This is a genomic window from Allobosea sp. LjRoot237, from assembly GCF_964253285.1.
In the GTDB taxonomy this organism is placed as follows: domain Bacteria; phylum Pseudomonadota; class Alphaproteobacteria; order Rhizobiales; family Beijerinckiaceae; genus Allobosea.
This window is the reverse complement of the sequence record NZ_CAXUQP020000001.1, coordinates 1229439-1282950: the sequence shown is the minus strand read 5'-3', so window position 1 is coordinate 1282950 and position 53512 is coordinate 1229439. Positions and strand designations below refer to the sequence as shown.

The window sequence follows — 53512 nt, the reverse complement described above, 5'->3', positions numbered from 1 at the left end:
CCCCGAATGGCTCGAGATCAAGCGCATCAGCGTCATCGAGCACGGCGACCTCGTCGGCGCGATCGAGGACCGGATGCTGGTGCCGACCGACTATTCCCCACCGTTGTGACAGGCTTTGGCGCGGAACTTCTTCCGTCATTCCGGAGCGGGCCGAAGGCCTGAGCCTGGAACCCAGAACCGATGCGTTTTCTCAAGAATGCGAAACCGCCTTGGCTCTTCCGGAGATGGCATCGGTTCTGGGTTCCGGGCTCGCCGCTCCGCGGCGCCCCGGAATGACGCGAGTGCCCCGTGCAAAGCTCGCTGTGATTGACAGGCGGGCGAGCCCGCGCTCTAAGCGCGTCATGACTGATCCCTGCCTAATCGCCCGCAACTATTACGCGCCGTCCTCATAGAAGGCGGTCGCACTCCCATGCTCAACCGCCGCGCTGGCGGTTGAAATCAGGCAGTCACCCGGCATCGCGGCCCCTCCCGAGGACCACGCGATGCTTATCCCGAACAAGACCAATCCTTCCGTCGGCCTGATGGGCTTTGGCGCTTTCGGCCGCCTGATCGCCCGCCATCTCAAACCGCATTGCCGCCTGCTCGCTTTCGATCCGGCGCTGCCCGCCGATACCGCGGCGGGCGGGATCATCGCCGCCGCGCCGGCCGAGATCGCCGCCTGCGACATCGTCATTCTCGCCGTGCCGGTTGCCGCCCTCTCCGAGGCGATCGCGACCTTAAGGCCGCATCTGCGCGCCGGGGCGATCGTCATCGATGTCGGCTCGGTCAAGATCGGCCCGGCTGCGACCATGCTGGCCGAGCTGCCTGATGACGTCGAGATCGTCGGTACCCATCCCCTCTTCGGTCCGCAGAGCGGGCGGGACGGCATTGCCGGGTTCAAGATCGCGATCTGCCCGATCCGTGGTGCCAGCGCCTGGCGTATCGCCGCCTTCCTGCGCCACGTACTCGGTCTCACCGTGATCATGACGACGCCGGAAGCTCACGACCGCGAGGCGGCGCTGGTCCAGGGCCTGACCCATCTCATCGCCAAGATCCTGGTCCGGATGGAGCCCCTGCCGCGCCGAATGACCACGGCGAGCTTCGACCTCCTGATGCGCGCGACCGAGATGGTGCGCCATGACAGCCCCGGCGTCTTCCTCGCCATCGAGCAGGCCAACCCGCATGCGCGGCCGGTGCGCGACCGCTTCTTCGCCCTGGCCGAAGAGATGCGGGCGCATCTCGATAGGGATCGTCCAACTCTCAATCACACCAGCTCCAACCTGACGCGGGAGCCGCAACCGGCCCTCTCCCCCCTTGTGGGGGAGAGCTGGAGAGGGGGGTAAGTCAGCCGTGCGGGGAAACATTGGCTTTGCAGTCGAGACATCCGCGAGGGGACAGCACCCTGCATACCCCCCTCCCAACCCTCCCCCACAAGGGGGGAGGGCTGCGCCCTATCCGACAGCGCCGTGTCGGATCGAAACGAGCAGCCGCTAAGCCGCCCTCGCCTCCTGCCGCAGGAAGCCCGCCAGCTTGGCCGCCGGCAGTCCGGCCTCGGTCGCGATTCGCATCGCCAGTGCCACCGCCGCCGGCCGCGGCTGGCCCATCGGCCGGTCGAGCCAGTAGGAGACCGGGTTCAAAGCAACACGCGCATCGGCCATGGCGATCCGCCCGGCATCGACCTGCGCCTGCGCCAAAGGCGGACGCGCCAGCGCGACACCGAGCCCGCTGGCGGCGGCATCGAGCACGAGATTATAATCCTCGAAGCGCCGGTCCTGCTGGCGCGGCCGGAAGTCGAGCCCCTGCGCATTGAACCAGGCGCGCCAGCCGGCGGCGTCCGAATCATGGATCAGCGGCTGGTCGAGGAAGCGTTCCGGCTTGCCGTCGCCGATCGCCCTGGCCAGTTCCGGCGAGGCGATCGGGTAGCACCATTCCTCGAAGAGCTGCACCGAGACCCGGCCCGGCGTGCCGCCGCGGCCGCAACGAATGGCGAGGTCGATACCCTCCTCTTCGAGGTCGACCTTGCGATGGTCGACCTGCAGCATGATCCGCACGGCGGGATCGCCGCTTTCGAGGCGCTGCCAGCGCGGCATCAGCCAGAGCGAGCAGACCGAAGGCGTCGCGCTGAAGCGCACCACCGCCGTCCCGCGCGGCTCGCTCCAGCGGTCGGATGAGTCGGCGAAGACCAGGAAGGCCTCCTGCGTGCGCTGGAACAGGCGCTGCCCCTCCGGCGTCAGAGCGACGCCGCGCGCCTGCCGCTCGAAGACGCGCAGGCCCAGCCAGTGCTCGAGCTTGGCGACCTGCCGCGAGATCGCGCCATGGGTGAGGTTGAGCGCCTCGGCCGCGGCCGAGAAGCTACCGGAACGGGCAGCCGCCTCGAAGGCACGCAGCGTATCGAGTGGCGGAAGCGGCGAGCTGTGATCCATGCTCACAGCTCGCCATCGAATTACTCGTTTGTCAATCAGCTCACCGAGGCGCTTATCGGGGGCGAACCGTCATTCGCCTGAAAGAGGCTCGTCATGACCACCGCCGCTCCCGCCGCTGCCACCCGGCCCGGCTCCACCCTCGACGCCATGCTGCTCTTCACCATTCCCTTCACCGTGATCGCCTGGGCTTCCTCCTTCCCGGCGATCCGGGCCGGCCTCGCCGGATTCGGTGCGCTCGAACTGGCGGCGCTGCGCTTTGCCATCGCCGGCGTGTTCGCCGCGCTCTTCCTGGTCGTGATGCGCCCGAAACTGCCCGAGCGCGCCGACATCTGGCGCTTCCTCACCGGCGGCATCGTCTTCATCGCGCTCTATGCGATCTTCCTCAATCTCGGCCAGCGCGTCGTGCCGGCCGGCGCGGCGAGCTTCATCATCAACACCAACCCGATCATGACGGCGGCCCTCGCCATGCTGGTCCTGAACGAGCGCTTCAGCCTGCTCGCCTGGGCCGGCACGGCGCTGGCCTTCGCTGGCATCGGCGTGATCGCTGTTGGCAACGGGCTCGACCTCAATATCGGCGTCAGCGTCTTGCTGATCCTCGGCGCCGCCCTGTGCAACTCGGTCACGACCGTGGTGCAGAAGCCGCTCTTCGCCCGTCACAAGCCGCTCACCGTCGCGGCCTGGAACATGGCGCTCGGCGGGCTTGCGCTCACGCCCTTCCTGCCCGGCGCGCTGGAGCAGTTGCCGGCCGCCCCGGCGCAGGCGATCTGGTCGGTGATCTGGCTTGCTCTGGTCTCGAGCGTCGTCGCCTACGGCACCTGGGCGATCACCCTGTCGCGGCTGCCGGCCGCCCGCGCCGCCAACTTCCAGTACTGCGTGCCGCCGGCAGCGATGCTTATCAGCTTCCTCTGGCTCGGCGAGATCCCGACGACCCTCGGCCTCATCGGCGGCGCCATGGCCCTGGCCGGCGTGGTGATCGTCAATTGGAAGCGCTGAACAGCGTCGCAGTGCCCCGCTTGAACAGCAGGGCGCGGGATCCCCTCTCCTGGAAGGAGAGGGGCAGGGGTGAGGTGTTCGGACTGAAAACGTTGGCTTGAACTCAAACGGCGGTCAGCGCTCGCGGAACTGGTCGAACGGCCTACACCTCACCCTGCCCTCTCCTTCCAGGAGAGGGTTCCCCGCGTTCTTCCTCGTTCTGTCGCAAGCCAGTCTCGATCCCCAAAATCAGCTTTCTCAGCAACCCTGCCAGCAACTCCCGTTCGCCTGCGTCGAGCGGCTGCAGGAAGGTGAGCTCGCTCGTCATGTCCGTGCGAAAGGCCTGCTCGGCCAGCGCCGAGCCCTTTTCCGTCAGGGCGACCTGCACGCTGCGCCCGTCCTGCGGCGACTTCTCGCGGCGGATCAGCCCGGCCTTCTCCAGCCGGTCGAGCCGGTGGGTCAGCCCGCCCGAGGAGATCATCAGCAGGGAATACATCTCGGTCGGCGTCAGCCGATAGGGCGGCCCCGACCGGCGCAAGGTCGCAATCACATCGAACTCGCCGCGATCTAGCCCGAATCCGGCGAAGGTCGCCTCGATGCTGGGCCGGACCATGTTGCCGAGCCGGAAGGCCCGGCCGAGGATCGTCATCGGCTCGGTGTTCAGGCCGGGCAGCTCCCACGCCCATTGCCGGCGCAGCCGGTCGACATGGTCCTCCAGGGTGCCTTCCTGGTTCCCCGATTCGTTCGTCATTTCCGTGCCTTGGCTACCGCAGCCCCGATAGCGAGACATACACGTCACACGCTCTTTGGCCAAGATATCTCGGCGCGAAGATATTTATCTTGACGGGAAGATATCTCTGGATTAGATATCTTCTCGTCGAGATAAATCATCCCCAGCCAGGGAGGCAGCGATGTTCAACATTCTTCGTGCACAGGACCAGCAGCGCAGCGCCAACCGCACGCTACGCTTCGAGGGCGAGGCGCTCGGCGGGCCGGTCTCGTTCTTCATGGTCGATGCCGAACCGGGCCAGGGCTCGATGCTGCACGTCCACCCCTATTCCGAGACCTGGATCGTCCAGAAGGGCGAGGCCGAGTTCACCGTCGGTGGCGAAACCACCCGCGGTTATCCCGGCGACATCGTCGTCGCCGCCCGCGATATCCCGCATCGCTTCGAGAATGTCGGCGAAGGCCGGCTCGAACTCATCTGCGTCCATCCGAACGAACGGATCCTGCAGCAGAACCTCTGACGTTGACCCATCCCAGCAAGAAGGAGAACCACCATGCCCAAGATGCTTTTCGTCAATCTGCCCGTCACCGACATTGCTGCGGCGACCCGCGTCTACGAGGCGATCGGCTGCAAGCAGAATCCGGACTTCAGCGACCACCAAGCGTCGAGCATGGTCTGGTCCGAGGCGATCACCTTCCATCTGCTGACCCGCGACTATTTCGCGACCTTCATCAGCAAACCCGTCGCCGACGCCCATGCCGGCGCGCAGGTCCTGCTGGCGCTCACATTGGAGAGCCGCGCCGAGGTCGACGCCATGGTCGAGGCAGCGGCGGCAGCTGGCGGCAAGGCCGATCCGCGGCCGGCGACCGATATGGGCTGGCTCTACAACCGCGCCTTCGAGGACGCCGACGGCCACACCTTCGAGGCAGTCTTCGCCGATATGTCGGCGATGCCGGCGGGGTGAGCTTGGCGCCCGAGCCGCGACCTGCCCCCTCTCCCCCTGCGGGAGAGGGTTGGGGTGAGGGGTCGCGCCACGCTTCACCGTCATGGTCGGGCTTGTCCCGACCATCCACGCCTTCGCTTCAACGTAAGACGGCCGCGGAAACCGCGACGCAGAACCCCTCTCCCGGATGGGAGAGGGGTAGGGGTGAGGGACCGCCGCAGATTATTTGAATGCAACGGCGCCGTTGTGCCTTCTACGGATTGGGCAGGCCCTCATCCCTGCCCTTCTCCCACACGGGAGAAGGGTTCCCCGCGCCCTCGCTTCACACATCGCGGCTTCCGGCGGGGATAGACTCCCAATCAATCCCCGCCCCCAAAACCTGCTTTATGCTTCTCCCCGTCCCGCCCGAACCGAGGGGGCTTCGCGAGGCATCATGAGGCCGGGCGGGAGAGCGGTGTTTGTGGCGACAGGGCCTTGCAAGCCCGAATGAGTGCGCTCCGCAAAAGTGCGAACCACTTTTGCGACCAGAGTCCGCTCATTCCACCACGGAGGGGTTTCGTCGTTCGGGGCAGGCACCCCGGTCCAGCCGGACGCAACACACGGCGAGAACTCAAAAGAAAACCGCGCGCGGGGTTCGGGCAGTGGCCAGTGGCGCTGCCTCGACAATTCGACATCGACATTCGGCACGCAGCCGTCGACTGCGACGCCGCCTTGGCCCCGCGCCTCCCTCGGATGGCGTCCTGCCTCAAACCCTCGCGGCGCCAAGCCGGCGGGGTTTTGAGTGCGACCGACCAACCGTTGACCAGCGTGAACTTGGCTTGAGCAACCACTCGATGCGAAGGCGCTGCTAATCCGGTTTGGCAGCCACGACGCAGAACTGGTTTCCCTCTGGATCGCGCAACACGGTGTATTGCTCGGTCTCGCGCAGGAAAGTCGCGCCGAGGGCGGTCAGTCGCGCCACTTCCGCCGAACGATGGGCGGCCTGGATGTCGAAATGGATGCGATTACGCTCGGGACGAGGCCCGGTCCGCAGGTGAAAGCACAGCGTCAATGAGGGCCCGTCGAGCATCACCGACGGGTCGGTCTCGGGCGTCAGGCCGAGCGCCGCCAGCCGCGCGATTTCGGCATCGTCATAGGGCCGCAGCTCGAAATCATCGAGCGCCGCGGCCCAGAAGCGTGCGACCCGCGACGGCGCATCGCAATCGATCACGATCTCTTTCAGCTTCGCCATCACGGCCACCTGGATTTCGATCTGCGAGCAGCGTGGGATCCGTCTCAGGTTTCCGCGAACAGTCGCCGCTGCAGCTCGTCCCACAGCTCGGGCGATTGCGCCGCCAGGATGCCGAAGCCCGGCTCGGCCGGCCTGTAGGGACGTCCGTCGAACCTGGCCGCCCGGCCGCCGGCCTCTTCGAGGAAGAGCGTACCCGGCGCATGGTCCCAGGGCAAACCGCGCCAGAACACCACGAAGTGCTGCTCGCCGCGCACGATCGCAGGGTATTCCTCGCCGGCACAGTGCATCCCCGGCAGGATGGCGGCGAGATCGCGCCCATTGGCCTGCACCCGCGCCGTGGTCTCGGCAGGCAGAAAGCGGGTCAGCACGCCGCCGCGCAGCCCGGTCCATTGCGGTGGCTGCCCGACCCTGACGCGCTCGCCATCGACCCAGGCGCCCGAGCCGCGCTCGGCGACATGGAGCGCCCCCGTCGCCGGGCTCAGCATCCAGGAGGCGATCGCCTCGCCCTCGCGCAGCAGCGCCACCATCATCGAGAAGCACGGGCTGCCCTTGATGAAATTGGCGGTGCCGTCGACGGGATCGACCACGAAGACCGTGCCCTCGCCCAGCCCCTGCATCAGTTCAGGCCGGGCCGAGACCGCCTCCTCGCCGATCACCCGCGATCCGGGCAGCAGCGCCGATAGCCCGGCGGTGAGCAGCCGCTCGGCTTCCTCATCGGCGATGGTGACCTCTTCGCCGGGCGATTTCAGCCGGACCTCGGCTTCCGCCAGCCGCCGGAAGCGCGGCATCACCGCCTCGGCCGCAACCTCGCGCAGCAGGTCCGAGACCTGCTCGATCGGCACCCTTCCCGCCATCGCTAGAAGCCCCGCTGTTCCAGCTCGGCTTCCACCTCAGTGATATAGTCCCGCACCACCGGTACGGCGCTCTTGTGCGGGCCGAGCAGCAGCTGGAAGACCATGTCGCCGCCGATGTCGAAGGAGATCGAGCAGGCGGAAAGATAGAACTCCCACATCCGCGCGAAGCGCTCGCCCAGCATCGCGACCACCTCCGGCCGGTGCGCCATGAAGCGCTCGCGCCAGGCTTCCAGCGTCCAGTGGTAGTGCCGGCGCCAGAACTCGCAGTCGGAATGCCAGAGCCCGGTCTGCTCGACCGCGGCGAAGACCTCCGACAGCGCCGGGGCATAGCCGCCGGGGAAGATGTACTTGTCGAAGAACGGTCCGGTGAAGCCGGGCGGGCCGACGCGGCCGATGCAGTGGACCAGCGCGATCCCGTCCGGCGTGAGCAGGTCGCGGATCTTCTCGAAATATTCGAGGTAATGCGCGACGCCGACATGCTCCATCATGCCGACCGAGACGATGCGGTCGAAGGTGCCGGTCAGCTCGCGATAATCCTTGTTGATGAAGTTCACGGCATCGCCGACGCCGGCGGCTTCCGCCCGCTTTTGCGCCGCCGCCATCTGGTCGGGCGAGACGTTGAGCCCGGTGACCTTGGCTCCACAGGCCTTGGCGAGATAGATCGAAAGCTCGCCCCAGCCCGAGCCGATGTCGAGCACGCGCATGCCCGGCTCGATCTTCAGCTTCGCCGCTAGATGCCGGAGCTTGGCCTTCTGCGCGGCTTCGAGCCCGACCTCGGGGCTGTGCCAGTAGGCGCAGGAATAGGTCATCGTCTCGTCGAGCCAGAGCCGATAGAAATCGGTCGGGATGTCGTAGTGGTGCTTCACCTTCTTGCCGGCGATACCAAGCGGGTTGTGCATCCGCCAGCGTCGGATCTTGAAGCGCACCTTGCGGATCGCCGCCTGCAGCGGATGCTTGCGCAGTTCGCTGCGCTGGATCCAGAACAGCGTCAAAAGGTCGTGGATGGTCGAGCCGTCCTCAAACTCGATACGCTGATCCATATAGCCTTCGGCCAGCGCCAGCTCGGGATTGAGGAAGAGCTCGCGCTCGATCCGGTTATCCTTGAAGCGCACCGTCACTTCGCCGGCGACGACGGGCTTGCCGGCGAAGACGAACTCGGTCCGGCCCGGCCCGAAGACATGCCGCTTTCCATCCGGCGCGATCACGGTCAGGCGCCCCTTGCGGATCGAGCGCTTCAGGAGTTTCGGCAACAGCAGCATGGTCGGGCAGGCTCCGGTCGGTCGCGCGCAAGCTATTGGCTCGTCTGAGGCAGCACAAACCTCGCGTGCAATCAACCTGACTCCACAGTCGCTGCGGTCATGCTAGGGCTAAGGCGAAGGCGCGTCGGCGCCATTCTCGAAACGGGAAACCCGATGTCCTGGCGCGATTTCTGGAACGGCGAGCATGCGATCTACGTCTCGGATCGCCACAAGGCCCTGCATTATCGCCGTATCGCGCAGGACATCGCCGCCGCCGTCCCATCGAAGGACGCTGTCGTGCTCGATGTCGGCTGTGGCGAGGCGCTCTCGGCTGATCTCGTCGCCGCGGCCAGCGGCCGGCTGATCCTGTGCGAGGCGGCCCCGACCGTCCGCGACAAATTGAAGGCCCGTTTCGGTGCGCTCGCCAATCTCTCGGTCGTCTCGCCGGAAGAGGTCGAGGCGCTGCCGGATGATTCGCTCGACCTCGTCGTCGCCAACTCACTGATCCAGTATCTGAGCGAGGACGAGTTGAAGCGGGCGCTGGCGACCTGGCTCGCCAAGCTGAAGCCAGGCGGCGAGCTCATCCTCGCCGACGTGATCCCGCCCGATCTCTCGCCCCTGACCGACGCGACCGAGCTGCTCGGCTTCGCCTGGCGCGGCGGCTTCCTCGTCGCGGCGCTCGGCGGGCTGGTCCGCACCGCCTTCTCGGACTACCGCAAGCTGCGCGCCCAATACGGCCTCTCGACCTACAGCGCCGTCGGCATCACGGCTCTGGTCGAGGCCGCCGGCTTCAAGGGCGTCACACGCCGCCAGAATTTCGGTCACAACCCGCATCGCATGGCCTTCTCGGCCAGGAAGCAGCTCACCAGAGCCGGATCCGATCAGGTTGGTCCAACCTGATCGGTGAATCCGTCTCTCACTCTTAGATGGAGACCGTTTTACCGATCAGCTTGCAGCGCAAGCTGATCGGAACGGGCTCCAGAGGTTTGACGCCATGACCTCGCTCGCGCTTGCCCTCACCTTCGTCGCATTGATCCTGGCCGGCGCGATGGCCGGCTTCTTCTACGCCTATTCGATGTCGGTGATGTGGGCGCTCGATGCGGTCGATCCGAAGGCGGCGATCGCCTCGATGCAGAGCATCAACGTCGTCGTGCGCAACGCGATATTCTTCCCGGCCTTCTTCGGCACGCCGGTGGTGGCGCTCATCGCCGCCGGGCTGTGGTGGAAGCAGGATGCCGGCCAGGTCGCGCTGCTGCTGGCGCTCGCCGCTTTGGTCTATCTGGTCGGTGCCTTCCTCATCACCATCCTCGCCAATGTGCCGATGAACGAGGCGCTCGCCATCGCCACGATCCCCACCGATGCCGAGGCGGCGCGGACGCTCTGGCAGACCTATTCCGGCCCCTGGACGCTGTGGAACCATGTCCGCACGCTGGCGAGCTTCGTCACCCTGCTGCTCATCGGCTGGGCGCTCTACGCCGCCGGCCAGGCCTGATCACGCGAGGACGAATCCAATGCATATCGGCTTGATCGGAGGCATCGGCGTTGCGGCGACGGTGGTCTACTACCAGCGCCTGACGGCAGCCGCAGCGGCGAGTGGCATACCGAAGCTCGAGCTCACGATCGTTCACGGCGAGATCCAGGAACTGATCCGCAACAATCTGGCCGACCGCAGGACCGAGCAGGCACAGGCGTTTCTGCCTCTCGTCACGCGCCTGAAGGACGCGGGCTGCGATTGCGCCGCCCTGTCCTCGCTCGGCGCGCATTTCTGCCTGGATGAGCTGATGGCGTTGTCACCCTTGCCGATCGTCTCGGCTGTCGCTCCGCTCGACGCCTATTTCGTCGAGCAGGGTATCAAGCGGGTCGGGCTTCTCGGCACGCGGGTGGTGATGCGCACGCGCCTTTACGGCCAGCTCGCTCGCACCGACGCCTTGGCGCTGGACGAAGAGATCGAGATCCTCGGTCAGGCCTATCAGGACGTCGCGGTCGCCGGCACCTGCTCAGCCGCCCAGCGGGAGCTGTTTCTCGATGCGGGACGACGCATGGTCGCCGCCGGGGTCGACGCCATCGTTCTCGCCGGAACCGATCTCAATCTGGCTTTCGATGGGCAGGACCCGGGATACAGGGTGATCGATGCCCTGGACGTCCATGTCGCACTGCTCGCCGACCTGGCTGCGGGGCGCAAGACCTTGAGCGGCGTCCCGTCCTAGAAGCGGAGCAGCCTCTCACTCCGCCCGATCGGCGAAGGAGAAGAACTTGTGCCCGGCGAAGGTGAAGATCATCACGATCAGCGTGGTGACGACCTGCATCGGCAGATAGGGCAAGCCGGCGACCTTGACGAAGAGGTGCATCAGCACGCCGGTCAGCAGGAAGCCACCGAAGGCGATCAGGCCGAAGCGCCAGCTCGCCTCGCCATGGGTCCGCGTCGCCTCGAAGGTGAGCCAGCGGTTCAGCGTGTAGGAGACCACGGCACCGAGCGCAAAGCCGGCGAGCGAGGCCGGGACGGGGTCGACCCCGCCGAGCTCGACCAGGCCGATCAGCAGCGCGTAATGCGCGACAGCCGTCACCCCGCCGGAGAAGGCATAGGCGATGACCTGGCGGCTGTGGCGAGGAAGACGTTGCAGCATCCGGGATGCCTATAGCCCGGATGCTGAACGGAAGCCTACGAGAACCTCAGCTTCGCCAACTGATTACCCAAATAACCACGTCATTCCGGCCGCAGCGAAGCGGAGCGCCGGAATCCATCGTAAGGCTCGACGCTCTATGATGGATTCCGGAGCTGCGCGGCTTCGCCGCTTGTCCGGAATGACGGCATGGGATCAGCCCGCATCGCTGCCGGCGAGATTGGCGGGCATGCCCTCGACCGGCAGGTCGAGCGCCTGCTTCAGCGTCTCGAGATTGTATTCGCGGATGCGGCCATTCGTGGGGTCGCTGACATAGGCGCTGCCGCCAACGACCGCGAGCGAGGGCGTCGGCGTCCTGGCACCGTACTGACAATCGAAGGCCGGCACGGCGTCGAAGCTGGCGAGCTCCTTCCAGGCGGCGACGTCGTAGACCTTGAGCTTGCCGTCCGGCGTCAGATTGGCGAGCCGCTTGCCATTGCCGGAGAGTTCGAACTGGCAGGCCGACTGGCCGCCGGGCACCGGCAGGACATCGGCTGCTGACAGCGACTTGGCGGTCGGGTCGACCCTGATCAGGCCGTCATAGGGCGAGGTCTTGCCGTAATTGGCGACCATGAACTTGGCGCCGACCCTGGCCTTGATCGCGCTGATCCGGCGCTCGTCCGGATAGGCGAGCTTGTGCGCGCTGAACTTGGCGCCGGCCTGCGACAGCACCAGCATGCCGCCGCCCTCGCCCTCGGCGCAGCCGAAGACATGGCGGCCATCGGCCGCGGCATGGCCGTGATAGAGCTTGCAGGACGCGTCGGGCTTGGCCGGATCGTTGAAGGAGGCGAGCCTGGCCCAGCCGCCTTTCGTCCGGTCGAGGATCTCGAAGCCATCCGGCCGCGACGAGGCGCTGCGGTCATCGCCTTTGACATAGGCCGGATTCGGCACCGACATCAGCCAGCGCCCCTCGCCCATCGGCACGACGATACCGTGCTGCGGCCCCGGGCTCGGCCATTCCGTCAGCTGCGGCTTGTCCTTGGCGAGATCATTGATCGCGACCAGCACCGCCTTCGCCGTGCTCTGGCCGTCCCAGGGCCGGATGCCGTCATAGAACAAAGCGAGCTGGCCATGGCCCGAGATGACATGGGCCGGCTTCTGGCCGGTCAGCGTGAGGTCGACGAGCTTCACCGCCCCCTTCTCGATGTCGTTGTGGTCGCCATGCGATTCGATCGTCAGGCCGGTGTCGAGGAAGCGGATCGTCCCCGCATCGTCGCCAGTCTTGATCACCACGAAGCGGCCGCCCTGCGCCGTGGCGAAGCCGGGATTGGCCTTGGGCAAGTCGAAATTGTGGGTGACCTCGCCGGTGTCGAGATCGAGCACGCGCACGACCGGCTTCTCGTGATCGGCGAAGACCAGACGGCCGCGCAGCACGGCATGGTCATGGGCGAGGGCCGGCAGGCTCGAAAGCACGGCCGAAATGGCGAGCGTGGACAACAGGGAAAGCGGACGCATGGCAATCTCCAGGACGGACAGTAAGGGAGCGGTGGAACGGGTCGGCTGGGATCTCAGGCAGCATCGGCCCGGCGCCAGGCCGGGAACGGGTCGGGCAGGTCGCGATAGCGCTCGGGCTTGAAGGCGATGGTCGGCGTCTCGCCGAGGAGGCAGGCGTCGAGCCCGGCGCGAATGGCGCGCTCGTCCATCCCTGCGCCGATGAAGACCAGCTCCTGCCGGCGGTCGCCCCAGACCGAGTGCCAGTGCCGGTTCAGGATGGCGCGCCATTCCGGATGGTCGGGCCAGCGCGGACGCGGCACCGCCGCCCACCAGAAGCCCATCGCCTCGGTCCGGCAGATCGCGCCGGCGAGCGACATTTCGCCGACCCATTCGGGCCGGGTCGCCAGCCAGAAATGCCCCTTGGCCCGGATCAACCCGGACCAGCTTCGGGCGAGGAAGGCGTTGAACTTCTCGGGATGGAACGGCCGGCGCGCCCGGTAGACGAAGGAGGCGATGCCGTATTCCTCGGTCTCCGGCACATGGTCTTTGAAACCGTAGAGCTCCTTGTGCCAGAGCGGATGCGCTTGCGCCTTCTCATGGTCGAACAGGCCGGTGTCGAGGATCGCATCCAGCGGCGCGCGGCCGAAATCAGCCTCGATCAGCCGCGCATCCGGATTGAGCGCGCGGATCACCAGCCTCGCCCGCGCCGTCGCCTCCGGCCCGGCATCGCTGACCTTGTTGAGCACGACAACATCGGCAAACTCGATCTGCTCGACCAGGAGATCGACCAGCGTGCGCTCGTCGCCCTCCCCGGCGGTCTCACCGCGCTCGCGCAGGAAGTCGCGCGAGCCGTAATCCCTGAGCAGGTTCATCGCGTCGACCACCGTCACCATGGTGTCGAGCCGGGCGAGATCGGAGAGCGAGAAACCGTCCTCGTCGCGGAATTCGAAGGTGGCGGCGATCGGCAGCGGCTCGGCGATGCCGGTGCCCTCGATCAAGAGGTAGTCGAAGCGGCCATCTCGCGCGAGCCGGCTGACCTCGGCGAGGAGGTCGTCGCGCAGGGTGCAGCAGATGCAGCCATTGCTCATCTCGACCAGCTTCTCGTCGGTGCGCGACAGGTCGCCGCCGCCGGAGCGGACGAGGTCGGCGTCGATGTTGACCTCGCTCATGTCGTTGACGATGACCGCGACCTTGCGGCCCTCGCGGTTGTTGAGGACGTGGTTCAGCAGCGTCGTCTTGCCGGCGCCGAGAAAGCCGGAAAGCACGGTGACGGGAAGGCGGGCGTCCATCTCGGATTCCTATATTGTTATGTTGTAACATTTCATAGCGAGACCGATCCCGGGACGCAAGACTGTCGTTGGAGCTTCCGCATTCCATCGCGCTGTCGTCCCGGACGCAGCGGAGCGGAGCTCCGGGATCCATTCCGGAGCCTTCCCGATTGAGGTTCCGGAATGGGTCCCGGGTCTCCCTCCGGTCGCCCGGGACGACACGCGCTTTTTGGGAAGCAAGAGCTCCTTGAAATCATGACGCTCACTATCGGCCAGACTCTCGGCACGAGGGCTTCAGAAGTCTCCGAACGGCGCTAAGCTGCCCTCTAGATGCCGATGGAGGGCCGCATGATCGAGATCGACCTGCTGGTCCGTGCCGAATTCCTCTATCCGGTCAGCCCCGGCATGCCGGTGATCCCGGATGGGGAGGTCGCGATCGCGGACGGGCGCATCCTCCATGCCGGCCCGCGCCAGCCGGAGGGACATTGGGCGCCGGCCCGTACGCTTGATGGCGCCGGACGGGCGGTGCTGCCCGGCTTCGTCAATTGCCATTCGCACGCGGCGTCGCTGGTCTTCCGCAGCCAGACCGACGACCACGCGGCCAAGGCGGCACTGCTCGAAGTCGCCTTCCGGATGGAAAAGGACATCACGGAGGATGAGTGGGCACTGCTGGCCGAGGCCGGCTGCGCCGATATGCTCCAGGCTGGCATCACCAGCATCAACGACATCTGGTACGCGCCGCACCGGCTCGCCGAGACGGTCGAGGCCTGCGGCCTGCGCGCCCAGATCGCCCACAAGGTCTTCGATGTCCGCCTGCACGAGCTCTGGCGCGGCGACTACACGCATCATCCTGATATCGGCGAGGAGCGGTTGCGCGACGGCGTCGCCTTCGCCGAGCGCTGGCATGGCGCCGTCAATGGCCGCATCACCGCGCGCATCGGCACGCACGCCACCGACACCTGCTCGGCCGACCTACTTCGGACTGCCCGCGCCGAGGCGGCCCGGCTCGGCATCGGCATGCACATCCACGCCGCGCAGAGCGCGGCCGAAGTCGAGCAGATCAAGGCGGCCCATGGCTGCGGCCCGGTCGAATTCCTCAGGGATGTCGGCATGCTCGGCCCGGACGTCGTGCTCGCCCATCTCGTCTTCGCCGGGACGGGCGATCTCGACGCCGTCCAGGAGAGCGGCGCAGCCTACGCCCATTGCCCGACGATCTATCCGCGCCGTGGCCGCTATCCGCCGCTCGAGGACATCATGGCGCGCGGCATCAGGGCCGGCTTCGCCACCGACTGGATGCTGAACGACCCGTTCGAGGGCATGCGCAACGCCCTCAACGCCATGCGCCTGCGCCTCGCCAGCCCGACCGCCCTCTCCTGCGCGCAGGCGCTGGAATTGCACACGATCGGCGCCGCCCGCGTCATGGGCCTTGAGGACGAAATCGGCTCGCTCGAACCGGGCAAGAAGGCCGACCTGATCATGGTCGACATCGACCGCCCGCACCTCCAACCCTATTACGGCGACTACGCCGCGCTGGTCTATTATGCCCGGGCGAGCGACGTGGTGACGAGCATCGTCGACGGAGCGATCGTGGTCGAGGATGGCCGCCCGACGCACCTTGACCGCGACAGGACGATGGCGCGGATCAGGGAGCATGTCCCCGGCTGGCGCGGAAGGCTCGCGGCGCTCGGCAGCCGGGCGGTGTTCGGGCCGGGGTGTCCGTGCTGCGGTTAGCTGACCGCGATGTCCCCGGCAGACGAGATTGGCGCGGGGAACCCCTCTCCCGGATGGGAGAGGGGCAGGGGTGAGGTGTTCGGGAGAGGCATCGTAAGCCTGAACCTGACCGCGCGGTGAGCGCGACACCTCACTGGTCAAGCCGCCAACACCTCACCCTGCCCTCTCCTTTCAGGAGAGGGTTCCCCGCGTATGACGGGTCTTTCATCACCCGCTGGAGAAGGTTCGGCGCATCGTACGAGCCGGGAGCCGCACCGTTGTCCCGACCCTGACGACGAAAGACTCAGACGGCGAGCTTGGCGCGCGGCACGGACGGGTCCCGCCGCGCCGTCTCGATCACGCTGTCGAGCAGGCCGGGGAAACGCCGGTTGAACTCCTCGCGGCGGATGCTGAGGAAGCGCACCGTCCCCTCCGCCCGCGACCGCGTGATCCCGGCCTCGCGCAATTTGGCGAAGTGGTAGGAGAGCAGCGAGGGCGAGGCGAGCTCGGTGAAGGCGCCGCAGCGCGCCTTGTCGATCTCCTCGCAATCGGCGAGCGAGACCAGGATGCCGAGCCGGATCGGATCGCCCAGCGCCGCGAACACGTCCGCCGGCAGGACGTCCTCGATCTCCGGATGGAAGAGCTGCTTCATCACCTCCGACTTAATTGCATCGGTCGCTCCTGACAAGTTTCAATGATCCTTGAATTTAAGATTGACTCGTGGTCGGCCGACGCCCATGATTCAATGATCATTGAAATAGTCGGCAAATCCGCACGGAGCGCTCTGCCATGGACATCCGTCTTCTCCTGCTGGCCGGCGGCGCCTTCGCCATCGGCACCGGCAGCCTCGTCATCACCGGCATCCTGCCGAACCTCGCCGCCGCCTTCGGCGTCAGCGTCGACACAGCCGGCCTGCTGATCTCGATCTTCGCCATCGCCTACGCCATCGGCTCGCCGGTGCTCTCGACGCTGTTCGGCAATCTCGACCGCAAGCTCGTGCTCGTCGGCTCGCTCACGATCTTCACGCTCGCCAATCTTGTCGCCGCCTTCACCAACGATTTCACCTGGCTGATGCTGGCGCGCATCGTCATGGCGCTCGCTTCGGGCGTATTCATGCCGGCGGCGAACGCCGTCGCCGTCGCTTTGGTGCCACCGGAGCGCCGGGCCCGCGCGATCGCGCTGGTCACCGGCGGCATGACCGTCTCGCTGATTCTCGGCGTGCCGCTCGGCACCGCCATCGCCACGCTCGGCTGGCACTTCGCCTTCCTGGTCGTGGCGCTGTTCGGCGCGCTGGCTCTGGCCGGCCTGCTGTTCAAGATGCCGGCCGGCCTGCCGCGCGGCGCCAATACGCTCGCCGAACGGCTGCAGGTCGCACGCCGCGGCGACGTGCTGCTCGCGCTCGGCACGACCGCGCTTTGGACCACCGGCGCCTTCACGCTCTACACCTATGTCGCGCCTTTCCTCTCGGCCCATGCCGGCATCTCCGGCCACTGGCTCAGCGCGACGCTTGTCATCACAGGCATCGGCTCGGCGCTCGGCAACCAGTGGGGCGGCCAGGCCAGCGACCGCTTCGGCCCCGTGCCGACGCTGACCTTCGTGCTGACCCTGCTCGCCGCCTCGCTGGCCGCCGCTTCGCTCGTCGCGGTGACGCTGCCGCCGGCCGTGGCGATCTTCGTCCTGCCGGTGATCCTGATGGTCTGGAGCGGCGCCGGCTGGGCCGGCCATCCCTCGCAGATGTCGCGCCTCGCCGCGATGGCGCCGGATGCCGTCGTGGTCGCGCTCTCGCTCAATGCCTCGGCGCTCTATATCGGCATCGCAGCGGGTGCCGCGCTCGGCCAGCAGGTGCTGCGCCATGGCGCCTCCTGGGAGCTCGGCTTCGTCGGAGCGGCCTGCGAGCTCGGAGCGCTCGCCTTGCTGCTGATCGCGACGCGGCGGCGCAAGGCGGCGGCCCGCGAAGCCGCCCGCGTCAGCAAGGTCGCAGTCGCGCCCTCCGTGCGCTGATGAGCATTGGCTAACCGACCGCTCAGCCCGCTCGCCGTCACGGCGGGCGGGTTTGCCGTTCCGGTCTCAGAATCTGTCTGGAAACTCAGCCCTCATCCTGAAGAGCCGCTCCGCAGGAGCGCGTCTCGAAGGATGTTCCAGTTGGTTCCGGAGCCTCCTGAAGCATCCTTCGAGACGCCATTCCAAGGGAATGGCTCCTCAGGATGAGGGCTGAAAAGTTGTCGAACGGTCTCTCCGCAGGCTCAGGCCCTGACCTCGAACACCATGTTGAACGGCGTTTCGGTCGCGCGGCGGAAGCGGGTGAAGCCGGCGTCCAACGCGACCTTGCGCAGCCGCATCTCTCCGGCCTGAGCCCCGAGGCCGAGCCCGACCTCCTGCGACAGCGAGGCCGGCGTGCAGATCATCGTCGACGCCCCGTAGAAGATCCGGCCGACCGGGTTGATGTTCTGTTGCAGCTTGTCGTGGGCGAACGGCTCGACGATCATCCAGGTGCCGTCCTCGGCCAGCGTCTCCCTGACATGGTGGCCGGCCCCGACCGGATCGCCCATGTCGTGCAGGCAATCGAACATCGCGACCAGATCGTATTTCTTTGCCGGGAAATCCTTGGCGCTGGCGCGCTCGAAGACGATGCGGTCGCCGACGCCAGCCTTCTCCGCCGCCTCTCTGCCCTTCTCGATCGAAGGGCCGTGATAGTCGAAGGCGTAGAAGCGCGACTTCGGATAGGCCTGCGCCATCAGGATGGTCGAGGCGCCGTGGCCGCAGCCGACATCGGCGACCACTGCCCCCGCTTCGAGCTTGGCCTTGACGCCGTCGAGCGCCGGAATCCAGCTGCTCACCAGATTGGTGTTGTAGCCCGGACGGAAGAAGCGCTCGGTGCCGCGGAACAGGCAGTTGCTGTGCTCATGCCAGCCGAGCCCGGCGCCGGTCCTGAAGGCCTCTTCGACCTTGGGCTCATCGACCCACATCGACTGCACGATCTCGAAGGCGCCGGCGAAGAAGGCCGGGCTGCCCTCCTCGGCGAAGGCCATCGCCTGCTCCGGCGACAGGCTGAAGCTGTCGGTCCCTTCGTCGTATTCGATGTACTCGGCCGCGGCCTGGGCCGAGAGCCACTCGCGGACATAGCGCTCCTTCAAGCCGGTTCTGCTGGCGAGTTCCGTCGCCGTGACGGGCTCGCCATCGGCCATGGCCCGGTAGAGGCCGAGTTGATCACCCAGGACGATCAGGGAGCCGGTGACGCAGGCTCCGACGTCTCCGACGAGACGTCCCACGAGCGCATCGAGCTTTTGCGGATCGGATTGACGCATGGCCAAGCTCCTCTGGTTGGCGAGGGCGTGGCCGGAATCTGACGCGAACCGGCTCGACGCCATCGCAGCGGCCGATGCTATACCCCGCTCGGCAACGCTCAACTGCGCAAAGGGAGAAACGCGCTGCCTGTGCGCGCATGACAGGAAGAAGCGCTTTCCGCTTCCCCCCGCCGCCCCCCCCGTCTATAGCGAGCGCCTAGCATTCATCTTTGGGCGCTCGCTGGCCTCCGCTCCTTTAAGGTCGGACGGACCGTGCGCGCCCGCACGAAACCGGTCGAGACCATGCCCAAGCGCACAGACATCAAGACGATCCTGATCATCGGCGCCGGCCCCATCATCATCGGCCAGGCCTGCGAGTTCGACTATTCCGGCACCCAGGCCTGCAAGACGCTGAAGGCCGAGGGCTACCGCATCGTCCTGGTCAACTCGAATCCGGCAACGATCATGACCGATCCGGATCTGGCCGACGCGACCTATGTCGAGCCGATCACGCCCGAGATCGTCGCCAAGATCATCGAGAAGGAGCGGGGCGTCCTGCCCGGCGGCTTTGCCCTGCTGCCGACCATGGGCGGCCAGACCGCGCTCAACTGCGCGCTCTCGCTGCAGAAGATGGGCGTGCTGGAAAAGTTCGACGTCGAGATGATCGGCGCCACCGCCGACGCGATCGACAAGGCCGAGGACCGCGAGCGCTTCCGCGAGGCGATGACCAAGATCGGCCTCTCGACCCCGCGCTCGCACCACGTCAAGACACTCGGCGCCGCGCTCGATGCGCTGGAGGATATCGGCCTGCCGGCGATCATCCGCCCGTCCTTCACCATGGGCGGCACCGGCGGCGGCATCGCCTACAACAAGGGCGAGTTCATCGACATCGTCGAGCGCGGCATGGACGCCTCGCCGACCAGCGAGGTGCTGATCGAGGAGAGCGTGCTCGGCTGGAAGGAGTACGAGATGGAGGTCGTCCGCGATAAGGCGGACAACTGCATCATCGTCTGCTCGATCGAGAACATCGACCCGATGGGCGTCCACACCGGCGATTCGATCACCGTCGCCCCGGCGCTGACGCTGACCGACAAGGAATACCAGATCATGCGTGACGCCTCGCTGGCGGTGCTGCGCGAGATCGGCGTCGAGACCGGCGGCTCCAACGTCCAGTTCGCGGTCGATCCCGAGAGCGGCCGGATGATCGTCATCGAGATGAACCCGCGTGTCTCGCGCTCGTCCGCGCTGGCATCGAAGGCGACCGGCTTCCCGATCGCCAAGGTCGCGGCCCGCCTCGCCGTCGGCTACACGCTCGACGAGATCGAGAACGACATCACCGGCGGCGCCACGCCGGCCTCGTTCGAGCCGACGATCGACTACGTCGTCACCAAGATCCCGCGCTTCGCCTTCGAGAAGTTCCCGGGCTCCGAGCCGACGCTGACCACCGCGATGAAGTCGGTCGGCGAAGCCATGGCGATCGGCCGCACCTTCCAGGAATCGCTGCAGAAGGCGCTGCGCTCGCTCGAGACCGGCCTCGATGGGCTCGACGAGATCGAGATCGAGGGCGTCGGCCACGGCGACGACAGGAACGCGATCAAGGCGGCGCTCTCGACCCCGACGCCGGACCGCATCCTCCAGGTCGCCCAGGCGATGCGCGCCGGCTTCACCGACGAGCAGATCCACGAGAGCTGCAAGATCGATCCCTGGTTCCTCGAGCAGATGCGCGGCATCGTCGAGACCGAGGAGAAGATCCGCGCCCACGGCCTGCCGCAGACGCCGGTCGCCTTCCGCCAGCTCAAGGCGATGGGCTTCTCCGATAAGCGCCTCGCCGCCGTCGCCGGCAAGAGCGAGGACGAGGTTCGCACGCTGCGCCGCTCGCTGAAGGTGCGCCCGGTGTTCAAGCGCATCGACACCTGCGCCGCCGAGTTCGCCTCGCCGACGGCCTATATGTACTCGACCTACGCCATGCCCTTCGCCGGTAAGCCGGCCGACGAGGCACAGCCCTCCTCCGCCAAGAAGGTCGTCATCCTCGGCGGGGGCCCCAACCGGATCGGCCAGGGCATCGAGTTCGATTATTGCTGCTGCCATGCCTGCTACGCGCTGCGCGACGCCGGCTATGAGACCATCATGGTCAATTGCAATCCCGAGACGGTCTCGACCGACTACGACACCTCGGACCGGCTCTATTTCGAGCCGCTGACAGCCGAAGACGTGCTCGAGATCCTCGAGACCGAAAAGCAGAACGGCACGCTGCACGGCGTCATCGTACAGTTCGGCGGCCAGACGCCGCTGAAGCTGGCGCATGCGCTGGAACAGGCCGGCATCCCGATCCTCGGCACGACGCCCGACGCGATCGACCTCGCCGAGGATCGCGACCGCTTCAAGCGCCTGCTCGACAAGCTGCAGCTCAAGCAGCCGAAGAACGGCATCGCCTATTCGGTCGAGCAGTCGCGCATGATCGCGGCCGAACTCGGCCTGCCCTTCGTGGTGCGCCCGTCCTACGTGCTCGGCGGCCGCGCCATGGCGATCATTCGCGACGAGGTGATGTTCGAGGACTACCTGCTCGGCACGCTGCCCTCGCTGATCCCCTCCGAGGTCAAGGCCAAGTACCCGAACGACAAGACCGGCCAGATCAATACCGTCCTCGGCAAGAATCCGCTGCTGTTCGACCGCTATCTCTCGGATGCGATCGAGGTCGACGTCGACTGCCTCTGCGATGGCAAGGACGCCTTCATCGCCGGCATCATGGAGCATATCGAGGAAGCCGGCATCCATTCCGGCGATTCGGCCTGCTCGTTGCCGCCGCGCTCGCTCAGCCCTGAGACCATCGCCGAACTGGAGCGCCAGACCCGCGCCATGGCATTGGCGCTCGACGTCGGCGGGCTGATGAACGTGCAGTACGCCATCAAGGACGGCGACATCTACGTGCTCGAGGTCAATCCGCGAGCCTCGCGCACCGTGCCCTTCGTCGCCAAGGTCATCGGCAAGCCGATCGCCAAGATCGCGGCCCGGCTGATGGCCGGCGAAAAGCTCGCGAGCTTCAACCTGAAGCAGGAAAAACTGGACCATGTCGGCGTGAAGGAAGCCGTCTTCCCCTTCGCCCGCTTCCCCGGTGTCGACGTTCTGCTCGGCCCGGAGATGCGCTCGACCGGCGAGGTCATCGGCCTCGACCGCTCCTTCGATGTCGCCTTCGCCAAGAGCCAGCTCGGGGCCGGCTCGAAGGTGCCGGTCAAGGGTACGGTCTTCGTCTCGGTCCGCGACGAGGACAAGCCGCGCATCCTGCCTGCGATGGCGATGCTGGCCGAACTCGGCTTCCAGATCGTCGCGACCGGCGGCACCCTGCGCCTGCTGCAGGAGCACGGCATCCGCGCCAGCAAGATCAACAAGGTGCTCGAAGGCCGGCCGCACGTCGTCGATGCGATCAAGAACGGCGAGATCCAGCTCGTCTTCAACACCACGGACGGCCCGCAGGCGCTGGCGGACTCCCGCTCGCTGCGCCGCGCAGCCCTCTTGCACAAGGTTCCCTATTATACCACCTTGGCCGGAGCGATCGCCGCGGCGGAGGGCATCAAGGCCTATTGCAGCGGTGATCTCGAAGTGAGGTCGCTGCAATCCTATTTCGCCCGCGCCGCCTGACCGGTCGCGCGGCGGAATAGTTTTCTGACGATCGGAGCGACGCGGGCGCGTCGGCCATGGCCGGCGCGCGTGTTCGTTTTTTAACTGGGACGGGACGATGGACAAGGTTCCTATGACGGCGGGCGGCTTCGTCGCCCTCGAGGTCGAGTTGAAGCAGCGCCAGCAGGTCGACCGCCAGCGCATCATCCAGGCGATCGCCGAGGCGCGCGCGCTGGGCGACCTCTCGGAGAATGCCGAATATCATGCCGCCAAGGAGGCCCAGTCGCTGAACGAAGGCCGCATCATGGAGCTCGAATCGCTGATCGGCCGTGCCGACATCATCGATGTCAGCAAGCTCGGCGGCGACACGATCAAGTTCGGCGCCACCGTCAAGCTGATCGACGACGACACCGAGGAAGAGAAGCTCTACCAGATCGTCGGCGAGCCGGAATCCGACGTGAAGTCCGGCAAGGTCTCGATCGGCTCGCCGATCGCGCGCGCCCTGATCGGCAAGAAGGTCGGCGACTCCGTCCAGGTCAACACGCCGGGCGGCGGCAAGTCCTACGAGGTCGTCAGCGTCGCCTTTCGCTGACGGCGCGGCTTGGCCAGCCCGGCGGCAGCCCCTACATTGAGGGTCTGACTGCCGCCGGAGACCGCCCATGACCACGCGCCGCGCATTTCTCACCGGGTCCGCCATGCTTGCCGCCGGCGGGCTCGCTTCGTTTCCGGTTATAGCGCAGGGCATCGCCATCGGCGGAATCCGCGTCGATGCACGCAGGCTCGGCCCGCAAGGCTGGGGCGAGAACGCCCCCCGGATCGCCCGCGCACTGGAGCTAGAGCTCGCACGTCAGCTCGCGCCTTTGCGCCAGCGCGGCGGCCCGACCCTTTACGTCACGGTGCAGGGCCTCTGGCTCGCCGGCTCGGCCGGCACCGGCGGCGCCGGCGATGCTGGCGACAACGACAATATGGACAGTCTCGCCGAGGTGATCGACCGCGGCCGCGTCCTCTTCAGCCGCGATGTCCGCTCGCATCTGCTCTCCTCCTCCGGCGGCGCCTGGTACCGGCCGGATGTCGACCAGCGTCGCGTCGTCGCGCTGCTCGAGAACAATGCCCAGTGGATCAAGCGCTATCTCGGCGCCTGAGAGAATGCTGTCGCGCCGGAGCGCCCTGGCGAGCCTCGCTGCTGCCTTGCTGGCAGGCTGCCAGACGACGGCCGGGACCGCTTCTCCTGTCGCGATCGGCGCAATCCGCATCGACACCTCGCCCTTGGCGGCCAAGGGCCAAAGCACCACCGCCGCGCTGATCAAGCCGATGCTGGAGCGCGAACTCGCCAGCCTTCGCACAGAGGGCGACAGGCGCGGCGCGACCCTGCAGGTCATCGTCACCGGTCTCTATCTGGCGAGCTATGCCGGCAGCCAGGCCGTCACGCTCGGCAACGACACGCTGGAAAGCGAAGCGCGCCTGATCGGCGCCGATGGCCGCGAGATCGCCCGCTACCCAATCCTCGCCATCATGGCGCCAAGCTATGGCGGGGCCTGGTATCGGCCGGACGTCAATCAGCGCCGGATCGAGGCGCTTGTCGCCAGCAACGCCCAATGGATCAGGCGCGCGGTCGGCAGCTGAGACCCGGCAGGCTTTGACCTGCGAGTGGGGAATTCGGCCCGTGCGGGTTTACGCGATCAGCCTCCTTCCCTATCGTCATGATAGTCTTCTTCCTGCGGGGAAATGGCGATGTGGCGCGGGCTTCTGATCGCTCTGTGGCTGACTGGAGGCGCAGCTTCTGCGCAAGCAGACAGCCAAGCCTGGAACGGCCGATGGTCCGGGACCATTTCCACCGGAGTCGCAGTCAGCATCACCATATCTCGCGGCAAGGTCAGCGAATACCGCTTCGGTAGGCGCGCCGCCAATATCGCTTACGGCAGCGTCTCCGATGATCGCGTCTCGTTCTCGCCAGGCTCGGCCGCCGTCATCACGATGACCCCCGCCGGCCCAACCCAGGCAAATTATTCATTTGCCCATCCGCAGATGGGGCCAGCGACCGGATTGCTGTCGAAAAGCGAGGCTCACAGCGCCTCCGCACCAGTGCGCATCGCAGCACGCGCGCCCAAGACATGGCATGGCACCTGGGGACGGGAAAGCGGCTGGATGCTCACCGTCTCGCAAAGCAGAATGGCCTATCGCTATCGCGGAGAGAGCCTGGCGATCTCGAACATCAGCGCCGACGAAGCCCAACTCGCCTTTGACATCGCCCCGGCAGGTCGGATGGTCCTGACCATGCGCCCCGACCAGAAGGCAGATTATGCGTTCACTGCGGGAGGTTCGACGACGCGTGGCACGGCCTGGCGCCGATAGCTTCCCGTCAGAGCGGCGCGATCGGCGCGTCCTTGACCCGGTCGAGCGCCAGCGCCGTGCGGACATTGCGCACATTGGGCAGCGCCGTCAGGTCGGCGACGAAATCCTGGAATGCCTTCAGGTCGGCCGCGACGCATTTCAGGATGAAGTCGATATCGCCTGAAAGCGTCCAGCACTCGCGCACCAGCGACCATTCGCGGATCCGCTCCTGGAAGGCGGCGAGATCGGCCTCGGCCTGGCTGGCGAGGTGGACGAAGGCGAAGCACACGACCTCGATGCCGAGCTTGCGTTCGTCGAGCAGCGCCCGGTAACCGGTGATGACGCCGGCTTCCTCCAGCGCGCGCACGCGCCTGAGGCAGGGCGGCGGCGAGATGCCAACCCGGCTCGAGAGCTCGACATTGGTCATGCGCCCGTCGCTCTGCAGCTCCGTCAGGATACGGAGATCGATCTCGTCGAGTTTGGCGCGCACAAATCCTCCTGAAAAACAGCCGCGCTGGTGTAGACGCGCCATCGACGCGTTACAAGGCATCGACCACGTCAATCCCGGATCAGCCCACCGTGCCGACAGAATCCACGCCTTCCCTCTGGGTGCTGACCGACGGCAAGGCCGGCGACGAGGTCCAGTGCCTCGGCGTCGCCGAGCGCTTGGGCGTCATCCCGGAAATCCGCCGGATCAATCCGGGCCGGCCCTGGAGCTGGCTGATGCCGCGCGGGCCGATCGATCCGCGCGAGGCCTCCGACCGGCCGGGCAGCCCGATCCGCCCGCCCTTCCCCGATATCGCCATCGCCTCTGGTCGGCGCGCCGTCGTCTATTTGCGCGCCGTCAAGAAGGCCTCGAACGGGGCGACCTTCACCGTCTTCCTGAAAGACCCCCGTATCGGCACCGGCGCCGCCGACTTGATCTGGGTCTCCGAGCACGACCGCCTGCGTGGCGAGAATGTGCTGGTGACGATCACCTCGCCGCACCGCCTCGCGCCTGAGGCTCTCGCTGCCGCCCGCGCCGCGCCGCCACCGGAGCTTGCCGCCCTGCCCTCACCTCGTGCGGCCGTGCTCGTCGGCGGCGACAGCCGCCACCACCGCTTCCGACCGGACGACATAGAGCGCTTCGCGCGCGAGCTCGATGCGCTCGCTGCGTCAGGCGTCGCCCTGATGGGCTCGCGCTCGCGCCGAACCCCGCCAGCGCTCGATGCCGCCATCGCCGAGGTCTTCCAACGCCATGGCGGCTGGTGGTGGGATGGCTTCGGTGCCAACCCCTATGTGCCGCTGCTCGCCAACGCCGACGCCATCGTCGCAACCGCCGATTCGACCAATATGATCGGCGAGGCCGCCGCAACGGGTGCACCGATCCTGGTGTTCGAGCCGCATGGCGGCCACGGCAAGCTGGCGAAATTCCTGGAGGCGCTGAAACGCCACGGCGCTGTGCATCACTTCCAGGGCAAGCTTGAAGGCTCCCGCTACGAGCCGCTAGATTCGACCGGAACGATCGCTGCGGCCGTGCTCGAGGGCTGGCGGCGTCACAAGGCTGCAACGGGGCTGGACTGAAGCCGCTCCGATACCGATATATCTCCGGCTCGTGCCGGCTCAGGAACCAGATAAATGGCCCATACCCACGCCAAGGTGATGATCGTCGGCTCCGGCCCGGCCGGCTATACCGCCGCAATCTATGCCGCCCGCGCCATGCTCGAGCCGGTCATGATCTCCGGTCTGCAGGCCGGCGGGCAGCTGATGATCACCACCGATGTCGAGAACTATCCCGGCTTCGCCGACGTGATCCAGGGCCCCTGGCTGATGGAGCAGATGCAGGCCCAGGCCGTCCACATGGGCACGAAGATGGTCTCCGACCACATCGCCCGCGTCGATCTCTCGCAGCGCCCTTTCCGGCTCTGGGGCGATGGCGGCGAGACCTATTCCTGTGACTCGCTGATCGTCGCGACCGGCGCGCAGGCGAAATGGCTCGGCCTGCCTTCGGAACAGGCATTCCAGGGCTTCGGCGTCTCCGCCTGCGCCACCTGCGACGGCTTCTTCTTTCGGGGCAAGCAGGTCGTCGTGGTCGGCGGCGGCAACACCGCGGTCGAAGAGGCGCTCTATCTCGCCAATCTCGCCAGCAAGGTCACCTTGGTGCACCGGCGCGATTCGCTGCGGGCTGAGAAGGTGATGCAGGATCGTCTCTTCAAGCACCCGAAGATCGAGGTGATCTGGAACGCCGAGGTCGCCGAGATCCTCGGCGGCACGCAGCCGCCTTCCGTGACGCATATCCGCCTGCGCGATGCCAAGACCGGCACGCTCCGCGACGTTGCGACCGACGGCGTCTTCGTCGCCATTGGCCACAAGCCGGCGACGGAGCTGTTCGCCGGCCAGCTCGCCATGCGCGATTCGGGCTATCTTGAGGTCACGCCCGGCACGACCGAGACCAATGTGCCCGGTGTTTTCGCCGCCGGCGACGTCACTGACGAGCACTATCGCCAGGCCGTGACAGCGGCCGGCCTCGGCTGCATGGCTGCGCTCGACGCCGAACGCTGGCTGATGGCGCAGGAACTCGGGGTCCGCGAGGCGGCTGAATAGCGCGCGCACCGTTCCATCACTGGAATTGATCAGTTCCAGCACGATATTAACGGCTAAAATCAACCGTCCCGGCAAAGGAGTCGTTGACCGGACAACTCTATCCCCCCATCATGCGCTGAACGCATAACACGGGGGGAACGCGGTGGATTGGGACCGCATCCGAATCTTCTACACGGTTGCTGAATCGGGAAGCTTCACCAAGGCCGGAGACGGGCTCGGGCTTAGCCAGTCCGCCGTCAGTCGCCAGATCGGCGCATTGGAGCGCGAATTGCGCGCGCCGCTGTTCCATCGGCACACGCGCGGCCTCATTCTCACCGAGCAGGGCGAATTGCTCTGGCGCGCCGCGCGCGAGATGACGCAGCGCCTCGAACGGACTCGGGCGCAGCTGTCCGAAACGCGCGAGCATCCCTCCGGCGAGCTCAAGGTCACCGCCACCCGCGGGCTCGGCGGCCACTGGCTGACGCCGCGCCTCGCCGAGTTCCTCGATCTCTACCCCGACATCAAGGTCGAGCTGATCCTCACCGACGAGGAACTCGACCTGTCGATGCGCGAGGCCGACATCGCGATTCGTCTGCGTCAGCCGCAGCAGCCCGACCTGATCCAGCGCCGGCTCTTCACCGTGCACTTCCATGTCTACGGCTCGCCTGCCTACATCAAGCGCTTCGGCGAGCCGAAGAGCTACGAGGAGCTCGACAACCACCGGCTGCTCTCCTTCGGCGCCTCCTCGCCATCTTATCTGACGGCGGTGCACTGGCTCGGCACACTCGGCCGCGACCAGCGCAATCCGCGGGCGATCCACCTCACCGTCAACAACATCACGGCGATGAAGCGCGCGGTCGATTCGGGCGCGGGCATCGCCATCCTGCCCGATTATCTGATCGAGGCCGGCTCGCCGCTCGTGCAGTTGATGCGCGAGACCGAGATGCCGCAGCTCGAGAGCTATCTGGTCTATCCGGAGGAGATGAAATCGGTTGCGCGCGTACAGGTCTTCCGCGATTTCCTGATCCAGAAGGCGCAACGCTGGACATACTGAATGACAGGCAGGTGCTGCTGGAAAATCCGGCAGCACCGTGCCTCACGCCGACTGCGCATGCGTGCCACGCGCGGTCTCCTGGCAATTGTGACGAATTCTAGTAATAAGTCATGTTGCCAGCGCATAACCGACCCGACCAATGCTGCATTGCGAAAAGGCAGGGTCTGCCCGATATTTGGCTCACGGTTGTTCGGAACGGGCTCCGCATCTCCTCCCGGCGTTGAGTTCGTTCCAGCCGTTCCCCTCTGAGATGTTTGGCGCTTTTGCGCTGGATGTTTCAAACTTTCAGGCCGGCTCCTTCGGGACGCCGGCCTTTTTTCTTTATCTGCCGCAGTCTGTGGTCGGATCGAAAAGCCACAGGCCTCGCTCGACATGCGACGCCCCGCCTATCCGCCTTGACCGTGGCCGCCCCCCCAGCCATCGTGCTTGCAACGGATCCCCCCTCGCGAGGCCCCCATGCGCCGCGTTTCGCTTCTCTCCACCCTCGTCGCCGGGCTGTGCCTGGCCGGTCTCTCTGCCCAGGCGGCAGGAGGGCGCTACGTCAATCCGGCCGACCGGGCGGAAGAACGAATCATTCCGATGTACGGCAATCTGCCAGCCTGCGAGGATCCAGCCGTGCTCGGCGAGATCACCAGCTGGTTCAACTCGCGCGAGGCCAAGTTCTGGGGGCCGTTGCAGGCGATCAGCTTCGACCGCGTCCGGCCCGTCGCCTGGCGCCCCTGGGGCAGCGACTTCATTCCGCGCCGTTTCTGCACCGCTCGCGTGCTGACCAATGACGGCGTTTTGCGCCGGGTCGACTATTCGGTTCGCGAGAATCTCGGGCTGTTCGGCTGGACCTGGAACGTCAACTGGTGCGTCTCCGGCCTCGACCGCCATCGCTCCTATGCGCCCGACTGCCAGATGGCGCGCCCCTGATCCACCTGCCATGTTTCTGAAACGAGTCGCCCTCGGCCTTCTGGCCATTTGCACGATGGCCGACTCAGCCTTCGCGCAAGGCCGCTATGAGCGCGGCGGCAGCTCCGGCGACTTCGACTTCTACGTGCTCGCCCTCTCCTGGTCGCCCGGCTTCTGCGAACTCGACGGCGGCCGCGGGCGCAACCGCGAGCAATGCGCGCCCGGCGCCAACCTCGGCTTCGTCGTGCACGGTCTCTGGCCACAATATGAGCGTGGCTTCCCCAGCGATTGCGGCCCGTCGGGCCGTTCACCCTCGCGAATCGCCATGGAACAGGCCGAAGGCGTGTTCCCGACCGAGAGCCTCGCCCGCTATCAATGGCGCAAGCACGGCAGCTGCTCGGGCTCGAGCCCGGCCGATTACTTTGCCGATGCCCGCCGCGCCCGCGACAAGGTCGTGATCCCGCCCTCCTTGCAGAAAGGTGACAGCGAGCAGAGCTGGACCGCGCTCGATCTCGAACGCGCCTTCGTCGCTGCCAATGCGGGACTGCGGACCGACATGATGTCGGTCTCCTGTCGGCGCGGCGTGCTGGAGGAAGTCCGCATCTGCTTCAGCAAGGACCTACGTAATTTCAGGCCCTGCGAGGAGGTCGACCGCTCCGGTTGCCGCGCGCGGGATTTTCGCGTCAACGCGATTCGCTGATCCAGGATGAACTACCGCCACGGTTTCCATGCCGGCAATTTCGCCGATGTGCTCAAGCACGTCGTGCTGATACGCATCCTCACGCATCTCAACGCCAAGGACAAACCCTGGCGCGTGATCGACACCCATGCCGGCGCAGGCCGCTACGATCTCGGCTCCGAGGAGGCGCTGAAGACGCATGAATGGCGCGACGGCGTCGCCAGGCTCGAGCAGGCGCCGCTCGCCGCGAAGGTCGAGGATCTGTTGAGGCCTTGGCGCGAAGCCCTCGCCGCCGCCCGTGCCCGCCATGGCGCCGAGACCTATCCCGGCTCGCCCTGGCTCTGCCGACATGCCATGCGGCCCGCCGACCGCCTGATCGCAGCTGAGTTGCACGAGAACACCTATCGCAAGCTCGCCCAGGCGCTCGCCCGCGACGAGCGCTGCAAGGCACTGGAGATCGACGGCTGGACGGCCTTGCGCGCCAATGTTCCGCCGAAGGAGCGCCGCGGCCTCGTCCTGATCGACCCGCCCTTTGAGGAGAAGGACGAGTTTGCGACATTGGCGGCCGAGTTCATCGCCGCGTATCGGAAATGGCCGACCGGGATTTACGCGCTCTGGTACCCGATCAAGGATATGCGCGCCGTCGAAAGCCTGCTCGACGCCATCGACGACGCCGGCATCGGCCGCCTGCTCCGGCTTGAAATCGACGTCGACCGGCCGGACGCCGCCGGCGGCCTGAGCGCGACTGGAATGCTCGTCGTCAATCCGCCCTGGCTGTTGGCGCAGGAAGCCGAGATTCTGCTGCCCGCTTTGTGCGAACGGCTCGCGCAAGGGCCGCACCCGCGCTATCGCTGCGAGGCGATCCGCTCCGACGGCTGATCGTTCCCGTCCGCCAAGCCGAAGGCCATGACCGATGCTGATCCTGCGTTCTTCCCCCACCTCCCCCTTCGGCCGCAAGATCAAGATCGCGATTGCGGAATTGGGGTTGGATGATCGAATCGAGGTCGTGCCGGCCGACACCAACGATCCCTCAGAATCGCTCCGGCGCCAGAATCCGCTCGGCAAGGTGCCGACTCTGGTCTTCGAGGACGGCGCGACTCTGTTTGATTCGCGCGTTATCGCCGAATACCTCGATCATCTTGCCGGCGGTGGCAGGCTCTTCCCGGTCGGCGAGGCTCGCTTTGCGCAACTGCGCCTGCTGGCTCTCGCCGACGGCATCTGCGACGCGGCATTGCTACAGGTCTATGAGCTCCGCCTGCGCACGGCCGAGATGCGAAGCGCCGCCTGGATCGAGAACCAGACAGGCAAAGTGACGCGCGCCCTGGCCTCGCTCGAAGCAGCGCCGCCTGTCTATGATCGGCCGCGCATCGGCGAGATCGCGCTCGCCTGCGCCCTTGGCTATCTCGATCTGCGCTTCGAGGGGGCCTGGCGTGCCGGCCATCCCGCCTTGGTCGCCTGGCTCGACACGTTCACCGCCAAGGTTCCAGCTTTCGAAGCGACACGCTTCAAAGGCTAGGCTTTTTCAATCGACCCCGGCCACCGGAGCCGCCACTGCGACAAGCGCAACGTTGACGCAATCCGGGGACGGCAGAGTTCCATCTCCTTGGATTAGATCGCTGCGTCCGCAAGGGCGGATACCCGGAACTGCACACCCGAAATGACGGCTCGACGCGACAGACAACAAAAAACCCGGTGGCCGAAGCCACCGGGTTCGCTCTGTCTCCGGGAGGAGAAATCAGAACTTGTAGCTGAGGCGGGCGCGGACGACCGAGAAGTCGGTGCCAACCTTGGAGCCAGGAACGCCAGCAATGCTCTTCTCGCCGAGGTCGACGTACTGATACTCAACGCCAGCGATGATGTTGTTGGTGAAGGCGTACTCGACGCCGCCGCCGATGGCATAGCCGCCGGTGTGGGTGCGGTCGGACGAGAAGGCCAGAGCCGGAACCGAGGTGCTGACGTTGCCGTAAGCCCAACCACCGGTGGCGTACACCAGGAAGCGGTCGAAAGCGAAGCCAGCGCGAGCGCGGACGGTGCCGTACCACTCGGTCTTGATGTCGACCAGGCCGAGGTTGCTGCCGCTGCTCAGATCAGCGCCCTGGAAGTCGGCTTCGGCGCCGATCACGAACTGGCCGATCTGGTAGTTGTAGCCGACCTGGCCACCACCGATGAAGCCGTCGAGATCGCCGACATTGCCGAAGCCGTTGGCGTTCACGTTGCCGAAGCCATAACCGGCGTTGGCACCAACGTAGAAGCCGGTCCAGGTGAACACCGGAGCATAGACCGGAGCAACGACCGGGCCCTTGCGGCTCGGCAGGTCGGCAGCGGAGGCAGCGCCGGCGGCGAGGAGGCCGAGGGCCGCAACGCCCGAAAGCAGATACTTCTTCATGACAAACTCCTTAGTCATCGTATTTCCCGGCGCTGGCCGGCAGGTGATTTCAGTGACCCCTTTATAGGGTTTGTAGCGGGCCGTGTCTGTTGCGGCGAGAACACATCTGCTTGCCAGACCGAGGCGAAATTGCGGCACGACCCTGAACAAGAAAGGCATATTGATGAATTCCGGTTAGGCATTGTTAAGGCAGTATGAATCGCCAACCGATTACTAACGCAACGTCACCGACTACGCACGGCCATCTCATAACCGCCGCAAACGGGTTTGGGTTCCATCCCCGGCGCAAACCCGCCATGCGCCCCATGCTTGCGGCCCGCCTTTGCGCGTGCTTTAGCCGACTGGGCCCCTGCCTTCCGACCGAGACCCGCCTAAAGTGCCACCGCTTTCGATCTTCATCATAGCGCGCGACGAGGCCGATCGCATCGGGCGCACCATAACCGCGGTTCGCGATCTCAGTGATGACATCGTCGTGATCGATTCCGGCTCGACCGACGGCACCCAGGCCATCGCCTCAGATCTGGGCGCGCGCGTGATCGCGCACGCCTGGCCCGGCTATGGCCCGCAGAAGCGCTTCGCCGAAGAGCAGTGCCGCCATCCCTGGCTCCTCAACCTCGACGCAGACGAGGTGATCCCACCGGACCTCGCGGCCGAGATCGCGACTCTCTTCGCCGAGGGCGAGCCGGCCTGCGATGCCTACCGCATCCGCATCGCCGAGATATTCCCCGGTGAAGGCGCGCCGCATCGTTTCGCCTATACGCTCTCGCCAGTCCGCCTCTACCGGTCTGATAAGGGGCGCTACTCGCCCTCCCCGGTGCATGACCGCGTCGACGTCGCGCCGGATGCGCGCGTCGGCAAGCTCAAGGGCACGCTCCATCACTACTCGGTGCGTTCGCTCGGCGAGCAGATGGACAAGCTCAATACCTATAGCGACGCGCAGGCCGACGACCTCGATGCGCGCGGCGAAACACTTTCCGCCTTCCGGCTCGTGGCGGAATTTCCCGCCAACTTCATCAAGGCCTATATCGGACGGCGTCACGCTCTGCGCGGGGTCTACGGCTTCATGACCGCGATGAACTACGCCTTCTATCGCTATCTGCGCGTCGCCAAGCACTGGGAGCGCCGGCTTCGGCGTCGCGGTCCGCGCGCAAACGGAAACGGAAACGAGCATGGTGGCTGAGGTCGCCCTCGTCACCGGCGGCGCAAAGCGGATCGGCCGCGCCATCGCCCTGCGCCTTGCCGGCGCCGGCTATGCGGTCGCCATCCATTGCAACGCCTCGCGCGCCGAAGCCGAGGCTCTCGCCGCGGATCTCACTGCTGCAGGTGGGCGGGCCTGCGTCGTCGTCGCCGATCTCGCTGATCCGGCCGCCGTCGAGCGGATCGTGCCGGAAGCTGAAGCGCTACTCGGGCCTGTCAGTCTGCTCGTCAATAGCGCCTCGAGTTTCCTGGTCGACGACCTGATGGCACTGGACGTGCCCACCTGGAACCGCCAGTTCTCGGTCAATCTGCGGGCACCCTCGGTGCTCGCCGGCGCGATGGCGAACCGCCTGCCGGCGGACCGGCAGGGCGCGATCGTCAACATCGTCGACCAACGTGTCTGGAAGCTGACGCCGCAATATTACTCGTACACGCTGACCAAGGCGGCGCTGCTGACCGCGACCACGACCATGGCGCAGGCGCTGGCGCCGCGCATCCGGGTCAATGCTGTCGGCCCCGGCCCGACCTTCGCCAACCCGCATGACGGCGAGGCGCTGCTCGCGGCCGAAGCGGGCGGCACCCCGCTCGGCCACAAGGTCGAGGCCGACGATATCGCCGAGGCTGTGCTCTATCTCGCGCGCGCCAGAGCTGTCACCGGCCAGATGCTCGCCGTCGATGCCGGCCAGCACATCGCTTGGCGCACGCCCGACATCGTCGACTGAGAGAATCGGCTCAAACCGTCGCGTCGTTGCGATAGGCTTCCCGGCCGCTGGCGAGCGCGTCGGCGAGCAGATCGAGCCGGTCCTGTCCCCAGAAGATCTCGCTATCCAGCACATAGCTCGGCGCGCCGAAGACACCGGCCTCGACCGCTTCCGCGATCGCTGTCTGGTAGGCTTGGCTGGTCGAATCGCTTTCGGCCGCCTCGATCAGGCCGGCAGTATCGAGGCCAACCCGCTCGGCTGCGGCCAGAATCAGCTCGGGCCGCGACATGTCCTGCTCGCGCGCCCAGACATCGGCCAGCACCTCTCCAATAAAGCCGGCCGGATCGTCGCCGCGCGCGACGAGGGCGAGCACGATCCTGTCCGCCAGCGACACGTCATAGGGAAAGAACTTCGGGAACAGCGTCAGCGGCAGGCCGCGCCTGGCGCGCCAGCGCTGAAGCTCGAGCACGCGGTAGCGCTGCCGCACCGGGTGCCGTTTCGGCAGCGGCAGTCCGCCTGTCTCCTCGAAAACCGAGCGCAGCGGCGTCGGCCGATAGCGGACGGAAAGCCCGTGCTGCCTCGCCAGCTCCATGAAGGCGCCGTGGCCGAGATAGGTCCAGGGTGAAAGCAGCGTGAAATAATAGTCGATCTGGCGTGGCATCGGCGTCCTCGGACAAGCAAGAGCCGGACGATGCCCGCTGATGGCTGAACCGGGCAAGCTCGCCCGGTGTGAATTGTCGTGATCGCTTCGATCAACATGACAATGGCGCCGCCGCCGGAGCGGCGGCGCCATGATGAAAAATTCAGGCCGCCGCCTTGTTCTTGATGGCGCCGATGATCGCGGTGAGGATCGCGCCGCCGGCGCCACCGCTGATCAGGTTGGTGAGGATACCGCCGACGCTGAGATTGCCGCCCATCGCCGCAGCCGAAATCGCCGGCAGCAGGACCGGAATCAGCTGGCCAAGTACGCCGCCGCCGACCAGACCCGCAATGGTATTGCCGATCGTGCCGATATCGAAGGTCGGCGAAGCTTTGCCGGCCGCATTACCACCGATCGCGCCTGCGACCAGATTCATCAGGATTTGTTCCATGTTCAATCCCTCAGCCAAGGTGGATGGCGAAGGGAGGATGCCTCTCCGTCACGGCATGCGCAACTCGGCATCGATGAAAACAACACCTGCAACGGCACGTTGCGCCGACTTACGAACCGGAATCACAGGTCCGTTGCGGCGCAAGCCGGGAGAAATGACCTCTAGCCCAGCGCGATCGCCGAGATCAGGCGCCCGTAGTCGGCTTCGTGCCGGTGAGTCGTGCGCCGGTAGCTGTAGAAGCGCGCCTCGTCACCATAGGTGCACAAGGCCAGATCATAGAAGCGGCCGATCCCCGCTTCCTGGGCGCGATGGGCGATGAAGGCCGGCAGGTCGAACATCGCATGCGCCGGCCGCTCGGAAGCGTGGAAGAAGCGGGCGAAGGTCGCGTTCTCCTCCTTGAAACGCTCGCTGAACTCCGGGCCGACCTCATAAGCGGCAGCACTGATCGTCGGTCCGAGCACGGCGATGATTCGCTCGCGCCGCGCGCCGAGCTTCTCCATCTCGGTCACGGTCGAGCCGATGATGCCGGAGAAGGCGCCCTTCCAGCCGGCATGGGCCGCGCCGATCACGCCGGCCTCGCTGTCGGCAAACAGGATCGGGCCGCAATCGGCGGTGGAGACCCCGAGCGCGACACCATGCGCGATCGAGACCATCGCGTCCGCCTTGGGCCGCTCCGCCGCCCAGGGTCCGGTGACGATGGCCACATCCGGCGAATGCACCTGATGGACGCTGACCAGCCGATCGCGCTCGACACCCATCTGCCTGGCCATGCGGGCACGATTCTCGGCGATATACGCCTTGTCGTCGTTCGAGCCGAGCCCGCCGTTCAACGAGGCGTAGATTCCGGTGGAGACGCCGCCCTCGCGGGTGAAGAAGGCGTGGCGGATGCCGGGCTCATGGGCGAGGTCGGGAGAGGTGATGAACATGGCGGCGCATCCATTTTAGGGTCAGCCCTGCTCTGGCAGGCGATGAAGGTCAAATCCGGGCAGGAGCGGCAGGTTCCGCTCGGCGACCACCAGCACCTTGAAGAGCTCGCCCATCGCCGTCGGCCCGGTCTCGATCAGGCGCTGCGCGCCGCTCGCAAGCGTGTCTGCCTGTGCCGGCGTCGCGCGACGGGACAAGGCCTCGAGCCGCTGCTGCAGGCCGAGCGCCAGCAGGAAATCGCGCTGCATCACCGGGCCATGCGCGGCCGCCCCGGCAGCGAGCCCGGCCTGCGCCATCCGCGCGAAATCGACATGGACGGTGAGGTCGGCGTCGCCCGGTTCGGCCAGTACATCGACGAAGGCATGGCGTTTCAGAGCCTGCAGCGTATCGCCGAAGCCGGAGCGGGCCGGACCGTAATCGATGAAGAGCCCGGCGCCGCCTTCCGCCGCAACGTGGCGCGCAACGATCGCGACCGCCTCCAATGCGGCGGTGGGCGGCTCAAATATGGAGCCGACAGGCGTCGCGCCTCCCTTCTCCCCTTGCGGGAGAAGGTGGCCCGAAGGGCCGGATGAGGGGTCTCGCCGTGCTGAATCGCTGGCCGCCTTTGCAAGCACATCGTCTGCGGCGTCGCGCGACCCCTCACCCCAACCCTCTCCCGCACCGAAGTCGGCTGTTGCCGACTTCGGCACTTTGGGATGCTGATCTCGGGCAAGCCCGAGATCAGTGGGAGAGGAGGCCTGTGGCGCAAGACCAAAAGCCAGCAGTCCTTCGCCGTCCAGCCCGACCAGCCGCTCGCGCCAGCCTTCCGGCGTGCGGACGAATTGGTCGAGCGGCAGTGCATCGAGGAACTCGTTGGCGACGACGATCACCGGCCCTTCGAGGGCCTGCTCAATCCGGTCGTGCCATTGCGGCGTCACACCGCTTCCGGCCAGCACTACCTTCTGCCGCTCGCGCAGCACCGGGCTGGTCTCGACCAGATGGACGCAGAGCGCTTCGTGGAAGCCTGGCAACGCTCGCGCCGCCCGCAGCATGTCCTGCATCAACGTGCCGCGTCCCGGCCCGAGCTCGACGAGGCGGATGGAGGAAGACGCGCCCATCGCCTGCCAGACATTCGCGGCCCATAAGCCGATCAGCTCGCCGAAGATCTGGCTGATCTCGGGTGCGGTGGTGAAATCCCCGTCCGCGCCGAACGGGTCCTGCTTCATGTAATAGCCATGGCGCGGATGGCCGAGGCAGAGCGCCATGTAACGCGAGATGCTGATCGGGCCCTCGTCGCGGATCAGTCGCGCAAGGTCCTGCGCCAGGGGATTCACGCTGCAGCCGATCCCTGCCGCCGGCGCAGGACCAGCACGAGACCGGCCAGGAACAGCGGCACCGACAGCACCATGCCCATGGTCACCCAGCCGGTCCCGAACAGGAAGCCGAGCTGGGGATCGGGCTCGCGGAAGAATTCGCAGGTCGTGCGGGCGATGCCATAGCCCATGCCGAACAGCCCGGCCGCAAGGCCCGGCCGCTTCAGCCCGCCCAGTTTGACCACGATCATCAGGATCACCAGCAGGAGCAGCCCTTCGCTGAAGGCCTCGTAGAGCTGGCTCGGATGGCGCGGCACCGGGCCGCCGTTCGGAAACACGATCGCCCAGGGCACGTCCGGCGCTGGCCTCCCCCAGAGCTCGCCATTGACGAAATTGGCGATGCGACCAAGGAACAGGCCGATCGGCGCCACCACAGCGCCGAGATCGAGCGCCGAGAGCGGCGGATAGCCGCGCCGCCGGGCGAAGACCCATAAACCCGCCGCGGCGCCGACGAGCCCGCCATGGAAGGACATTCCGCCCTTCCACACCGCGAAGATCTCCAGCGGATCGGCGAGATAGTCGCCGAGATTATAGAACAGCACGAAGCCGAGCCGGCCACCGATCACGACGCCGAGCGCAGCGAACAGCAGAAAATCGTCGAGCGAATCCGGGTCCGGTCGCGTCCGCCCACCCCAGAGCCGCTCTGCCCCGGCGAGCTTGCGCGCATACCACCAGCCGCCGAGCAGCCCGGCGACATAGGCGAGCCCGTACCATTTGATCGAGAGCGGCCCGAGCTGGAGCGCGACCGGATCGATCACCGGGAAGGGAATGGCGAAGACGGGCATGGCACGGGTCCGGACGCGATCGCGATAACCCCTCCCCCTTGTGGGGAGGGGCAGGGGTGGGGGGCGAATGACTGGATGAGCGCTCACCAAGCGGAACGCCCCCCATCCCCATACCCTTTCCCCACAAGGGGGAAGGGAGGAGCCGGACTTGGCCAAGCTCCCCCTTGGAGGTCAAGCGAAAACCCGCGCTCCTGACATGACGAAGCGCGTGCGGCATCCTACATGCAGGTCATGAATCGCGAACGCCAAGAGCCACCCGAGCAAGAGCTGCCGGACGAGGACTTCAAGGACGAGGAGGACATCCTTCCCCCGCCCGAGGCCGCGCTCGATCCCGGTGAAGCCGCCCCCGGGGCGCTCAAGGCCGGCATCGAGGTGATCGCCGACTTTGCCAGGCACCTGCCGAACCGGCCCGGCGTCTACCGGATGTTCGATCGTGCCGGCGAGGTGCTCTATGTCGGCAAGGCCAAGAGCCTGAAGAACCGGGTCACCGCCTATGCGCGCGGCATGGCGCATACCAATGCGGTGGCGCGGATGATCGCCGAGACGGCGAACATGGAGTTCGTCACCACCGGCACCGAGACCGAGGCGCTGCTGCTCGAATCGAACCTGATCAAGCAGCTCAGGCCGCGCTACAACGTGCTGCTGCGCGACGACAAATCCTTCCCCTACATCTTCCTCTCCGGCGATCATCCGGCGCCGCAGATCGCCAAGCATCGCGGCTCGCGCCAGCGCAAGGGCGATTATTTTGGTCCCTTCGCCTCGGTCTGGGCGGTGGAGCGCACCATCGACGCGCTGCAGAAGGCCTTCCTGCTGCGCTCCTGCTCAGACAGCTATTACGAGAATCGCACACGGCCCTGCCTGCTATTCCAGATCAAGCGCTGCTCCGGCCCCTGCACCGGCGAGATCTCGCATACCGACTATCAGGGCCTCGCCGACCAGGCGCGCGCCTTCCTCTCCGGCCGCTCCTCGGCGGTGAAGGAGTTGCTCTCCAAGCGCATGCAGGCCGCGGCCGAAGAGCTCGAATTCGAGAAGGCAGCGCGCTACCGCGACCGGCTGGCGGCGCTCTCGGCGGTGCAGGCCGGGCAGGACATCAACACGCAAGGGGTCGAGGAGGCCGACGTCTTCGCCATCGACGAGCAGGCCGGGCAGTTCTGCGTCGAGATCTTCTTCTTCCGCAACAAGCAGAACTGGGGCAACCGCGCCCTCTTCCCGCGCGCCGACAAGAGCCTGACCCCGGCCGAGGTGCTGGCCTCGGTCGTCACCCAGTTCTACGACGACAAGCCGCCACCGAGGCTGGTCCTGCTCTCGCACGAGCTGGCCGAGGCCGACCTGATCGCGGAGGCGCTCTGCGCCCGCGCCGGCCGCAAGGTCGAGCTCGCGACGCCCAAGCGCGGCGAGCGGCAGGGCCTCGTCGCCCATGCGCAGAAGAACGCGCATGAGGCGCTCGCCCGCAAGCTCGCCGACAATGCCGGCCAGCAGAGCCTGCTCGCCGCGCTCGGCGAAGCCTTCGGCATGGCGAAGGCGCCGCGCCGGGTCGAGGTCTACGACAACTCGCACATCATGGGCACGAACGCCGTCGGCGGCATGGTCGTCGCCGGGCGGGACGGCTTCATGAAGAGCCATTACCGCACCTTCAACATCTCGTCCGACACCATCGCCGGCGACGATTTCGGCATGATGCGCGAGGTGCTGAAGCGGCGGTTTTCAAGGCTGGCAAAGGAGGCGGGAACCGCTTCCACATCACCGGATGAGGCTCAAGAGCCCTCCCCCCTTGTGGGGGAGGGTTGGGAGAGGGGTATCGCACCCGCAAACGCTCCCGAGGCCAGCTCACCAGACGTCGAGGGTGGCATACCCCCCTCTCTAGCTCTCCCCCACAAGGGGGGAGAGGACGCGCCTCCTCCCGAAGCGCTTGAACCCGTTCAGGCCAACGAAGACGACACCGCCTTCCCCTCCCGCCCCGACCTCGTCATCGTCGATGGCGGCAAGGGGCAGTTCGAGGCGGCGCGCAAGATCATGGCCGAATGCGGCGCCAGCGATATCGCCCTCGTCGCCATCGCCAAGGGCGAGGACCGCAACGCCATGCGCGAGACCTTCTTCATGGTCGGCCGCGAGCCGTTCAAGCTGCCGCCGCGCGATCCGGCCCTGTTCTTCATCCAGCGCCTGCGCGACGAGGCCCACCGCTTCGCGATCGGCACGCACCGCGCCAAGCGCAAGCGCGACATCAAGACAAACCCGCTCGACGAGATTCCGGGCATCGGCCCCTCCCGCAAACGGGCGCTGCTGCTGCATTTCGGCACGGTGAAGGCGATCCAACGCGCCAAGCTCGACGATCTGATGCGCACGCCCGGCGTCAATGCCGCCACCGCCAAGGCGGTCCATGCCCATTTCCACGAGCATTAGCGCGCTCATTTCGGGTGGCATCGGCGAAGCGACGAGAATTCTCGCCAGCTCACAAATTTGAGCATGTTCTCGCCGCGAAGCTGCTGTCCTTGGTGCGGGGCATGTGTGGCGAATGGCCGGGTCACACTCTTGCGTGTTGACGCTGTCATGAAGGGGCTGTTTTGGTGAGCGTCGTGACGAGTCTGAACGAAGCCATTCGCCGGCGCGGCCCCTGGTCCTTGCCGAATCTCCTGACCTATGGCCGGATCCTCGCGATTCCGGCGCTGGTCGCGCTGCTGTTCTGGCCCTGGGATGCCTGGGCACGCTGGACGGCGCTGGCGATCTACGTCGTCGCCGCCGTCACTGATTATCTCGACGGCTGGATCGCCCGCGCCTGGAGCCAGCAATCGGCGATCGGCCGCATGCTCGACCCGATCGCCGACAAGCTGCTGGTCTGCGCCCTGCTGCTGATGCTGGTCCATACCGAGACGATCAAGGGCTGGGCGATCTGGGCAGCGATCGTCATCCTCTGCCGCGAGATCCTGGTCTCGGGCTTGCGCGAGTTTCTGGCGGAGCTGAAGGTCAGCGTCCCCGTCAGCAAGGTCGCCAAATACAAGACCACCGCGCAATTGTTCGCGCTCGGCTTCCTTGTCGCCGGCCCCGCTGGCGACAAGGTCCTGCCTTACAACACCCAGATCGGGATCGTGATGCTGTGGATCGCGGCTGTGCTGACGATCTACACCGGCTGGGATTATCTCAACTCCGGCATCCGCCACCTCGTCGAGGAGGACGAGCGCGCGCCATGAGCACCGTCATCACCGAGCCTGCCGGCCTGCGCCTGGTCTATTTCGCCTGGGTGCGCGAGCGCATCGGCCTCACCGACGAGACCGTCACGCCGCCCGCCGGCACCGCGACCGTCGCCGACCTCGTGCGCTGGCTGAAGACGCGTGGCGAAGGCTATGAACTCGCTTTCGAGAACGAGGCGATCGTCCGCGCGGCGATCGACCAGACCCATGCCAAGCCCGCGACATCGATCGCCGGCGCGCGCGAGATCGCCTTCTTCCCGCCGATGACGGGGGGGTAGATGACCGGCGCGGCATCCTTCCATCATTGCGAGCGCAGCGAAGCAATCCAGAAGGGCCCGCTCCGCTGCTCCTGGGCTGCTTCGTCGGCTGCGCCTCCTCGCAACGACGGCAGAGCGCCATGACGCCGCTCGTCCGCATCCAGCGCGAGGATTTCGACATCGGTGCCGAGATCGCGGCACTGACGGCTGGCAATGCGAACATCGGCGCCGTCGTCAGCTTCGCCGGATTGTGCCGCGACGAGAGCGGGCGCCTCACCGCGCTCGAGCTCGAGCACTATCCCGGCATGGCCGAGGCCGAGATCGCGCGTGTCGCCGCTGAAGCAGCTGCGCGCTGGCCGCTTTCCGGCCTCGTCGCCATCCACCGCTTCGGGCTGATCAGGCCGGGCGAGCAGATCGTGTTGGTGATCGCGACCTCGAGCCATCGGCGCGAGGCCTTCGAGGCCGCCGACTTTCTGATGGACTATCTCAAGACCCGCGCCCCGTTCTGGAAGCGCGAGCACCTCGCCGACGGTACGCTGGGCGGCTGGGTCGAGGCCAAGGCGGATGACGACGATGCGGCAAGACGCTGGGAACAGGGTTCCTGATCGACTGACATCGCTCTTGCTGGGCGGCGCGCTCCTACTGCTGCCCGCGCTTGCCCTGGCGGTATCGCCCGAGCCTAAGACCTTCCGCGACTGGATGGCCGGCTGCGACAATCGCAAGAGCTGCGCGGCGCTGTCGCTCCCACCCCTCGTCGCCGACACGACTGCCTATCTGCGTCTGGAGCGCCCCGCCGGGCCGGACAGCGCAGCCAGCCTGATCCTGCGGCTGAGTGGCGACTGGAAGACACCGCCGGCGACCGTCGAGCTCAAGCTCGACGGCACTCCCTTCCCCGCCGCCGGCAAAGCCATGCCGGTCACCGCCAACGACAATATCGCCACCCTGACCTTCCAGCCGGCCGATACGGCGGCGCTCATCGACGCCGCGCGCAAGGCGACGAAGCTGTCGATCGCGGCGCCCGGCCTGTTGGCCGAGATCTCGCTCTCCGGCGCCGTCGCAGCCCTGCTCTGGATCGACGAGCAGCAGAGCAGGCTCAACACGCCGTCTGCCCTGATCCGGAAGGGCAGCGCCGGCGCCGCCCCCGCCGCTCCGGCCCTGCCGGTGATCACGGCCAGACCTGCCAGCGGCACGCTCTCGGAGAAGGGCGGCAAGGCGCTCGCCGCCGCCCTGCGCAAGCACATCAAGCAGCGCGATCCGGACCTGTGTGGCGACGATGCGAGCCCGGCGGTCGCCGACGAGGCCTGGCCGCTCGACGGCAAGCGCAGCCTCGTCGCGCTCACCTGCTCGCTCGGCGTCTACAACGCCTCCAACGCCTTCTGGATCGTCGAGGGCAATGCGGTGACGACAGCGAAGCCCGTGAACTTTCCGCAGAACGACGGCGGCGCGACGAACATGCTGACCAACGGCGAGTTCGAACCGAAGACCGGCCGCATCAGCTACTTCGCAAAGGGGCGTGGTATCGGCGATTGCGGCGTCGCCGGCGGCTATGCCTGGACGGGCTCCAGCTTCGTCCTGACCGAGCTGAGCATGATGGGCGAATGCCGCGGCATCGGCTCGGACGACTGGATCACGCTGTTCCGCAGCGAAGTGAAAACCGCGAGGTAGATCGTGAATCCTGCCTCACACTCCCGCCGTCATTCCGGCTGGAGCGAAGCGGAATGCCGGAATCCATCGCAGGGCACTACGATGGATTCCGGAGCTGCGCCGCCATTGCGGCTTGTCCGGAATGACGGGGAGGTAATGGCTTCGTTCAGGCCGCAGCCTTGGACTTCAGCCGGACCTCGTCCGAATAGTCCTCCATGATCACCTTGCCCATATTGCCGGTGATGAACTTGTAGGGGCCGATCTCTGAGACCAGCGTCACCTCGGCGGCCGAGCCGGTGATGAAGCACTCAGCGAAGCCTTCGAGCTCTTCCGGCCGGATCCGGCGCTCGACCACCTCGAAGCCGCGCTTCTTGCAAAGATCGAGCACCGACTGGCGGGTGATGCCGTTCAGGAAGCGATCGGCCAGCGGGGTGTGGACCACGCCGTCCTTGATGAAGAAGATGTTGGCGCCGGTGCATTCGGCGACATTGCCTTCCCAGTCGAGCATCATCGCGTCGGCATAGCCGCCGCGCTCCGCCTTGTGCTTGGACAGCGAGCAGATCATGTAGAGTCCCGCCGCCTTGGCATGAACCGGCGCGCAGGCCGGGTCGGGCCGCCGATACTCGGCGACGTCGAGGCGCACGCCCTTCAGCTTCTGCGCCATGTCGAACATGCTCGGCCACTCCCACACCGCGATCGCCGTGTGGATGGTGTTGTTCATGCCCGAGACCGCCATCATCTCCGAGCCGCGCCAGGCGACCGGGCGGACATAGGCGTCCTTCAGCCCATTCTCCTTCAGGCAGAGATATTTGGCGGCGTCGATCTCGGCGACCGAGTACGGGATCGTGAAATCCATGATCTCGGCCGACTTGTGGAAGCGCTGCGAGTGCTCGGTGCACTTGTAGATCACGCCGTCATAGGAGCGCTCGCCCTCGAAGACGCAGGAGCCGTAGTGCAGGCCGTGGGTGAGTACGTGCACCTTGGCTTCCTTCCACGGCACGAGCTTGCCGTCGAACCAGATGACGCCGTCGCGCTGGTCGAAAGGAATGACAGACATGGTACAGTCCTCCAGATGCTTTTCTTGCAGGCACTCCGCCACAGGCCGAAAGGGCGTGCAAGCGCGGTATCAATGCTGCGCCGAAACCGGCACATGCGACATAATCGGTCGCCCCGCGTGCTTGACCGGTAATCTTGCGTCTGAGATATGTCAACAAGGCTGACATAAAAAATGAGCGTGATGGTGAGCACATCCGTATTGCATCCAGTGCCTGCCGCTCCGTCGGACGCGCCACCTGTCGACGTGCCCTACGATCTGATCGAGCTCTTCTTCTTCGCCTATCGCGACTTCGTCGGCGATCCCGACCGCATCCTCGCCGATTACGGCTTCGGCCGCGCCCATCATCGCGTGCTGCACTTCGTCCAGCGCCGGCCGGGGCTGACCATCGCCGAGCTGCTCGACATCCTGCAGATCACCAAGCAGAGCCTGAACCGGGTCCTGAAGGAGCTGGTCGAGACCGGCTTCGTCGAGTCGCGCACGGGGACGCAGGACAAGCGCCAGCGCAATCTCCACGCGACCACCGCCGGCCGCGAGCTCGCTGTCAGGCTGGCGCAGTTGCAGGCCAGGCGCATCAACGGCGCGCTCGCCCTCGTTGGGCCCGAAGCGGGTGAAGTCGTCGCACGCTATCTGGCGGGCATGATCGACCCATCCGAGCGCACGAAGGTGCAGGACCTGCTCGCCGAGCCGCGATGAGAACGAGACGACGATACAGGATGATGATGCGCAGGATTCTCTTCGGCTTCGCCGCCTTGACGAGCTTCATGACCGCGGCGGCAGCGCAGGACGTGACCGCGAGCCTCAAGGGGCCCGCCGCCGAGACCGTCGCCCGCTATCTCAAGCAGACCCGCATTGCCTGCTACACGCAGCAGGGCGAGCAGAAGTGCCCGATCATCGACACCGCCACCAATGCCAGCCTGTTCCATGGCAGCTTCAGCAACGATCCGACCCCCTATGCGGTCGCCTTCGTCGGCTATCAGTACGACCAGACCGGCAACGCCGTGAACCAGATGGCGATCGTGTTCAAGGAAACCAGCGGCCGCTGGACGCCGGTCGGTCGCGCTGATGAGACGGTCGGTATGGAGCCGCGGCAGATCCAGTTCGGCCAAGGCGTCATCACCTATACCGGCACCGTCCTCGGACGGAATGATTCGCGCGCTAATCCAAGCGGCCGCGGCCGCTTCAGCCTGAAGGTCACCGACCGGGGTGTCACCTTTGGCAAGGCGGGCCGATGAGAAGAAGTCAGCTCCTGCGGCGCGCCGCTCCCGCCGCAGGCGTTGCAGAACGTTAGACAATGTTATCTGAGGCGAGCCCCGGCGCGGGCCTGCGCCCGGGTAGCCTGTGCTATCCTTGTGCGCAGGTAGCGGCGCGTCAGCCGGCGCCGGAGGCGGAAAGAGGAGCCCAGATGGCGGCCAGCGTGCTCAAGCCAGTGCCCGACGAGGCCCCGCATATCCTGGTGGTCGACGATGACCGCCGCCTGCGCGACCTCCTGGCGCGATTCCTCGGCGACCATGGCTACCGCGTCACCACCGCCGCCAGCGCGGCCGACGCTGATTCCCGGCTCGGCCGTCTCGTCTTCGACGCCATGGTGCTCGATGTGATGATGCCGGGCGAGAACGGCTTCGACTTCGCCCGCCGCCTGCGCCAGACCACGCAGGTGCCGATCCTGATGCTGACCGCGCGTGCCGACTCGAACGACCGCATCAATGGCCTGGAGATCGGCGTCGACGACTACCTCGCCAAGCCCTTCGAGCCGCGCGAGCTGATCCTGCGCCTCGGCAACGTCCTGAAGCGCAACGCCCAGCCCGAAACGCCCACTGCGCCGCCGCGGCCGGACTATGTCCGCTTCGGCCCTTTCGTCTTCGGCCTCGCCCGCGGCGAGCTGCGCCAAGGCGAGGAATCGATCCGCCTGACCGAACGCGAGCGCGAAATCCTGACCGCGCTGGCCGAGCGCGCCGGCGAGCATGTCCCGCGCGAGCAGCTCGCCAACCAGGGCTCAGCCGCCAACGACCGCACCATCGACGTGCAGATCAATCGCTTACGTCGCAAGATCGAGCGCGATCCGGCCGATCCGCTCTATCTCCAGACCGTGCGCGGCATCGGCTACCGTCTCGTGATCGACAGGTCCTGATCGGCATGGCGGATGCTTCGCTCCGGCGTCGCCTGGTTCCGCTCGCCGCGCGGACACTGGCGAAGCTGCGCGCAGGCTGGACGAAGGCTGCATCGGCATTTTCGAACGTCCTCGCGCCGCTGCGACGCCTGCCCGATCGGTCGCTGCGCCCGATCGCGCGCATCATGCCCAAGGGGCTCTATCCGCGCGCCCTCGTCATCGTCATCGCGCCGGTCGTGCTGCTTCAGTCAGTCGTTGCCTATGTCTTCATGGAGCGGCACTGGCAGACGGTGACGCAGCGGCTTTCCTCGGCGGTCGCCTCCGAGATATCGACCCTCATCGACGTCTATGAGAGCTATCCGCAGGACAATCAGGCGACGATCCTCGGCCGCATCGCCGAGGAGAGGCTCGGCATGGATGTCGAGATCCTGCCCGACACCGACCTCCCGGCGCCCGGCCCTCGGCCCTTCTTCTCCCTGCTCGACAGCGCGCTCTCGGCCGAGCTCGCCCAGCAGGTCAGGCGCCCGTTCTGGCTCGACACGGTCGGACGCTCCAGCCTGATCGAGATCCGCATCAAGCTCGGCAAGGACGTGATGCGGGTACTGACCCGCCGCAGCCAGGCCTATGCCTCGAACAGCCACATCTTCCTGCTCTGGATGATCGGCACCTCGCTGATCCTGCTCACCATCGCGGTGCTGTTCCTGCGCAACCAGATCCGGCCGATCCTGCGCCTCGCCGATGCCGCCGAGGCCTTCGGCAAGGGCCGCGACGCCGATTTCCGGCCGCGCGGCGCGAGCGAGGTACGCCGCGCCGGCAATGCCTTCATCGAGATGAAGCGCCGTGTCGAGCGTTCGATCGGCGAGCGCACCATGATGCTGAACGGCGTCAGCCACGACCTGCGCACCATCCTGACCCGCTTCAAGCTCTCGCTTGCCCTGCTCGACCGCTCGCCCGATCTCGAAGCTCTTGAGAAGGATGTCGACGAGATGAGCCGCATGCTCGAGGACTATCTCGCCTTCGCCCGCGGCGATGCCGGCGAGGCGCCGGTCGAGGCCGACATCCGGGCGCTGCTCGAAACATTGAAGGCCGATGCCGAGCGGCAGGGTCACCAGACCGAGCTCACCGTCATCGGCGACCCGCTGGTCGTGGTCCGGCCCGACGCGATCCGGCGCCTGCTCACCAATCTGGTCTCGAATGCCGCGCGCTTCGGCGACCGCATCGCCATCCGCGCCACCCATGACGCGCGCTATCTGATCGTGACGGTCGACGACGACGGACCAGGCATCGCGCCGGAATTGCGCGAGGACGTGTTCAAGCCGTTCTTCCGTATTGACGAAGCGCGCAATGTCGATGGCGGCGGCACAGGCCTCGGCCTCGCCATCGCCCGCAACATCGCCCGCTCGCATGGCGGCGACATCATCCTCGGCGAGTCACCGCTGGGCGGCCTGCGCGCGACGGTCAGGCTGCCGGTCTAGGGTCGGCGCACGGAGCCGCGCCGTCTTTCCGGGGCTTTGCGCAGCAAAGAGCCCGGAACCCATGAACACCGGCCACTTCGCCATAAAGACGCGGCGATCACCGCGTCATCGGGAAGCGTGGTGTTCATGGGTTCCGAGCTCGCGCCTTCGGCGCGCCCCGGAATGACGGGCTCAGCTAGTGGCGCCAAAGGGCCTTGCGAGCCGTGTCGTTCACCCGCTCGACGTCGCTGCGCGACAGGGCGATATCGGAGAGCGCCTGATCGTCCATGCTGTAGAGCGTGCGCGCACTGGCGCGCTGCGTGAGCCAGTCCTCGAAGCGAAGGAACAGGCCGGTGAGTCCGTGCGCAGTATGCTGCGTCGCGGAGAACGAAAGATTTTCTGTGGCGGTCGTGGCCGACATGGCGGCCTCCTTTGGCAAGTTCTATGCCCAGAATTTGGGGATTGCAGCGCTCTGAAGCAAATGAGAAGTTCTTTGCCTTAGCCCAAGCAGAACTTGGCCACGCCATGATCCGCCGCCACCTGCCGCCCCTGACCTCGCTGCGCGCCTTCGAGGCCGCGGCACGGCATCTCAACTACGAGCGGGCGGGCAACGAGCTCGCTGTCACCGCCAGCGCCGTCGGCCAACAAATCAAGACCCTCGAAGCCTGGCTTCGCCGTCCGCTCTTCACGCGCTTGCCGAGCAAGGGTGTCGCGCTGACTGCGCTCGGCCAGCGCTATGCCGCCTCGATCTCGCTACTGCTCGACCAGCTCGACGAGGCCACGGCCCGGGCACTGCGACCCGACGCGGCCAATGTGATCACGGTCAGCACCATGCCGAGCTTCGCCTTGAGCTGGTTGATCCCACGACTCGGCTCGCTCAAGCAGCGTCACCCCGAGCTGGAAGTGCGCATCTCGGTGTCGCTGCACCTCACCGATTTCGCCCGCGAGGATGTCGACATCGCGGTCCGCTATGGGCGGGGTGCCTATGCCGGCCTGCTCTCGGAACTCTTGATGACCGAGACCTTTTTCCCCGTCTGCAATGCCGCGCTCCTCAACGATCCCGAGCGACCGTTGCGCCAGCCGTCGGACCTGCGCCATCACACCTTGCTGCACGAACTGGCCGAAGGCATTCCGGAATATGTAACCTGGCGGCAATGGCTCACCTTCGCCGGCGTCGACGACATCGACGCGACACATGGCCCACGCTTCTCGCACACCTTCCTTGCCTTGCAGGCCGCCGCCTCCGGCCAAGGCGTCGCCTTGGCTACCAGCGCCTTGATCGGCGACTATCTCGAAGCCGGGCGTCTCGTCCGCCCCTTCCCGCAGCAGCTGCCCGGTGGCTCCCAGTACTATGTGGTCTGCCCCGAGGCCGTAGCGGAGCGGCCGGCGATCGCAGCCTTCCGCGGCTGGATCCATGAAGAGGCCGCCAAGTATGCGAACCTGCGCTGACCATTCAAGCCCGCGATAAGACGCTGCCCCGATGCGCTCGCCCCCAAATGGGGCTGGCGCGCAGGCACTGCGCTCCTCATGATCGGAAACGACGCATCGGCCGGCCGATGGACAAGGGGGAAGCAGATGATCGCGATGATGAGACGGTTGCTGCTTTCGACGCTGTTGGCGCTGCTGCCTTGCGCCGCCACGGCGGAGGAAGTGGTCGAGCTCGGTGGCTTTTTCGGTGGCGGCAAGGCATTGCTCAACAAGCCTGCCGGCAAGGCTCGTGCCGGGGTCGTGCTGTTGACCGGTGGCGACGGCTATATCGGCATCGGCGGCGACGGTAGTGTCGAGCGCAGCGGCAACTGGATCGTCCGGACTCGCGCCGCCTATGCCAGGAGCGGCATTGCCAGTATCACGCTCGACGGCGGCGCCGATCCGAACAAGGCGATCGAGCTGATGCGTACCATCGCGTCGCGTGTCGTCGTCGTCGCGATGAGCCGCGGCGCGCTGAAGGTGCCCGGCACGCTCTCTGCCCGGCCCGACGGAATCGTCTTCGCCTCGGCCATGCTGGACGCCGCCAAGCCTTCGCTCGGCGATCCCGCCGGACTGCCGCCGACGCTGATCATCCAGCATCGCCAGGACAGCTGCCGCGTGACGTTGCCGGAATCGGCGGTCGCCTTCCAGCAATGGACCGGCAATCGCGCCCGCCTGCTCTGGATCGACGGTGGCACCTCCACAGGCGACCCCTGCCAGGCGCGCGCCTATCACGGCTTCATCGGCCGCGAGGGCGCCGTCGTCTCGGCAATCACCGGCTTCGTCGGCTCGCTGCGCTAGAGCAGTCCCAGCAGAAGTACGCAGCGGTTTTGCGGCCGGAATTGCGTCAGAACAATGCGCTGACTTTCAGTGCTCGGGCCTGATAACCGGCAGCTGCTGCAGCCGGCTGGCGGCATAATCCAGGAAGGCACGCACCTTCAGCTGGAGGTGCTGCCCGCTCGGCACGACGAGCTGGACCGGCGCTGCCGGCGGCTCCCACTCCCGCATCACCCGCACCAGCGTGCCGGCCTCGAGATCCGGCGCGACCTGATAGGACAGAGCGCGTGCGATGCCACGACCGGAGCGCGCCGCGATCAACGCCGCCTCGACCTCGTTGACGATCAGGCGCGGTGTCACCGTCACGGTTGCGCTGCGCGCGCCGCCGGCGAAGCGCCAGAGCATGGTCTGGCCGGCAGCGATGCTGGCGATGGTGTCGTGGTCTACCAGATCGGCTGGCCGCATCGGCATGCCGCGGCGCTCCAGATAGGCCGGTGCCGCGACCAGCACGCGCCTGACTTCGCCGACCTTGCGCGCCACCAGCCGCGAGTTCGGCAAGGCGCCGATCCGAACCGCGAGATGCAGCCCCTCCTCGATCAGGTCGAGATTGCGGTCGGCCAGCACCAGCTCGATCTGGATCTCCGGGTGCAGGTCGAGGAAATCGGCCACGACCGGCGTGACATGACGTCGGCCAAAGGCCAGCGGCGCCGTGATCCTGACCAGGCCGCGCATCGGCGCCGCGGTCACGCCGGAGAGGGAGGCATCGTATTCGGCGAGGATGTTGCGGGCCGACGCTGCGAGCTCCCGCCCCGCCTCGGTCGCCATCAATTGCCGGGTCGTGCGCGCGATCAGCCTGACGCCGGCGCGTTCCTCCAGCGCTGCGAGGGCCCGCGTCACCGCCGGCCGCGAACGCCGGAGCTGGCGCGCCGCTCCGGCGAGGCTGCCTGTGTCGATGATCGCCACGAAGATGGCGAGCTCGTCGAGCCGATCCACAATCATTCCATCAGAGGGAATTCTGATTTGCCAACCTATCAGCTATCGCTCAATTCCTGAAACAATCACAGTCCGCTTCGCACAATCGCGAGGCCCTGATGACCCAAGCCAAGATCACGCTGCACGGCACCGCCCTGTCGGGCCATACCCACCGCGTCGAGCTCCTGCTGCGCGCGCTCGGTCTTGATTTCGACTTCGTTCCGGCCCCTGCCGAGGTCCGCCGTACCGAGGCATTCCGGACGACGCTCAACCCGCTCGGCCAGATCCCAGTGCTGCAGGACGGCGATCTCGCCCTCGCCGACAGCAATGCGATCATGGTCTATCTCGCGAAGCGCTACGCACCGCAGAGCGACTGGTTTCCGGCCGATCCGGTCGCCGCCGCGCAGGTGCAGCGCTGGCTCTCGATCGCCGCCGGCGAGGTCATGCACGGTCCGTCGATCGCCCGGATGATCGCGCAGTTCGGCTTCCCCGACGACCCGGCGCGGGCAGAGCGTATCGCGGCCCGGCTGCTCGCTTTCATGGAGGCGCATCTCGCTAGCCGCAGTTACCTCGCCGCCGAACACCCGACGCTCGCCGACCTTGCCTGTTATTCCTATGTGGCGCACGCGCCGGAAGGCGGCATTCCGCTCGACCCCTATCCGGCAGTGCGGGCCTGGATCGCACGTATCGAGGCCCTGCCCTTCTTCAAGCCGATCCCGCCATCACCCATCCCCGTGAAGGGCTGACGCCATGGACGCCTCTCCGTTCCACGAAGGTGAACTCGAGGCGCAGGCACGCGCCGGCGAGAGTTCGCGCGGGGCTGGCATCCGCGACTTCATGCCCGACCAACACCGCGATTTCTTCGCGCTGCTGCCCTACCTCTTCGCGGCGGGACGCGATGCACAGGGCAAGCCGATCGCGACGGTCCTCACCGGGTCGGAGGGCTTCGTCACGAGCGCGGCACCCGACGAACTCGCCGTCGCTGCCCTGCCCGCTCTCGGCGATCCCGCCGATGCGGCTCTGAGTGCCGGCGCGCCGATCGGCCTGCTCGGGCTCGACCTGCGCACCCGCCGTCGCAATCGGGCCAACGGCGTCGTCAGCGAGCGTGACGGCAACGGGCTGCGGGTCGCCGTGACGCAGAGCTTCGGCAACTGCGCCAAGTACATCCAGCAGAGGCAGCACGAGCTCGTGCCAGCCGCTGCGGCTGCGACCGAAGAGCTCGGCAGCCTCGACGCGGCAACCAGCGCCCTGATCGCGCAGGCTGACACGCTCTTCATCGCCAGCGGCTCGGAGAGCGGGCTCGACGTCTCGCATCGCGGCGGCAGGCCGGGCTTCGTCCGGATCGAGGACGGACGGCTGACCGTGCCGGACTTCGCCGGCAACAGCTATTTCAACACCTTCGGCAACCTGTTGCGCGAGCCGGCGACAGCCCTGCTCTTCATCGACTTTGCCAAGGGCGACCTGCTGCAGTTGCAGGGCATGGCGGAGATCGTCTGGGGCGGGCCGGAGCTGGCCGGGCTCGATGGCGCCAAGCGCCTGCTGCATGTCGAGGTAACACGCGCCTGGCGGCGCAAGGCGGCACTGCCCTTTCGCTGGGCTGAGCCCGAGCCGGCACAGACCACGCTGGCGACCGGGACCTGGCGGCACCACGAAGCCGCCTGACGGGTGGCCTCAGAAGAGGCGCCCGCCCTTGGGCACCTCGAGCGAGGGGCCGATCAGCACGACCTCGCCGTCGGCATCCGGCACGCCCAATGTCAGCACCTCCGACATGAACTTGCCGATCTGGCGCGGCGGGAAGTTCACCACCGCCAGCACCTGCCGGCCCGCGAGATCCTCGGGCCGGTAGTGCTTGGTGATCTGCGCCGATGATTTCTTGCGGCCGATCGTGCCGCCGAAATCGATCACCAGCTTGATCGCCGGCTTGCGCGCTTCAGGAAAGGGAGCGGCTTCGACGATGGTGCCGACACGGACGTCGACCTTGAGGAAATCGTCGAAGCCGATCTCTGCGGCGATCTCGGTAGGCTCGCTCAAAATTCCTCCCAGCCGCGATCGCCGCCATTGGCGACCTTGCGCGCGGCGCTGCCATGAGTCTGGACGGGCGCCGCGGCGCGCGCTGGGCGCAGCGCAGGCGCCGCAGCCTGCGCCATCTTGCCTGCCATCGCCTTCAAGGCAACCACGTCGCCGCCGAGCCGGAAGCGCCCGACCAGTGCCGCGAGCCTGTCGGCCTCCTGGGCGAGTGCCTGCGAGGCGGCGGTCGACTGCTCGGCCATGGCGGCGTTCTGCTGCGTCGCCTGGTCC

59 protein-coding genes (2 of these 59 only partly in view) are annotated in these 53512 nt (G+C 66.6%); 37 read left to right on the top strand and 22 right to left on the bottom strand.

What is annotated here, in order from left to right; genetic code table 11:
* Positions 1-109: the 3' portion of an NIPSNAP family protein gene (locus ACSQ24_RS06185; RefSeq protein WP_436093838.1), read on the top strand. The gene continues 218 nt to the left of window position 1, outside the view; only the last 109 of its 327 coding nucleotides appear in the window; the start codon falls outside the window, past its left edge; it ends in the stop codon at positions 107-109.
* Positions 110-482: 373 nt separating this feature from the next.
* Entirely contained in the window at positions 483-1322 is an 840-nt protein-coding gene (locus ACSQ24_RS06180) for a prephenate dehydrogenase/arogenate dehydrogenase family protein (protein ID WP_436093837.1), read from the top strand.
* Positions 1323-1469: 147 nt separating this feature from the next.
* On the opposite strand, the gene ACSQ24_RS06175 is transcribed toward ACSQ24_RS06180, so the two are convergent.
* On the bottom strand, positions 1470-2402 hold the full coding sequence (locus ACSQ24_RS06175; RefSeq protein WP_436093836.1) for a LysR substrate-binding domain-containing protein: 933 nt from the start codon (positions 2400-2402) through the stop codon (positions 1470-1472).
* Between the two features lie 93 nt (positions 2403-2495).
* On the opposite strand from ACSQ24_RS06175, the gene ACSQ24_RS06170 reads away from it, so the two are divergent.
* Positions 2496-3395, top strand: a complete 900-nt coding sequence (locus tag ACSQ24_RS06170) for a DMT family transporter (protein ID WP_436093835.1) — start codon at positions 2496-2498, stop codon at positions 3393-3395.
* Positions 3396-3537: 142 nt separating this feature from the next.
* On the opposite strand, the gene ACSQ24_RS06165 is transcribed toward ACSQ24_RS06170, so the two are convergent.
* Entirely contained in the window at positions 3538-4125 is a 588-nt protein-coding gene (locus ACSQ24_RS06165) for a MarR family winged helix-turn-helix transcriptional regulator (protein WP_436097833.1), read from the bottom strand.
* 160 nt (positions 4126-4285) lie between these two features.
* Here ACSQ24_RS06165 and ACSQ24_RS06160 point away from each other — a divergent pair, with 160 nt between their 5' ends.
* Both ACSQ24_RS06160 and ACSQ24_RS06155 read left to right on the top strand, forming a co-directional pair.
* On the top strand, positions 4286-4621 hold the full coding sequence (locus tag ACSQ24_RS06160) for a cupin domain-containing protein (protein ID WP_436093834.1): 336 nt from the start codon (positions 4286-4288) through the stop codon (positions 4619-4621).
* A 33-nt stretch (positions 4622-4654) separates the two neighbouring features.
* The gene (locus ACSQ24_RS06155) at positions 4655-5065 is read left to right on the top strand and encodes a VOC family protein (protein WP_436093833.1); all 411 of its coding nucleotides are present in this window, start codon (positions 4655-4657) and stop codon (positions 5063-5065) included.
* 826 nt (positions 5066-5891) lie between these two features.
* On the opposite strand, the gene ACSQ24_RS06150 is transcribed toward ACSQ24_RS06155, so the two are convergent.
* The 3 genes from ACSQ24_RS06150 to ACSQ24_RS06140 are packed head-to-tail and all read right to left on the bottom strand — an operon-like array spanning position 5892 to position 8388.
* Positions 5892-6275, bottom strand: a complete 384-nt coding sequence (locus ACSQ24_RS06150) for a VOC family protein (protein ID WP_436093832.1) — start codon at positions 6273-6275, stop codon at positions 5892-5894.
* Positions 6276-6319: 44 nt separating this feature from the next.
* Positions 6320-7129 carry an inositol monophosphatase family protein gene (locus ACSQ24_RS06145; protein ID WP_436093831.1) on the bottom strand — a complete coding sequence of 270 codons (810 nt, stop codon included), beginning with the start codon at positions 7127-7129 and terminating at the stop codon, positions 6320-6322.
* Between the two features lie 2 nt (positions 7130-7131).
* Positions 7132-8388 carry a class I SAM-dependent methyltransferase gene (locus ACSQ24_RS06140; protein WP_436093830.1) on the bottom strand — a complete coding sequence of 419 codons (1257 nt, stop codon included), beginning with the start codon at positions 8386-8388 and terminating at the stop codon, positions 7132-7134.
* Between the two features lie 153 nt (positions 8389-8541).
* Between ACSQ24_RS06140 and ACSQ24_RS06135 the strand changes: the two genes are divergently transcribed.
* The 3 genes from ACSQ24_RS06135 to ACSQ24_RS06125 all read left to right on the top strand — a co-directional run bounded on the left by ACSQ24_RS06135 (position 8542) and on the right by ACSQ24_RS06125 (position 10574).
* Complete coding sequence (locus ACSQ24_RS06135) at positions 8542-9267, top strand: class I SAM-dependent methyltransferase (protein WP_436093829.1); 726 nt, start codon at positions 8542-8544, stop codon at positions 9265-9267.
* Between the two features lie 94 nt (positions 9268-9361).
* Positions 9362-9859: a DUF1772 domain-containing protein gene (locus ACSQ24_RS06130; protein WP_436093828.1), complete on the top strand. Its 498-nt coding sequence runs from the start codon at positions 9362-9364 to the stop codon at positions 9857-9859.
* A 19-nt stretch (positions 9860-9878) separates the two neighbouring features.
* On the top strand, positions 9879-10574 hold the full coding sequence (locus ACSQ24_RS06125) for an aspartate/glutamate racemase family protein (protein ID WP_436093827.1): 696 nt from the start codon (positions 9879-9881) through the stop codon (positions 10572-10574).
* 15 nt (positions 10575-10589) lie between these two features.
* Here the strand turns inward: ACSQ24_RS06125 and ACSQ24_RS06120 are convergent, their stop codons facing one another.
* The 3 genes from ACSQ24_RS06120 to zigA form a co-directional block, all read right to left on the bottom strand.
* On the bottom strand, positions 10590-10991 hold the full coding sequence (locus ACSQ24_RS06120) for a GtrA family protein (protein WP_284171184.1): 402 nt from the start codon (positions 10989-10991) through the stop codon (positions 10590-10592).
* 192 nt (positions 10992-11183) lie between these two features.
* Positions 11184-12482, bottom strand: a complete 1299-nt coding sequence (locus ACSQ24_RS06115) for a YncE family protein (RefSeq protein ID WP_436093826.1) — start codon at positions 12480-12482, stop codon at positions 11184-11186.
* A 53-nt stretch (positions 12483-12535) separates the two neighbouring features.
* Entirely contained in the window at positions 12536-13750 is a 1215-nt protein-coding gene (zigA, locus tag ACSQ24_RS06110) for a zinc metallochaperone GTPase ZigA (protein ID WP_436093825.1), read from the bottom strand.
* A 327-nt stretch (positions 13751-14077) separates the two neighbouring features.
* Between zigA and ACSQ24_RS06105 the strand changes: the two genes are divergently transcribed.
* Positions 14078-15460, top strand: a complete 1383-nt coding sequence (locus tag ACSQ24_RS06105; protein WP_436093824.1) for an amidohydrolase family protein — start codon at positions 14078-14080, stop codon at positions 15458-15460.
* Positions 15461-15743: 283 nt separating this feature from the next.
* Here ACSQ24_RS06105 and ACSQ24_RS06100 read toward each other — a convergent pair whose 3' ends face one another.
* Entirely contained in the window at positions 15744-16091 is a 348-nt protein-coding gene (locus ACSQ24_RS06100) for an ArsR/SmtB family transcription factor (protein ID WP_436093823.1), read from the bottom strand.
* Between the two features lie 137 nt (positions 16092-16228).
* On the opposite strand from ACSQ24_RS06100, the gene ACSQ24_RS06095 reads away from it, so the two are divergent.
* The gene (locus ACSQ24_RS06095; RefSeq protein WP_436093822.1) at positions 16229-17440 is read left to right on the top strand and encodes an MFS transporter; all 1212 of its coding nucleotides are present in this window, start codon (positions 16229-16231) and stop codon (positions 17438-17440) included.
* A 242-nt stretch (positions 17441-17682) separates the two neighbouring features.
* Here the strand turns inward: ACSQ24_RS06095 and ACSQ24_RS06090 are convergent, their stop codons facing one another.
* Positions 17683-18744 (bottom strand): methyltransferase domain-containing protein, encoded by a 1062-nt coding sequence (locus ACSQ24_RS06090; RefSeq protein ID WP_436093821.1) that lies wholly within the window; start codon positions 18742-18744, stop codon positions 17683-17685.
* A gap of 282 nt (positions 18745-19026) precedes the next feature.
* Here ACSQ24_RS06090 and carB point away from each other — a divergent pair, with 282 nt between their 5' ends.
* From carB to ACSQ24_RS06065, 5 genes are all read left to right on the top strand, one after another.
* Positions 19027-22359, top strand: a complete 3333-nt coding sequence (gene carB, locus ACSQ24_RS06085; RefSeq protein ID WP_436097832.1) for a carbamoyl-phosphate synthase large subunit — start codon at positions 19027-19029, stop codon at positions 22357-22359.
* Positions 22360-22456: 97 nt separating this feature from the next.
* Positions 22457-22930 carry a transcription elongation factor GreA gene (gene greA / locus ACSQ24_RS06080; protein ID WP_436093820.1) on the top strand — a complete coding sequence of 158 codons (474 nt, stop codon included), beginning with the start codon at positions 22457-22459 and terminating at the stop codon, positions 22928-22930.
* A gap of 67 nt (positions 22931-22997) precedes the next feature.
* Positions 22998-23480 (top strand): hypothetical protein, encoded by a 483-nt coding sequence (locus ACSQ24_RS06075; protein WP_436093819.1) that lies wholly within the window; start codon positions 22998-23000, stop codon positions 23478-23480.
* 4 nt (positions 23481-23484) lie between these two features.
* Entirely contained in the window at positions 23485-23961 is a 477-nt protein-coding gene (locus tag ACSQ24_RS06070) for a hypothetical protein (protein ID WP_436093818.1), read from the top strand.
* 108 nt (positions 23962-24069) lie between these two features.
* On the top strand, positions 24070-24690 hold the full coding sequence (locus tag ACSQ24_RS06065; protein WP_436093817.1) for a hypothetical protein: 621 nt from the start codon (positions 24070-24072) through the stop codon (positions 24688-24690).
* Positions 24691-24697: 7 nt separating this feature from the next.
* On the opposite strand, the gene ACSQ24_RS06060 is transcribed toward ACSQ24_RS06065, so the two are convergent.
* Complete coding sequence (locus ACSQ24_RS06060; protein ID WP_436093816.1) at positions 24698-25159, bottom strand: Lrp/AsnC family transcriptional regulator; 462 nt, start codon at positions 25157-25159, stop codon at positions 24698-24700.
* 89 nt (positions 25160-25248) lie between these two features.
* Between ACSQ24_RS06060 and ACSQ24_RS06055 the strand changes: the two genes are divergently transcribed.
* From ACSQ24_RS06055 to ACSQ24_RS06025, 7 genes are all read left to right on the top strand, one after another.
* Entirely contained in the window at positions 25249-26232 is a 984-nt protein-coding gene (locus tag ACSQ24_RS06055; protein ID WP_436093815.1) for a mitochondrial fission ELM1 family protein, read from the top strand.
* 54 nt (positions 26233-26286) lie between these two features.
* Positions 26287-27252 (top strand): thioredoxin-disulfide reductase, encoded by a 966-nt coding sequence (gene trxB / locus ACSQ24_RS06050; RefSeq protein WP_436093814.1) that lies wholly within the window; start codon positions 26287-26289, stop codon positions 27250-27252.
* A 142-nt stretch (positions 27253-27394) separates the two neighbouring features.
* A complete protein-coding gene (locus tag ACSQ24_RS06045; RefSeq protein WP_436093813.1) occupies positions 27395-28285 on the top strand; it encodes a LysR family transcriptional regulator in 891 nt (296 codons plus the stop codon).
* Between the two features lie 456 nt (positions 28286-28741).
* Positions 28742-29200 (top strand): hypothetical protein, encoded by a 459-nt coding sequence (locus tag ACSQ24_RS06040; protein WP_436093812.1) that lies wholly within the window; start codon positions 28742-28744, stop codon positions 29198-29200.
* Positions 29201-29255: 55 nt separating this feature from the next.
* On the top strand, positions 29256-29879 hold the full coding sequence (locus ACSQ24_RS06035) for a ribonuclease T2 family protein (protein ID WP_436093811.1): 624 nt from the start codon (positions 29256-29258) through the stop codon (positions 29877-29879).
* Between the two features lie 6 nt (positions 29880-29885).
* A complete protein-coding gene (locus ACSQ24_RS06030; RefSeq protein ID WP_436093810.1) occupies positions 29886-30737 on the top strand; it encodes a 23S rRNA (adenine(2030)-N(6))-methyltransferase RlmJ in 852 nt (283 codons plus the stop codon).
* A 34-nt stretch (positions 30738-30771) separates the two neighbouring features.
* Positions 30772-31374: a glutathione S-transferase family protein gene (locus ACSQ24_RS06025; RefSeq protein ID WP_436093809.1), complete on the top strand. Its 603-nt coding sequence runs from the start codon at positions 30772-30774 to the stop codon at positions 31372-31374.
* A gap of 219 nt (positions 31375-31593) precedes the next feature.
* Here ACSQ24_RS06025 and ACSQ24_RS06020 read toward each other — a convergent pair whose 3' ends face one another.
* Positions 31594-32244, bottom strand: coding sequence for an outer membrane protein (locus tag ACSQ24_RS06020; protein ID WP_436093808.1), 651 nt, complete (start codon positions 32242-32244; stop codon positions 31594-31596).
* Between the two features lie 376 nt (positions 32245-32620).
* Between ACSQ24_RS06020 and ACSQ24_RS06015 the strand changes: the two genes are divergently transcribed.
* Positions 32621-33424 carry a glycosyltransferase family 2 protein gene (locus tag ACSQ24_RS06015; RefSeq protein WP_436093807.1) on the top strand — a complete coding sequence of 268 codons (804 nt, stop codon included), beginning with the start codon at positions 32621-32623 and terminating at the stop codon, positions 33422-33424.
* Positions 33414-34163 carry an SDR family oxidoreductase gene (locus ACSQ24_RS06010; protein WP_436093806.1) on the top strand — a complete coding sequence of 250 codons (750 nt, stop codon included), beginning with the start codon at positions 33414-33416 and terminating at the stop codon, positions 34161-34163. Before ACSQ24_RS06015 ends, ACSQ24_RS06010 begins: the two co-directional genes overlap by 11 nt.
* 10 nt (positions 34164-34173) lie before the next feature.
* Here ACSQ24_RS06010 and ACSQ24_RS06005 read toward each other — a convergent pair whose 3' ends face one another.
* From ACSQ24_RS06005 to lgt, 5 genes are all read right to left on the bottom strand, one after another.
* A complete protein-coding gene (locus ACSQ24_RS06005) occupies positions 34174-34803 on the bottom strand; it encodes a 2-hydroxychromene-2-carboxylate isomerase (protein WP_436093805.1) in 630 nt (209 codons plus the stop codon).
* Between the two features lie 142 nt (positions 34804-34945).
* Complete coding sequence (locus ACSQ24_RS06000; protein ID WP_110488819.1) at positions 34946-35233, bottom strand: hypothetical protein; 288 nt, start codon at positions 35231-35233, stop codon at positions 34946-34948.
* 161 nt (positions 35234-35394) lie between these two features.
* The gene (gene pgeF / locus ACSQ24_RS05995; protein WP_436093804.1) at positions 35395-36159 is read right to left on the bottom strand and encodes a peptidoglycan editing factor PgeF; all 765 of its coding nucleotides are present in this window, start codon (positions 36157-36159) and stop codon (positions 35395-35397) included.
* A gap of 21 nt (positions 36160-36180) precedes the next feature.
* Positions 36181-37470 (bottom strand): class I SAM-dependent methyltransferase, encoded by a 1290-nt coding sequence (locus ACSQ24_RS05990; RefSeq protein ID WP_436093803.1) that lies wholly within the window; start codon positions 37468-37470, stop codon positions 36181-36183.
* Complete coding sequence (gene lgt, locus ACSQ24_RS05985; RefSeq protein ID WP_436093802.1) at positions 37467-38294, bottom strand: prolipoprotein diacylglyceryl transferase; 828 nt, start codon at positions 38292-38294, stop codon at positions 37467-37469. The genes ACSQ24_RS05990 and lgt overlap by 4 nt, the downstream gene beginning before the upstream one ends.
* A gap of 231 nt (positions 38295-38525) precedes the next feature.
* Between lgt and uvrC the strand changes: the two genes are divergently transcribed.
* The 5 genes from uvrC (at position 38526) to ACSQ24_RS05960 (ending at position 43401) form a co-directional block, all read left to right on the top strand.
* Positions 38526-40694: an excinuclease ABC subunit UvrC gene (gene uvrC / locus ACSQ24_RS05980; RefSeq protein WP_436093801.1), complete on the top strand. Its 2169-nt coding sequence runs from the start codon at positions 38526-38528 to the stop codon at positions 40692-40694.
* 173 nt (positions 40695-40867) lie between these two features.
* Positions 40868-41479, top strand: coding sequence for a CDP-diacylglycerol--glycerol-3-phosphate 3-phosphatidyltransferase (gene pgsA / locus ACSQ24_RS05975; RefSeq protein ID WP_436093800.1), 612 nt, complete (start codon positions 40868-40870; stop codon positions 41477-41479).
* Positions 41480-41505: 26 nt separating this feature from the next.
* Positions 41506-41757: a molybdopterin converting factor subunit 1 gene (gene moaD / locus ACSQ24_RS05970; RefSeq protein ID WP_436097831.1), complete on the top strand. Its 252-nt coding sequence runs from the start codon at positions 41506-41508 to the stop codon at positions 41755-41757.
* A gap of 119 nt (positions 41758-41876) precedes the next feature.
* Entirely contained in the window at positions 41877-42341 is a 465-nt protein-coding gene (locus ACSQ24_RS05965) for a molybdenum cofactor biosynthesis protein MoaE (protein ID WP_436093799.1), read from the top strand.
* Positions 42310-43401, top strand: a complete 1092-nt coding sequence (locus tag ACSQ24_RS05960) for a DUF1176 domain-containing protein (protein ID WP_436093798.1) — start codon at positions 42310-42312, stop codon at positions 43399-43401. Before ACSQ24_RS05965 ends, ACSQ24_RS05960 begins: the two co-directional genes overlap by 32 nt.
* Before the next feature lie 145 nt (positions 43402-43546).
* Here the strand turns inward: ACSQ24_RS05960 and ACSQ24_RS05955 are convergent, their stop codons facing one another.
* Positions 43547-44437: a branched-chain amino acid aminotransferase gene (locus ACSQ24_RS05955; protein WP_436093797.1), complete on the bottom strand. Its 891-nt coding sequence runs from the start codon at positions 44435-44437 to the stop codon at positions 43547-43549.
* Between the two features lie 180 nt (positions 44438-44617).
* Here ACSQ24_RS05955 and ACSQ24_RS05950 point away from each other — a divergent pair, with 180 nt between their 5' ends.
* From ACSQ24_RS05950 to ACSQ24_RS05935, 4 genes are all read left to right on the top strand, one after another.
* Entirely contained in the window at positions 44618-45130 is a 513-nt protein-coding gene (locus ACSQ24_RS05950) for a MarR family winged helix-turn-helix transcriptional regulator (RefSeq protein ID WP_436093796.1), read from the top strand.
* 26 nt (positions 45131-45156) lie between these two features.
* Positions 45157-45669 carry a hypothetical protein gene (locus ACSQ24_RS05945; protein ID WP_436093795.1) on the top strand — a complete coding sequence of 171 codons (513 nt, stop codon included), beginning with the start codon at positions 45157-45159 and terminating at the stop codon, positions 45667-45669.
* Positions 45670-45839: 170 nt separating this feature from the next.
* Positions 45840-46565, top strand: coding sequence for a response regulator (locus ACSQ24_RS05940; RefSeq protein WP_436093794.1), 726 nt, complete (start codon positions 45840-45842; stop codon positions 46563-46565).
* A 5-nt stretch (positions 46566-46570) separates the two neighbouring features.
* The gene (locus ACSQ24_RS05935; protein ID WP_436093793.1) at positions 46571-48019 is read left to right on the top strand and encodes an ATP-binding protein; all 1449 of its coding nucleotides are present in this window, start codon (positions 46571-46573) and stop codon (positions 48017-48019) included.
* A 175-nt stretch (positions 48020-48194) separates the two neighbouring features.
* Here the strand turns inward: ACSQ24_RS05935 and ACSQ24_RS05930 are convergent, their stop codons facing one another.
* Complete coding sequence (locus ACSQ24_RS05930; RefSeq protein ID WP_436093792.1) at positions 48195-48419, bottom strand: DUF1127 domain-containing protein; 225 nt, start codon at positions 48417-48419, stop codon at positions 48195-48197.
* 104 nt (positions 48420-48523) lie between these two features.
* Between ACSQ24_RS05930 and ACSQ24_RS05925 the strand changes: the two genes are divergently transcribed.
* Together ACSQ24_RS05925 and ACSQ24_RS05920 are read left to right on the top strand one after the other, a co-directional pair.
* Complete coding sequence (locus ACSQ24_RS05925) at positions 48524-49447, top strand: transcriptional regulator GcvA (RefSeq protein WP_436093791.1); 924 nt, start codon at positions 48524-48526, stop codon at positions 49445-49447.
* Between the two features lie 126 nt (positions 49448-49573).
* Complete coding sequence (locus ACSQ24_RS05920; protein WP_436093790.1) at positions 49574-50266, top strand: alpha/beta hydrolase; 693 nt, start codon at positions 49574-49576, stop codon at positions 50264-50266.
* Positions 50267-50332: 66 nt separating this feature from the next.
* Here the strand turns inward: ACSQ24_RS05920 and ACSQ24_RS05915 are convergent, their stop codons facing one another.
* Positions 50333-51235, bottom strand: a complete 903-nt coding sequence (locus ACSQ24_RS05915; protein ID WP_436093789.1) for a LysR family transcriptional regulator — start codon at positions 51233-51235, stop codon at positions 50333-50335.
* A 98-nt stretch (positions 51236-51333) separates the two neighbouring features.
* Between ACSQ24_RS05915 and ACSQ24_RS05910 the strand changes: the two genes are divergently transcribed.
* Both ACSQ24_RS05910 and ACSQ24_RS05905 read left to right on the top strand, forming a co-directional pair.
* The gene (locus tag ACSQ24_RS05910; protein ID WP_436093788.1) at positions 51334-51960 is read left to right on the top strand and encodes a glutathione S-transferase family protein; all 627 of its coding nucleotides are present in this window, start codon (positions 51334-51336) and stop codon (positions 51958-51960) included.
* 4 nt (positions 51961-51964) lie between these two features.
* Positions 51965-52876 (top strand): pyridoxamine 5'-phosphate oxidase family protein, encoded by a 912-nt coding sequence (locus ACSQ24_RS05905; protein WP_436093787.1) that lies wholly within the window; start codon positions 51965-51967, stop codon positions 52874-52876.
* Between the two features lie 9 nt (positions 52877-52885).
* On the opposite strand, the gene ACSQ24_RS05900 is transcribed toward ACSQ24_RS05905, so the two are convergent.
* Together ACSQ24_RS05900 and ACSQ24_RS05895 are read right to left on the bottom strand one after the other, a co-directional pair.
* A complete protein-coding gene (locus tag ACSQ24_RS05900; protein WP_436097830.1) occupies positions 52886-53248 on the bottom strand; it encodes a tRNA-binding protein in 363 nt (120 codons plus the stop codon).
* A protein-coding gene (locus ACSQ24_RS05895) for a methyl-accepting chemotaxis protein (protein ID WP_436093786.1) crosses the window boundary here: on the bottom strand, positions 53242-53512 show its final stretch. It continues 1700 nt past the right edge of the window; 271 of the gene's 1971 nt are visible here — the last part of the coding sequence; the start codon falls outside the window, past its right edge; it ends in the stop codon at positions 53242-53244. Before ACSQ24_RS05895 ends, ACSQ24_RS05900 begins: the two co-directional genes overlap by 7 nt.

What these genes read in the sequence shown, in the direction of transcription:
- ACSQ24_RS06180 (WP_436093837.1), top strand. Translation starts at nt 483, where the DNA reads ATGCTTATCCCGAACAAGACCAATCCTTCCGTCGGCCTGATGGGCTTT.
- ACSQ24_RS06175 (WP_436093836.1), bottom strand. Translation starts at nt 2,402, where the DNA reads ATGGATCACAGCTCGCCGCTTCCGCCACTCGATACGCTGCGTGCCTTC.
- ACSQ24_RS06170 (WP_436093835.1), top strand. Translation starts at nt 2,496, where the DNA reads ATGACCACCGCCGCTCCCGCCGCTGCCACCCGGCCCGGCTCCACCCTC.
- ACSQ24_RS06165 (WP_436097833.1), bottom strand. Translation starts at nt 4,125, where the DNA reads ATGACGAACGAATCGGGGAACCAGGAAGGCACCCTGGAGGACCATGTC.
- ACSQ24_RS06160 (WP_436093834.1), top strand. Translation starts at nt 4,286, where the DNA reads ATGTTCAACATTCTTCGTGCACAGGACCAGCAGCGCAGCGCCAACCGC.
- ACSQ24_RS06155 (WP_436093833.1), top strand. Translation starts at nt 4,655, where the DNA reads ATGCCCAAGATGCTTTTCGTCAATCTGCCCGTCACCGACATTGCTGCG.
- ACSQ24_RS06150 (WP_436093832.1), bottom strand. Translation starts at nt 6,275, where the DNA reads ATGGCGAAGCTGAAAGAGATCGTGATCGATTGCGATGCGCCGTCGCGG.
- ACSQ24_RS06145 (WP_436093831.1), bottom strand. Translation starts at nt 7,129, where the DNA reads ATGGCGGGAAGGGTGCCGATCGAGCAGGTCTCGGACCTGCTGCGCGAG.
- ACSQ24_RS06140 (WP_436093830.1), bottom strand. Translation starts at nt 8,388, where the DNA reads ATGCTGCTGTTGCCGAAACTCCTGAAGCGCTCGATCCGCAAGGGGCGC.
- ACSQ24_RS06135 (WP_436093829.1), top strand. Translation starts at nt 8,542, where the DNA reads ATGTCCTGGCGCGATTTCTGGAACGGCGAGCATGCGATCTACGTCTCG.
- ACSQ24_RS06130 (WP_436093828.1), top strand. Translation starts at nt 9,362, where the DNA reads ATGACCTCGCTCGCGCTTGCCCTCACCTTCGTCGCATTGATCCTGGCC.
- ACSQ24_RS06125 (WP_436093827.1), top strand. Translation starts at nt 9,879, where the DNA reads ATGCATATCGGCTTGATCGGAGGCATCGGCGTTGCGGCGACGGTGGTC.
- ACSQ24_RS06120 (WP_284171184.1), bottom strand. Translation starts at nt 10,991, where the DNA reads ATGCTGCAACGTCTTCCTCGCCACAGCCGCCAGGTCATCGCCTATGCC.
- ACSQ24_RS06115 (WP_436093826.1), bottom strand. Translation starts at nt 12,482, where the DNA reads ATGCGTCCGCTTTCCCTGTTGTCCACGCTCGCCATTTCGGCCGTGCTT.
- zigA (WP_436093825.1), bottom strand. Translation starts at nt 13,750, where the DNA reads ATGGACGCCCGCCTTCCCGTCACCGTGCTTTCCGGCTTTCTCGGCGCC.
- ACSQ24_RS06105 (WP_436093824.1), top strand. Translation starts at nt 14,078, where the DNA reads ATGATCGAGATCGACCTGCTGGTCCGTGCCGAATTCCTCTATCCGGTC.
- ACSQ24_RS06100 (WP_436093823.1), bottom strand. Translation starts at nt 16,091, where the DNA reads ATGAAGCAGCTCTTCCATCCGGAGATCGAGGACGTCCTGCCGGCGGAC.
- ACSQ24_RS06095 (WP_436093822.1), top strand. Translation starts at nt 16,229, where the DNA reads ATGGACATCCGTCTTCTCCTGCTGGCCGGCGGCGCCTTCGCCATCGGC.
- ACSQ24_RS06090 (WP_436093821.1), bottom strand. Translation starts at nt 18,744, where the DNA reads ATGCGTCAATCCGATCCGCAAAAGCTCGATGCGCTCGTGGGACGTCTC.
- carB (WP_436097832.1), top strand. Translation starts at nt 19,027, where the DNA reads ATGCCCAAGCGCACAGACATCAAGACGATCCTGATCATCGGCGCCGGC.
- greA (WP_436093820.1), top strand. Translation starts at nt 22,457, where the DNA reads ATGGACAAGGTTCCTATGACGGCGGGCGGCTTCGTCGCCCTCGAGGTC.
- ACSQ24_RS06075 (WP_436093819.1), top strand. Translation starts at nt 22,998, where the DNA reads ATGACCACGCGCCGCGCATTTCTCACCGGGTCCGCCATGCTTGCCGCC.
- ACSQ24_RS06070 (WP_436093818.1), top strand. Translation starts at nt 23,485, where the DNA reads ATGCTGTCGCGCCGGAGCGCCCTGGCGAGCCTCGCTGCTGCCTTGCTG.
- ACSQ24_RS06065 (WP_436093817.1), top strand. Translation starts at nt 24,070, where the DNA reads ATGTGGCGCGGGCTTCTGATCGCTCTGTGGCTGACTGGAGGCGCAGCT.
- trxB (WP_436093814.1), top strand. Translation starts at nt 26,287, where the DNA reads ATGGCCCATACCCACGCCAAGGTGATGATCGTCGGCTCCGGCCCGGCC.
- ACSQ24_RS06040 (WP_436093812.1), top strand. Translation starts at nt 28,742, where the DNA reads ATGCGCCGCGTTTCGCTTCTCTCCACCCTCGTCGCCGGGCTGTGCCTG.
- ACSQ24_RS06035 (WP_436093811.1), top strand. Translation starts at nt 29,256, where the DNA reads ATGGCCGACTCAGCCTTCGCGCAAGGCCGCTATGAGCGCGGCGGCAGC.
- ACSQ24_RS06030 (WP_436093810.1), top strand. Translation starts at nt 29,886, where the DNA reads ATGAACTACCGCCACGGTTTCCATGCCGGCAATTTCGCCGATGTGCTC.
- ACSQ24_RS06025 (WP_436093809.1), top strand. Translation starts at nt 30,772, where the DNA reads ATGCTGATCCTGCGTTCTTCCCCCACCTCCCCCTTCGGCCGCAAGATC.
- ACSQ24_RS06020 (WP_436093808.1), bottom strand. Translation starts at nt 32,244, where the DNA reads ATGAAGAAGTATCTGCTTTCGGGCGTTGCGGCCCTCGGCCTCCTCGCC.
- ACSQ24_RS06010 (WP_436093806.1), top strand. Translation starts at nt 33,414, where the DNA reads ATGGTGGCTGAGGTCGCCCTCGTCACCGGCGGCGCAAAGCGGATCGGC.
- ACSQ24_RS06005 (WP_436093805.1), bottom strand. Translation starts at nt 34,803, where the DNA reads ATGCCACGCCAGATCGACTATTATTTCACGCTGCTTTCACCCTGGACC.
- ACSQ24_RS06000 (WP_110488819.1), bottom strand. Translation starts at nt 35,233, where the DNA reads ATGGAACAAATCCTGATGAATCTGGTCGCAGGCGCGATCGGTGGTAAT.
- pgeF (WP_436093804.1), bottom strand. Translation starts at nt 36,159, where the DNA reads ATGTTCATCACCTCTCCCGACCTCGCCCATGAGCCCGGCATCCGCCAC.
- lgt (WP_436093802.1), bottom strand. Translation starts at nt 38,294, where the DNA reads ATGCCCGTCTTCGCCATTCCCTTCCCGGTGATCGATCCGGTCGCGCTC.
- uvrC (WP_436093801.1), top strand. Translation starts at nt 38,526, where the DNA reads ATGAATCGCGAACGCCAAGAGCCACCCGAGCAAGAGCTGCCGGACGAG.
- ACSQ24_RS05965 (WP_436093799.1), top strand. Translation starts at nt 41,877, where the DNA reads ATGACGCCGCTCGTCCGCATCCAGCGCGAGGATTTCGACATCGGTGCC.
- ACSQ24_RS05960 (WP_436093798.1), top strand. Translation starts at nt 42,310, where the DNA reads ATGCGGCAAGACGCTGGGAACAGGGTTCCTGATCGACTGACATCGCTC.
- ACSQ24_RS05955 (WP_436093797.1), bottom strand. Translation starts at nt 44,437, where the DNA reads ATGTCTGTCATTCCTTTCGACCAGCGCGACGGCGTCATCTGGTTCGAC.
- ACSQ24_RS05950 (WP_436093796.1), top strand. Translation starts at nt 44,618, where the DNA reads ATGGTGAGCACATCCGTATTGCATCCAGTGCCTGCCGCTCCGTCGGAC.
- ACSQ24_RS05945 (WP_436093795.1), top strand. Translation starts at nt 45,157, where the DNA reads ATGCGCAGGATTCTCTTCGGCTTCGCCGCCTTGACGAGCTTCATGACC.
- ACSQ24_RS05940 (WP_436093794.1), top strand. Translation starts at nt 45,840, where the DNA reads ATGGCGGCCAGCGTGCTCAAGCCAGTGCCCGACGAGGCCCCGCATATC.
- ACSQ24_RS05935 (WP_436093793.1), top strand. Translation starts at nt 46,571, where the DNA reads ATGGCGGATGCTTCGCTCCGGCGTCGCCTGGTTCCGCTCGCCGCGCGG.
- ACSQ24_RS05930 (WP_436093792.1), bottom strand. Translation starts at nt 48,419, where the DNA reads ATGTCGGCCACGACCGCCACAGAAAATCTTTCGTTCTCCGCGACGCAG.
- ACSQ24_RS05925 (WP_436093791.1), top strand. Translation starts at nt 48,524, where the DNA reads ATGATCCGCCGCCACCTGCCGCCCCTGACCTCGCTGCGCGCCTTCGAG.
- ACSQ24_RS05920 (WP_436093790.1), top strand. Translation starts at nt 49,574, where the DNA reads ATGATCGCGATGATGAGACGGTTGCTGCTTTCGACGCTGTTGGCGCTG.
- ACSQ24_RS05910 (WP_436093788.1), top strand. Translation starts at nt 51,334, where the DNA reads ATGACCCAAGCCAAGATCACGCTGCACGGCACCGCCCTGTCGGGCCAT.
- ACSQ24_RS05905 (WP_436093787.1), top strand. Translation starts at nt 51,965, where the DNA reads ATGGACGCCTCTCCGTTCCACGAAGGTGAACTCGAGGCGCAGGCACGC.